A 42,264-nucleotide genomic window follows, 5' to 3' on the forward strand; every position below is an offset into this window, starting at 1 on the left:
TACTGCAGGGGGGACCCTGTGGGAGAGTAGGACGCCGCCGAACAATCATTGTGGGAAAGCCCCGCACCTTCTGGTGCGGGGCTTTTCTGCGTTCAGGGCACCCCAGCCCCGGCGGCCCCCATGGGGGACTCCTGTAGGGTCAGGGGGCATCGATTCGACCATTTCTAGCGTCACAGTGGAGGCCCCCGGGTGGAGGTCCAGGAGACTCGGGTTCAGACTGACCGAATTTTCACCATTCCGAACATCCTGAGCATGGCCCGTCTCGTCGGCGTGCCGCTGTTCCTCTGGCTGATCCTGGCAGGGCACGACGGTTGGGCATTGCTCGTGCTCATGCTCAGCGGGATCAGTGACTACCTAGACGGGAAACTCGCGCGCCGCTGGAATCAGATCAGCAATCTGGGCCGGCTGCTGGACCCCGCCGCGGACCGCCTCTACGTCCTGACCACGCTCTTCGGCCTGACCTGGCGCGAGATCCTGCCCCTGTGGCTCACCGCGGCGCTCCTCGCCCGTGAGGCAATGCTGCTGGTCATGGTGTGGATCCTGCGCCGGCACGGCTATCCGCCGCCGCAGGTCAACTTCCTCGGCAAGGCCGCGACCTTCAACCTGATGTACGCCTTCCCCCTGCTGCTGCTCAGTGACGGGACCGGATGGTTGGCCTGGATGGCGTCCGTTTTCGGATGGGCGTTCGCAGGATGGGGTACAACGCTCTATTGGTGGGCAGGAATCCTTTACGTGGTGCAAGTCCGCCGTTTGGTCAGGGCTGCCACGGCCGATTGAGCTCACTCGGCGCCGGTACTGACGCGGAGGAGTTGCGGAGTATCCGTCCGGGAAGGGTGAGGTCGGCTGGACCGTCATCTCTCTAGGAGGACTCTTCCGACATGAAGGCCGTCGTGATGGCCGGTGGCGAAGGTACGCGGCTTCGCCCCATGACCTCAAGCATGCCCAAGCCGCTCCTGCCGGTGGCGAACCGGCCGATCATGGAGCACGTGCTGAGGCTGCTCAAGCGCCATGGGCTCAGCGAGACCGTGGTCACGGTGCAGTTCCTGGCGTCCCTCGTCAAGAACTACTTCGGTGACGGCGAGGAGCTCGGGATGGAGCTCACCTACGCCAACGAGGAGAAGCCTCTGGGCACCGCCGGCAGCGTGAAGAACGCCGAGGAGGCCCTGAAGGACGACACGTTCCTCGTGATCTCCGGCGACGCGCTGACCGACTTCGACCTGACCGACCTCATCAATTTCCACAAGGAGAAGGGCGCACTGGTCACGGTGTGCCTGACCCGGGTGCCGAACCCGCTGGAATTCGGCATCACCATCGTGGACGAGGAAGGGAAGGTCGAGCGCTTCCTCGAGAAGCCGACATGGGGGCAGGTGTTCTCGGACACCATCAACACCGGCATCTACGTCATGGAGCCGGAGATCTTCGACTACGTCGACCCGGACGTTTCGGTCGACTGGTCCGGCGACGTCTTCCCGCAGCTGATGAAGGAAGGCCGGCCGATCTACGGCTACGTCGCCGAGGGCTACTGGGAGGACGTGGGCACCCACGAGAGCTACGTCAAGGCGCAGGCCGACGTCCTCGAGGGCAAGGTCCAGGTCGACATGGACGGCTTCGAGATCTCGCCCGGCGTCTGGATCGCCGAAGGAGCCGAGGTCAGCCCGGACGCCGTGCTGCGCGGGCCGCTGTACGTCGGGGACTACGCCAAGGTCGAGGCCGGCGTCGAACTGCGCGAGCACACGGTCGTCGGGTCGAACGTCGTCGTGAAGAGCGGGGCCTTCCTCCACAAGGCCGTCGTCCACGACAACGTCTACATCGGCCCGCACAGCAACCTGCGCGGCTGCGTCATCGGCAAGAACACCGACATCATGCGGGCCGCGCGCATCGAGGACGGGGCCGTCATCGGCGACGAATGCCTCGTCGGTGAAGAATCCATTGTCCAGGGCAACGTGCGGGTGTACCCGTTCAAGACCATCGAGGCCGGCGCCTTCGTCAACACCTCGGTGATCTGGGAGTCGCGCGGTCAGGCGCACCTGTTCGGTGCCCGCGGCGTCTCCGGGATCCTGAACGTGGAGATCACCCCCGAGCTGGTGGTCAAGCTGGCGGGCGCCTACGCGACGATGCTGAAGAAGGGCGCGATCGTCACCACGGCCCGTGACCACTCCAGAGGCGCCCGGGCGCTCAAGCGCGCCGTGATCTCGGCGCTCCAGGCCAGTGCCATCGACGTCCGTGACCTGGAGAACGTACCGCTGCCCGTGGCCCGTCAGCAGACGGCCCGCGGTGCGGCGGGCGGCATCATGATTCGGACCTCGCCCGGTGTGCCGGACTCGGTGGACATCATGTTCCTCGACGAACGAGGAGCCGACCTCTCGCAGGCGCAGCAGCGCAAGCTCGACCGGGTGTACGCGCGCCAGGAGTACCGGCGTGCCTTCCCCGGGGAGATCGGTGACCTGCAGTTCCCGTCGAGCGTCTTCGACTCGTACACGGGCTCGCTGCTGCGCCGGGTCGACACCACCGGGATCGCGGACTCCGGGCTCAAGGTGGTCGTGGACGCCTCGAACGGCAGCGCCGGGCTCGTGCTGCCGAGCCTCCTCGGCCGGCTCGGTGTCGACGCGCTGACGATCAACCCCGGTCTCGACGAGTCCCGGCCGACCGAGAGCCGGGAGTCGCGGCGGGCCGGGCTGGTGCGCCTCGGGGAGATCGTGGCGTCGGCCCGGGCGGCCTTCGGGGTGCGGTTCGACCCGGTGGGCGAGCGGATCTCCCTGGTGGACGAGCGGGGCCGGATCATCGAGGACGACCGGGCGCTGCTCGTGCTCCTCGACCTGGTGGCCGCCGAGAAGCGCAGCGGCAAGGTGGCCCTGCCGGTGACCACGACGCGGGTGGCCGAGCAGGTGGCCGCGTACCACGGGACTCAGGTCGAGTGGACGACGACCTCGCCCGACGACCTGACCCGGGTGGGCCGGGAGGAGACCACGATCTTCGGCGGGGACGGCCGGGGCGGTTTCATCGTTCCGGAGTTCTCCAGCGTCTTCGACGGCTCGGCGGCGTTCGTGCAGCTGATCGGCCTGGTGGCGCGGACGCAGCTCACCCTGAGCCAGATCGACGCCCGGATCCCGCGCGCCCACGTGCTCAAGCGGGACGTGCCCACCCCCTGGGCCGCGAAGGGGCTGGTCATGCGGAGGGTCGTGGAGGCGGCCGGCGACCGGCAGGTGGACACCACGGACGGGGTGCGCGTGGTCGAGGCCGACGGGCGGTGGGCGCTGGTCCTGCCGGACCCGGCGGAGGCGGTCACCCACCTGTGGGCCGAGGGTCCCGACGACGCCTCGGCGCAGGCACTGCTGGACGAGTGGGCCACGGTCGTGGACGGTGCCGGCCAGCACTGACCGGAACGCGCCCGCCGCGCGGCGTGGTCACGGCGGGCCGGGTGCGGGGAGTCACCCGGCCCGGCCCGCCGGACGAGCGCATTCGGTACGGGCCGTGCCGCCGTGCGACGATGTGCGGCATGTCGCAGCCGCCCAACAACCGGAGTTCGGCCACGCCGCCCGCGCGCCCGGACGCGTCCATGTCGCTGCTGACCCACGTGATGGACCACAGCCTCGACGAGGGGTATGCGGAAGCCGCGGCTCGGCGCGAGGCGGACGGTACGGCGGGCCTGCCCCGTACGCTCAGGGCCAAGCTGGCGCTCGCGGCCGGGCTGGTGCTGGCCGCCATGGTCGTCACGCTCGGTGCCGCGCAGGCGCGGGTGTCGGCACCCGTGCTGGCCAAGGAGCGCCAGGAGCTGATCGACCGGGTGCAGCGGGCCAACGACCACGCGGACGGGCTGGAACGCGACACCGAGCGGCTGCGCACCGAGGTCGCGGACCGGCAGCGCGCGGCGCTGAAACAGCAGGTCGGCGAGCGGGGCAGGCTGGTGGAACTGCTCGCGGGTGCAACCGAGGTGCACGGTCCCGGCGTCAAGCTCGTGGTGGACGATGCCAAGGGCGCCTCGTCGGGCGGCGGTGGCGGCCCGCGCGAGAGCGCCGGGTTCTCGGACACCGGCCGGGTGCGCGACCGGGACATGCAGCGGATCGTCAACGGGCTCTGGCAGTCGGGTGCGGAAGCCGTCGCGATCAACGGGCAGCGGCTGACGGCGCTGTCGGCGATCAGGGCCGCGGGTGACGCGATACTGGTCGACAACAAGCCGCTGGTGCCGCCGTACGAGGTCCTCGCGGTCGGCGAGAAGAAGCGGCTCGGGACCGCGTTCCAGGACTCCTTGGACGGTCAGTACCTCCACGTCCTCCAGGAGAGCTACGGGATCCGGTACGCCCTGACCCCGATGGACGAGGTGCGGCTGCCCGCCGCGTCGAGCCTGACCGTCCGCACAGCCACAGCAGAAGAGCCGAAGAAGGGTGCATCGTGATCGCGGTACTGGGCCTCTTGGCCGGAGTGGTGGTCGGGCTTCTGGTCCGGCCCGAGGTGCCGGCCGTGGTGGAGCCTTATCTGCCGATCGCCGTGGTCGCCGCGCTCGACGCGGTGTTCGGGGGTCTGCGCGCGATGCTGGACGGGATCTTCGTCGACAAGGTCTTCGTGGTGTCCTTCCTGTCGAACGTGGTCGTGGCGGCGCTGATCGTCTTCCTCGGCGACAAGCTGGGCGTCGGCTCGCAGCTGTCGACGGGCGTGGTCGTCGTCCTCGGCATCCGGATCTTCTCCAACGCCGCGGCCATCCGCCGGCACGTCTTCCGGGCGTGAGGCCGATGAGCACGGAGAGCACCCCGTCCGGTGAGCCGGAGGTCCCCGGGCGGCCCGAGCCCCGGCCCGAGCCGCCCCGTCCCCAGGAGGCTGGACAGCGGCCCCTGCCGGCCGCGCCGGAGCAGACCGGGCGCCAGCGCCTGGCCGCCGGGCTGTGGCCGCCCCGGTTCAGCCGGGCCCAACTGATCGTCGCGCTGCTGCTGTTCGTCCTGGGCCTCGGCCTCGCGATCCAGGTGCGCTCCAACAGCGACTCCAGCGCGCCGCTGCGCGGTGCCCGCCAGGAGGACCTCGTACGGATCCTCGACGAGCTGGACGGGCGGACCCAGCGGCTGGAGGACGAGAAGCAGCGGCTGGAGGACCAGCGCAAGGAGTTGCAGAGCAGCTCCAACCAGGCCGAGGAGGCGCGTCGGCAGACGGTTGAGAAGGAGCGCCAACTGGGCATCCTGGCCGGTACGGTGGCCGCACAGGGCCCGGGCATCACGCTGCGGATCACCGACACCAAGGGTCAGGTGCGTTCCGACCAGTTGCTGGACACCCTCCAGGAACTGCGGGCGGCCGGGGCGGAGGCGATCCAGATCAACGGAGTGCGGGTCGTGGCGGGCTCGTACTTCTCGGACGAGGGCGGCGGGGTCGGTATCGACGGTAAGAAGATCACACAGCCCTACGAGTTCAAGGTCATCGGCAAGCCGCAGGATCTGGAGCCCGCGCTGAACATCCCGGGAGGTGTCGTGCAGACCATGGAGAAGGAACAGGCCACGGTCGCCGTCACACGGTCGGCGAAGATCGTTGTGGATGCCTTGCGGGCTGCGAAGCAGCCTGACTACGCTCGGTCGTCATCACCGTGATGCGGGGTGGGATGTGGACGGGCTCACGCGGGCCGACGCCTGCGGGGGGTCGACGCACGGAAGTCGCCGTGCGTGGTGGAAACTGTCTGGTGGTTACGGACGTTGTCAGAATGTCCGGGTCGGCAGGTGTGTGCATGCAGAGTTCGTCCTGCCCCACGGGCGGGTCTGTTTCGGTCAAGGGGAATCGCCCGTGAAGTTGTTTGAGAAGTTGTTCGGCAAGAAGAAGAACGAGGAAAGCGGTGCCGCGCGGCACCGCTCGGGGCAGCCGGAAGGGCCGGGCGACAGGCCGCTCTTCCGCGACGAGGTGGCGGGCCCCGGTGACAATTCGGGCGCGCCCGGCGCGTCGTCCGTTGACCCCGCCGGTTCCGGACGCATAGGTTTCGGTGAACCATCAACCTCTAGTGCGGGTGGAGGGTTTGCCTCCGACCCCTATGCCACCAATGCCTCCGCGGGGCAGCCGCGGCGCGAGGAGCCGTCCATGTCGGCCGAGCAGACGTGCGGCAGGTGCGGGCACCGCAGCGATGCGGCGAGCCGTTTCTGCTCCAACTGCGGGGCGCCGCTGCGGCCGGGTCTGACGCCGGAGCGTGCCTCGGAGACCACGTCCACCATCTCGATCTCGGGCCTCGAGGCCTACGAGGCCGAGGGGTCGGGCCAGCACGTGTCGTCCTCGCTCTCCCCCGAGGCCCAGGCCGCGGTGGAGGCACTGCCGCCCGGTTCGGCCCTGCTGATCGTGCGGCGCGGACCCAACTCCGGCAGCCGCTTCCTGCTGGACGGCGAACTGACCACCGCGGGCCGGCACCCGCAGAGCGACATCTTCCTGGACGACATCACCGTGTCCCGCCTGCATGTCGAGTTCCGCCGGAGCCCGGAGGGCGGCTTCACCGTCGCCGACGTGGGCAGCCTCAACGGCACGTACGTGAACCGCGAGCCGATCGACTCCGTCGCCCTGCACAACGGTGACGAGGTGCAGATCGGCAAGTACCGGCTGGTCTTCTACGCGAGCCTGCGGGGCGTCTGACCCCCTCGGACACCGTCCGGGGGGAACCCGACTCCCGGACACCGTCCGGGGGGACCCCAGGGAAGGTTCCATGCTGCGTACCCCGACGGGCGGTGCCCCGAAGAACGGCACCGCCGGCTCGGCCGGGCAGCTGGTCAGCATCGGCACGGTGCTGACCATGCTGCGGGACGAGTTCCCCGAAGTCACGATCTCGAAGATCCGCTTCCTGGAGGCGGAGGGCCTGGTCGAGCCCCGGCGCACACCTTCCGGATACCGCAAGTTCAGCACGGAGGACGTGGAACGGCTCGGACGCGTCCTGCGCCTCCAGCGTGATCACTACCTGCCGCTGAAGGTCATCCGGGAACAGCTCGACGCGCTCGACCGCGGTGAGCAGATCCGCATTCCCGCCCCCGCCGCGCACGGGGAGTCCGTGGATCCGGCGCAGCCTTCCGCCGGGTACGGGGAGGCGGGCGGTGAGAAGCCCGCGGCGGCCCGGGTCGGCAGGGCCGAGCTGATCGCCGCCGCCGAGGTGGACGAGGCGCAGCTCGCGGAGTGGGAGTCGTACGGGCTCGTCTCCGAGGCGCCCGGCGGCGGTTTCGACGCCGGGACGCTGGCCGTGGCGCGGCTGATCGCGGATCTCGGCCGGTTCGGGCTGGAGCCGCGTCACCTGCGCGGCATGAAGGCGGCGGCGGACCGGGAGGCCGGTCTGGTGGAGCAGCTCGTCGCCCCGCTGCGCCGGCACCGCAATCCGCAGACCAGGGCGCACGCCGAAGCCACGATGAGGGAGCTCGCGGGGCTCTCCGTCCGGCTTCACGAGGCCCTGGTCCAGACCGCTCTGGGGCTCCGTCCGCACTGACCGGACGGGTCCCGGAGGAGCCCCGACTACCCAAACCTGCCGGGCAGGTCCTAGGGTTGCTGTGTGAACGAGCTCGACGTTGTGGGTGTCCGGGTGGAAATGCCCTCCAACCAACCGATCGTGCTCCTGCGTGAAGTGGGAGGCGACCGGTACCTCCCCATCTGGATCGGTCCTGGGGAGGCGACAGCCATTGCCTTCGCGCAGCAGGGCATGGCCCCTGCCCGGCCGCTGACGCACGACCTGTTCAAGGACGTGCTGGAGGCGGTCGGTGAGGAGCTCACCGAGGTCCGGATCACGGATCTGCGGGAGGGCGTGTTCTACGCGGAGCTGGTCTTCGCCAGCGGGGTCGAGGTGAGCGCGAGGCCGTCGGACGCCATAGCGCTGGCCCTGCGCACGGGAACGCCGATCTACGGCAGCGACGGCGTGCTGGACGACGCCGGGATCGCGATTCCCGACGAGCAGGAGGACGAAGTGGAGAAGTTCCGCGAGTTCCTCGACCAGATCTCCCCCGAGGACTTCGGCACGGGCCCGCAATAGCCGCGCCGGCGGCCGCGTCGTCCACCGGGAACTGTCAGCCCATTCGAGTAGCCTTTCCCCGCAATGGGGTACGGGAAACCACTCTCAGGGTGATTATCACTCGGCGTGCCGAGTGTGGCGATCGTTGACGCACCCCTGGTCACTGCCTACCTTCAAGGTGGGCAGGTCAAGGACGGAGGGTCGGGCGTGAGGATCACGGGCGACGGCACGACCGGGGGCACCCCCGCGCGGAGCGACGGCGGGACGTACCCGCTGCACGGCGGCGCGGCCGGTCCCGCGCACCGTCAGCCGGCGACCGCGCCGGTCGGGCCGCTGAACGAAGGCCCCGTGTCCGAGCAGGTCGGCTACCGCGGCCCGACGGCCTGCGCCGCCGCCGGGATCACCTACCGGCAGCTCGACTACTGGGCGCGGACCGGTCTCGTGGAGCCGAGCGTGCGCCCCGCCTACGGATCGGGGACACAGCGGCTGTACAGCTTCCGCGACGTGGTCGTCCTCAAGATCGTCAAGCGCTTCCTCGACACCGGGGTGGCGCTGCAGAACATCCGCACCGCCGTCCAGCACCTGCGCGACCGGGGTTTCTCCGACCTGGAGCGCATGACGCTGATGAGCGACGGCGCGACCGTGTACGAGTGCACCTCCCCGGACCAGGTCGTGAGCCTGCTCCAGGGCGGGCAGGGCGTCTTCGGCATCGCGGTGGGCGTCGTCTGGCGCGACGTGGAGAACGCGCTGTCGCAGCTGCACGGGGAGCGGGTGGACACCGGGGAGACCCTGGTCGGCCACAACCCGGCCGACGAGCTTGCCGCCCGCCGCAACCGGGCCGTCTGAGTCTCCGGGACCGCGCCGGCGCGAGCCCCTCGCGGGTCGCGGGGCGCTGATCACCGCGTTGTCAGTGGCATAGGGCAGCATCGGTGCGGTGAGAGCCGCGCCGACCATCCTGCACCTGGACATGGACGCCTTCTACGCCTCCGTGGAGCAGGCGTCGAAGCCCAGCCTGCGCGGGAAGGCCGTCATCGTCGGAGGGCTCGGACCGCGCGGCGTGGTCGCCACGGCCTCCTACGAGGCGAGGCGGTTCGGAGTGCATTCGGCGATGCCGACCGCGCAGGCCCGCCGGCTCTGCCCGAACGGCGCCTACCTGATCCCGCGCTTCACCCTCTACCGCGAGGTCAGCGAGCTGGTCATGGGCCTCCTGCGGGAGCTCTCGCCGCTGGTGGAGCCGCTCAGCCTGGACGAGGCCTTCGTGGACCTGGAGGCGGGCGGCTCGGCCTTCGACTCGGCGAGCGCCCGCGCCGCGGGAGAGCGGCTGCGGGCGGACATCCGGGCCCTCACCGGGCTCAGCGGCTCGGTGGGGCTCGCCGGGTCCAAGATGCTCGCCAAGGTGGCCTCGGAGGAGGCCAAGCCCGACGGGCTGCTGCTGATCGAGCCGGGGACCGAGCGGGAGCTGCTGGCGCCCATGCCGGTGCGCACCCTGCCCGGGGTGGGGCCGGCCACGGGGGAGCACCTGCGCCGGGCCGGGATCACCACCGTCGGGGACCTGGCCGAGGCCGGTGAGGACGAGCTGGTGCGGATGGTGGGCCGGGCGCACGGCGTCGGGCTCCACCGGATGGCGCTGGGCCTGGACGACCGGCCGGTGGTCGCCGAGCGCGACGCGAAGTCCGTGTCGGTGGAGGACACCTTCGACGTGGACCTCCACGACCGGGTGCGGATCCGGAACGAGGTCCAGCGGCTCGCCGACCGGTGCGTGGGGCGACTGCGCGCCTCGGGGCACTCGGGCCGCACCATCGTCCTGAAGGTCCGCCGGTACGACTTCTCGACGCTGACCCGCTCCGAGACCCTGCGCGGGCCCACGGACGACCCCGCGGTGGTGCGGGAGGCGGCCGCGCGGCTGCTGGAGGGCGTGGACACCACCGGCGGGGTGCGGCTGCTGGGGGTGGGCGTGACGGGGCTGGCCGACTACACCCAGGAGGACCTGTTCGCGCAGGCCCAGGCGCTGGCCGCCGCCGAGGGGGAGGCGGGGGAGCCGGAGCCGTTGCCGGGGCCCGCGGAGGCCGGCGAGGGCCCTGCCGCTCCCGCCCCGGACGGCGGGCCCGGGGAGGTGCCCGGGGCGGCCCTGGAGGGCCAGGAGGCCGCTCCCGTCCGGCACTGGGCGGCCGGGAGCGACGTACGGCACGCGGTGTACGGGCCGGGGTGGGTGCAGGGCAGCGGGCTGGGGCGGGTGACCGTTCGGTTCGAGCAGCCCGGATCGCCCCCGGGCCGGGTCCGTACCTTCCGGCTGGACGACCCGGAACTGGAGGCTTCCGACCCGCTGCCCCTGGTGGGGAAGGACACCTGGGGCTGTGACCGGAAGGGCCGGTGAGCCTTTCCGGCCGCGGCACCGGCTAGGGAGCGTCCTTCGGGTGGGGGTGCTGGAAGTCGGAGGGGAGGGCCACGTCCAGGCCGTAGTGGTGGTAGAGCTGGAGCTCCTGCTCGGGGGAGAGGTGGCGGCCGACCCCGAAGTCGGGGGCGTCCTTGATCAGGGAGCGTTCGAAGGGGACGCGCAGCGCGTCGTCCACCACCTCGCTCGGTTCCAGGGGGACGAAGGCGTCGCGGCCGAAGAGGCCCGTCCGGACGGCGGCCCACTCCGGGACGCCCGTGGCGTCGTCGAGGTAGACCTCGTCCACGGTGCCGATCTTGGCGCCGTTGCGGTCGAACGCCTTGCGGCCGATCAGGCTGCGGGGATCGATGTCGGTCTGCACGGTCCCTCCGTACGGTCGCAGTGCTCACAGCTCATCCGTAATGACTACAAAAGTGCATATCCGGAGAGGGGGCCACTCGAGGGAGGGTCGAGAACGTCGCTGGTAGGCTGGGTGACGGCTGTTGACCCTGTGCGGGAGAGTCCTCCGAGTGAGTTCGACGGAGGCGCCGAAGGAGCAAATCCTCCCCGGAATCTCTCAGGCATACGTACCGCACGTGACGAGGCCACTCTGGAAAGCAGGGGCAGGTACCGGGACCGCAGTACCGGGACCCTCCCCTCACCGACGGTGAAAGCCGGAGCTCTCGGGCGAACCCCGCGTCTCCGGTGAAGCTCTCAGGTTGAGATGACAGAGGGGGAGGCCGTCCGGGTGCCCGCGCCGTGGTGCCCCTCGCAGGTCGTACGACCAGGAGGCCTCCGTAATGACCGCCAACCGCATTCCGCTCTCCCAGCTCGAGCGGGGCATCCCCTTCGAGCAGCGTCACATCGGCCCCGACGCCGAGGCGCAGGCGAAGATGCTCGCCCAGGTGGGCTACGGCTCCCTCGACGAGCTGACCGCCGCCGCGGTACCGGATGTGATCAAGACCGCCGAGGCGCTGAACCTGCCCGCAGCGCGGACCGAGGCCGAGGTGCTGGCCGAGCTGCGTTCGCTCGCCGACCGCAACCAGGTGCTCTCCCCGATGATCGGCCTCGGCTACTACGGGACCTTCACCCCGCCGGTCATCCTGCGCAACGTCATGGAGAACCCGGCCTGGTACACGGCGTACACGCCCTACCAGCCGGAGATCTCCCAGGGCCGCCTTGAGGCGCTGCTGAACTTCCAGACCCTCGTCGCCGACCTCACCGGCCTGCCGACCTCCGGGGCTTCCCTGCTCGACGAGGGCACGGCGGCCGCCGAGGCCATGTCGCTGGCCCGCCGCGTGGGCAAGGTCAAGGGCGGGGTCTTCCTCATCGACTCCGACGCGCTGCCGCAGACCATCGCGGTGATCGAGACCCGCGCCGAGCCCACGGGCGTCGAGGTCGTCGTCGCCGACCTGTCCGAGGGCATCCCGGCCGAGATCGCCGAGCGCGGCGTCTTCGGCGTGCTGCTCCAGTACCCCGGCGCCTCCGGCGCCGTCCGCGACATCAAGCCGGTCATCGACCAGGCCCACGAGCTCGGCGCGATCGTCACCGTCGCCGCCGACCTGCTCGCGCTGACCCTGCTGACCTCCCCGGGCGAGCTCGGCGCGGACATCGCCGTCGGCACCACCCAGCGCTTCGGCGTCCCGATGGGCTTCGGCGGCCCGCACGCCGGCTACATGGCCGTCCAGGCCAAGCACGCCCGCTCGCTGCCCGGCCGCCTCGTCGGCGTCTCCGTGGACGCGGACGGCAACAAGGCCTACCGCCTGGCCCTCCAGACCCGCGAGCAGCACATCCGCCGCGAGAAGGCCACCAGCAACATCTGCACCGCCCAGGTGCTGCTCGCCGTCATGGCCGGCATGTACGCCGTCTACCACGGCCCGGACGGCCTGAAGACGATCGCCCGCCGCACCCACCGCTACGCCGCGCTGCTCGCGGCGGGCCTGACGGCCGGCGGGGTCGAGACGGTGCACGGCTCCTTCTTCGACACCGTCACCGCCCGCGTGCCCGGCAAGGCGGCCGAGGTCGTCGCCGCCGCCCGCGAGGGCGGGGTCAACCTGTACCAGGCCGACGCCGACCACGTCTCGATCTCCTGCGACGAGACCACCACGCGCGCCGACATCGAGGCCGTCTGGGCCGCCTTCGGCGTGACCGCCGACATCGAGGCCCTGGACGGCGACACCGCCGACGCGCTGTCCGAGGGCCTGCTGCGCTCGGACGCGTACCTGACCCACCCGGTCTTCCACCAGCACCGCTCCGAGACCGCGATGCTGCGCTACCTGCGCAAGCTCTCGGACAAGGACTACGCGCTGGACCGCGGCATGATCCCGCTGGGCTCCTGCACCATGAAGCTCAACGCGACCACCGAGATGGAGCCGGTGACCTGGCCCGAGTTCGGCCAGCTGCACCCCTTCGCCCCGGTCGAGCAGGCCGAGGGGTACCTCACGCTCATCACCGAGCTGGAGGAACGTCTCTGCGAGGTCACCGGCTACGACAAGGTCTCCATCCAGCCGAACGCCGGCTCCCAGGGTGAGCTCGCGGGCCTGCTCGCGGTGCGCGCCTACCACCGCGCGAACGGCGACGAGCAGCGCACCGTCTGTCTCATCCCGTCCTCCGCGCACGGCACCAACGCCGCGAGCGCCGTGATGGCCGGCATGAAGGTCGTCGTCGTCAAGACCGCCGACGACGGCGAGGTGGACGCGGACGACCTGCGCGCCAAGATCGAGCAGTACCGTGACGAGCTCGCCGTGCTCATGATCACGTACCCGTCGACGCACGGTGTGTTCGAGGAGCACGTCGCCGACATCTGCGCCCAGGTGCACGACGCCGGCGGCCAGGTCTACGTGGACGGCGCCAACCTGAACGCCCTGGTCGGCCTGGCCAAGCCGGGTCACTTCGGAGGTGACGTCTCGCACCTGAACCTGCACAAGACCTTCTGCATCCCGCACGGCGGCGGCGGTCCGGGCGTCGGCCCGGTCGGTGTCCGGGCGCACCTTGCCCCGTACCTGCCGAACCACCCGCTCCAGCCGACCGCGGGCCCGGAGACGGGCGTCGGCCCGATCTCGGCCGCGCCGTGGGGTTCGGCCGGCATCCTGCCGATCTCCTGGTCGTACGTCCGCCTGATGGGTGGCGAGGGCCTCAAGCGCGCCACCCAGGTGGCGGTGCTCGGCGCCAACTACATCGCCAAGCGCCTGGAGCCTCACTACCCGGTGCTCTACACGGGCCCGGGCAACCTGGTCGCCCACGAGTGCATCATCGACCTGCGCCCGCTGTCGAAGGCGACGGGCGTGAGCGTCGACGACATCGCCAAGCGCCTGATCGACTACGGCTTCCACGCGCCGACCATGTCCTTCCCGGTGGCCGGCACGCTGATGATCGAGCCGACGGAGTCCGAGGACCTCGCCGAGATCGACCGCTTCTGCGACGCGATGATCGCGATCCGCGCCGAGATCGAGCGGGTCGCGGGCGGCGAGTGGCCGGTGGACGACAACCCGCTGGCCAACGCCCCGCACACGGCTGCCGCCCTGGGCGGCGAGTGGAACCACCCGTACACCCGTGACGAGGCGGTCTTCCCCGGCGGGGTCTCCGCGGCCGAGAAGTACTGGCCGCCGGTGCGCCGGATCGACGGCGCCTTCGGTGACCGGAACCTGGTCTGCTCCTGCCCGCCGCTGGACGAGTACGACAACTGAGTCCGCGGCGGCCGGGCCCGCGGCCCGGCGGTCCCCTGACGGGGCGCTGACACGGTGAAGGGGCCGGTCCCGGAGCTCGATGCTCCGGGACCGGCCCCTTCCTCGTCCTCCGTCGTGCGCGGTGGCCGGCCGTGTCGCCTAGGCCGCCGCGAGCGGGCGGTGCGGAGCGATGATCTGGCCGTCCGGCAGCAGCTCACCGGTGTCCTCGAAGAGCAGGACGCCGTTGCACAGCAGGCTCCAGCCCTGTTCCGGGTGGTTGGCCACCGGGCGCGCGGCCTCCCGGTCGGCGGATTCTGATGACGGGCAGGCGGGCTGGTGCTGGCACATGGATGGATTCTTTCGCTGCGGTGTGGTCTGTTCGCTACGGCTCGATGCGTGATTCATGGCCGTCCCCCTGGGTCGTCCCCGCGCCTGCGGGGAGGATGTCCTCAGTGTTCCCCCAGGACGGCTGCTTCGCAGGTATTTCCCGGCAGCTGTCCTCTTGGATTGAGGACGCATCACCCGTGCGGGCGGTTCAGGCCTGCCACCCCGTCATTTCGGGTGGTTCGCATTGACCCGAGCGGACTAGGCCGAATGAGCCACTCGGGTCAAGCAGCGGGTGCCGCGAGCGTGGGCGGTACCGGTGGGGCGGCCGGGGTCAGCCGGCGGGTCATGACGGGCAGCAGCTCCGAGACGGGGTACGGCCGGAAGGGTGCGATCCCGGGCGGGGCGGGAGCCAGGGGGACCAGCAGGTCGGAGGCGGCGGGGAGGCCGGCGGCGGCGTCGGCGCCGACCGCCCCGTGCAGCCACAGGGTCAGCATGTACAGCTCGGGCACGGACAGCAGCCGGGGCTGGTAGCTCTTGCCGAGCGACTCCGCCTGGCGCAGGGCCCGTTCGGTGGCGGCGACGTAGGGGCCCTCGAAGAAGTGGGAGAAGGCCCAGCCGTCCGGGGTGAGACGGGTGTCGGCCGCCGCGACGAAGCGGTCGCCGCTGCGGATCAGGAAACGCCAGCCGGTGAGCCGGGTGCGGGGCGGGCGGCCGTCGGCCGTGCGGCCGGACATGCCGAGCCGGTCGAGCACGTGGACCGGGAGCGGGAGTTCGGCGGTCATCGGTCCCTGGAACGCACGCAGGGCCGGGGTGTGTGCCTCGTGGACGGCGGTGGGAGAACCGAGTGCCGCGAGAACGCTGCGCAGGGCGGGCGCGGGGGCCGGGGGAACATGCAGCGGCATGGTGGGTCGCCTCTCACTTGGGAGACCTGTGGTGCAGGGGAAAGTGCGGACGGCGCTGTCGCATTCTGGGGTCAGAGGTGGGCTTTGGGGCAATGGCCGCGCGCCAACTCTCTGCCTCGTTTGCGGAGTTTATACGACATGTGTTCACACAGTGTTTCGGCTAGCCGTCCCGCCCATTGCCGGCAAGGCGCCTTCCGGTCCCGCTGTCATGGTATTCATGCCGGTTGCGCGCGGACATGCCGCGCTGACCTCGGAGGTTACCCGAAGGGCGCTCGGCTGGAAAGCTTCGGTAATACGGAATCGGCAAAGGCAATGGGGAAATTGCGTCCGGTGGGTTGCCAGGCGAATGTGCCGGAGCGCCCATCGAGCCATACCGGCGCGCGCTCCCCGCCAAGCCCCCGGCCCGGGCGTTATCGATCATGGCGCCTGGGCATCATCGACCGTGACGCGCGCCCGGACGGACCGGGCGAGGCCCACTCGAGGAGGGACGCTTCGATGGGGGAGAAGGTCGTGGCAGGCGGATTCGACCTGTCCGATCGGCATCGGTATCGGAGGAAGCTTCACGAGTGCCTGGAGGGGCTGGAGCGGCTTCTGGCGGAGAAGAGGTTCGACCGTCCCAAGAACATGATGGGGCTGGAGATCGAGCTGAATCTCGCGGGTGCCGACGGTTTGCCGCGCATGGTGAATGCGCAGGTACTGGAGCGGATTGCGAGTCCTGATTTCCAGACCGAACTCGGAATGTTCAACCTGGAGGTGAACGTACTCCCGCACCGGCTCGACGGCCGGGTATTCGACCAGCTCGCCGAGGAACTGAGCGCGGGCCTGAACTACGCCCACCGGCAGGCCGTGGAGATCGACGCGGGCGTGGTGATGATCGGGATCCTGCCCACCATCTCCCGTGCGGACCTGGCCCTGGCCAACCTCTCGGCGGTGGACCGCTACTCCCTGCTGAACGAGCAGATCCTGATGATGCGCGGCGAGGACTTCCGGCTCGACATCGACGGGGTCGAGCGGCTCACCTGGAGCACCGGCTCGATCGTGCCGGAAGCCGCCTGCACCTCCGTACAGCTGCACCTCCAGGTCACCCCGGCGCGGTTCTCCGACGTGTGGAACGCGGCTCAGGCGGTGACCGCCGTGCAGATAGCGGTGGGGGCCAACTCGCCGTTCCTGTTCGGGCGTGAGCTGTGGCGGGAGTCGCGGCCGCCGCTGTTCACCCAGGCCACCGACACCCGGCCGCCGGAGCTCCAGGCCCAGGGGGTGCGGCCGCGGACCTGGTTCGGGGAGCGGTGGGTGGACTCGGCGTACGAGCTCTTCGCCGAGAACGTCCGCTTCTTCCCCTCCCTGCTGCCGATCTGCGACGAGGAGGAGCCGCTGCGGGTGCTCGCCGAGGGAGGCGTGCCGAGCCTTCAGGAGCTGGTGCTGCACAACGGCACGGTCTACCGGTGGAACCGGCCCGTGTACGGGGTCGCCGACGGGGTCCCGCACCTGAGGGTGGAGAACCGGGTGCTGCCCGCCGGCCCCACCGTGGCCGACGTCGTCGCCAACGCCGCCTTCTACTACGGGCTCGTGCGCACCCTCGCGGACGAGCCGCGCCCGGTGTGGACCCGGATGTCCTTCGCGGAGGCCGAGGCCAACTTCGACGCGGCCTGCCGGTACGGGATCGACGCGCGGATCCGCTGGCCCCGCAAGGGCCGGGCCGGGGGGCTGGTGAGCGTGCCCGCGGTGCGGCTGGTGCTGGACGAGCTGCTGCCGATGGCCGCGGCCGGGCTGGACGCCTGGGGCATCGAACCCGCCGACCGGGACCTGTACCTGGGCATCATCGAGGAGCGGTGCCGGCGCCGGGTGAACGGGGCGACCTGGCAGGTGGACACGTACCACCGCGCGCTCGCGGGCGGACTGGAACGCGATGCCGCCCTGGCGGCCACCACCCGGCGCTACAGCGAGCTGATGCACAAGGGCGACCCCGTGCACACCTGGCCCGTGGGCCTGGAGGAGCAGGAGGTGGACGTCAGGACCGCGGCCCGGCGCTGAGCGGCGGTCCGGGACCCGGCTCCGGGGTCCCGGAGCCGCCGGCGGCCCGCGGGCCTTCCCGTCGGTCCCTTGCCACTGATCCCTTCCCGCCGCCGAGGAGGCAGTATGGGGTGGTGGTCGGAACGGGACGGGAGTCAGGCGTGCGGGTCGAGCCGGAGCCGGTGGTCGTGGAACTGCGCGAGGACGGGCGTCGCATCCTGCGCACCGAGACCCTGCTCGTGCTCGCCCTGTCGCTGGGCGCGAGCGGGGTCTCCGCGCTGATCAGCTTCATCGGCTCGCTCACCAAGCCGGGCGGGCTCAAGGACCAGGCCGCCACGCTCAACGGCTCCTACGCCCCCGGGCGGCCCTGGCTCGACCTCGCCTGGCAGCTCTTCGGGATCGCGACGGCCCTGGTGCCCGTACTGCTGGTCGCGCACCTGCTCACCCGCGAGGGCGCGCCCGGGCTCAGGGTGCTGGGATTCGACCGCACCCGGCCCGGTTCGGACCTGGCCCGGGGCCTGTTCGTGGCCGCCGGCATCGGCAGCGCCGGACTCGCCTTCTACCTGGCGGCCAGGGCCACCGGCTTCAACCTGACGGTGGTGCCGGAGGCCCTGCCCGACGTGTGGTGGAAGTTCCCGGTGCTGATCCTCTCCGCGGTGCAGAACTCCGTGGTGGAGGAGGTCATCGTGCTGGCGTACCTGCTGCGCCGGCTCGGCCGGCTGGGCTGGTCGCCGACGGCCGCGCTGCTCGCCAGCTCCGTGCTGCGCGGCTCGTACCACCTCTACCAGGGGATCGGCGGCTTCATCGGCAACGTGGTGATGGGCGTCGTCTTCGTCCTTGCCTACCGGCGCTGGGGCCGGGTCGGCCCCCTGGTCGTCGCGCACGCCCTGCTCGACATCGTCGCCTTCGGCGGGTACGCGCTGCTCGCGGGCAAGGTCGGCTGGCTGCCCACTCCGTAGCGTCTACGGGGCGGTGAGCAGCTCGCCGTCGACGACCGTGACGGCGCGGCCGGTCAGGAGCGTACGGTCGCCCGTGAGCCGGACTCGGACCAGGCCGCGGCGGGCCCCGCCCTGCAGGCCGGTCAGCTCGGTGCGGCCCAGGCGCGCCGCCCAGAAGGGGGCGAGGGCGGTGTGGGCGCTGCCCGTCACGGGGTCCTCGTCGATGCCGACGGCGGGGAAGAAGCCGCGGGACACGAAGTCGTAGCCGCGCGAGGGGTCCTCGGCGGGCGCGGTGACGACCACCCCGCGCCGCGCGTAGGCGCGCAGGGCCGCGTGATCGGGCGCGAGTTCCCGTACGGTCCGCTCGTCGGCCAGCTCGACCAGCAGGTCGCCGATGTGCCCGGCGGTGTCGTGGACGGTCTTGGGCTCGGCGCCCAGTGCCCGGCTCACCTCGGGGTCCGGGTCGGCCGGGGTCAGCGACGAGGTCGGGAAGTCCATGGTGACCGTGCCGTCCTCGGCCACCTCGGCCGTGAGGATCCCGCAGCGCGCGGTGAAGCGGATCAGGCCCCGGGCGAGGCCGGCGGCGGCGATGACGTGAGCGGTGGCGAGGGTGGCGTGGCCGCACATGTCGACCTCGGCGGCCGGGGTGAACCAGCGCAGCGCCCAGTCGGCCTCGCCGCCGGGCGGCAGCGGGTGGGCGAAGGCGGTTTCGGAGAGGTTCATCTCGGCGGCGACCTGCTGGAGCCAGGCGTCCGGGGGGAAGCCCTCGTCGAGGAGCAGGACTCCGGCGGGGTTCCCCTGGAAGGGGCGGTCGGTGAAGGCGTCGACGATTCGGATGCGCATGGGACCGACCGTAGGGGCGCGCCTCGATCACGGACAAATGCCAATTCGGGGTGACTGGCCTGTTCGCCGACCTGGTGAGTCGTCGACTGTCGGCGATAGTTTCCGATATATCGTTGACGCATCGCGATGGATCAGCGATAGTGAAGAAGTCGAAACGACGACTGGCATGACGGACATGGCAGCGATGACGAAAGGAGCGCAGTGATGCGTTCACACCGACACCACGACCACGGACACGACCACGGACGGGGTCACGGCCACTGCGGGCCGGACCGTCGCGAGGAGTTCAGGGGGCTGCGCGCCGCCTTCGGCCCGTTCGGGCCGCCCTTCGGGGGCGGGCCCTTCGGCGGGCGGGGCGGACGTGGCGGACCGCGCGGACGCGCCCGCCGGGGCGACGTGCGCGCGTCGATCCTGGCGCTGCTCGCCGACCGGCCGATGCACGGCTACGAGATGATCCAGGAGATCGGCGAGCGCAGCGGCGGGGCGTGGAAGCCGAGCCCGGGCTCGGTCTACCCGACCCTGCAGCTGCTCGAGGACGAGGGGCTGATCAGCAGCGCGAGCGAGGGCGGCAAGAAGCTGTTCACGCTCACCGACACCGGCCGCACCGAGGCCGAGTCGGGCCCGGACGCCCCCTGGGCGGACGCCGGGCGAGGCTTCGACTTCGAGGCGATGCACGAGGTCCGTGCCGCCGGCGTCGGCCTGATGGAGGCCTTCGGGCAGGTCTTCAAGACCGGCTCGCCCGAGCAGCGGGAGAAGGCCCTCGCGGTGATCAACGACGCCCGCAAGAAGCTCTACCTGATCCTGGCCGACGAGCACTGATCGGGACGTCTCCCGGCCGGTACGGACGCGTACCCGCCGGGAGGCGAGACGGCGCGGCCCCCGAGGGCCCCCGCGGGGCGCGCTCGTCGTGCTCCGGTGCGGGACAGGGGTGGGGCAGGAGACGAGGACAGCCCAATTGCGACAAGAATCGTTCAGCGCGGCTGTCGCCGAGTCCTTGAGCTTGCCCGCCATCAACGAGACGGCGGCGCCCGTGAACTCCCCGTCGATGCGGACCTTCGTGGCCCCGCCGTCGGCGGTCAGGGTGTAGCGGGTGAGCACCGCGACGCCCATCGGGCCCTTGCCGGTGATGGCGAGGACGTGCTGCTCCTCAAGCTCCGAGACCGTCCACAGGACCTCCGCCGGGAAGCCCATCATCTTCATGTTCTCGCTGAACGTGGACCCGACCGCCAGGGTCTCGGGGCCGCCCCTGGGGAAGTCGGTGTGGGTCATGCTCCACTGCCCGTACGCGTCCCAGTCGGTCAGCTGGGCCCAGAGCTTCGCGGCGGGCGCCTCGATGCGTGATTCCGCGGTGACTTCAGCCATGCGTCCACCCCTTCTCGTCGGGTACGTGCGGCGGAAGGTAGCCCCGGCGGGCGGAACACACAAGACTGACGGCCTGTCAGATGCGGGGTTCCCGGCCCGACTGGATCTCGGGTGTGTCTCAGTGTGTCTCAACAGGTGTCTCGCGGATGACGCTCCTGTCCGACCCTGCCATGATGGCCCGATGCAAGCGTCAGGGAAGAACGCCGGACTGGGCCTCGCCCTCGTTTCGGCATGCGCGTTCGGTGGTTCCGGTGTTGCGGCCAAGCCGCTGATCGAGGCGGGTCTGGACCCGCTCCACATGGTGTGGCTCAGGGTGGCCGGGGCGGCCTTGGTGCTGTCCCCGCTGGCCTGGCGGCACCGCGCCCTCGTGCGCCGCCGGCCCCTGCTGCTGGCCGGCTTCGGACTGGTCGCCGTCGCCGGGGTGCAGGCCTTCTACTTCGCCTCCCTGTCGCGGATCCCGGTCGGCGTGGCCCTGCTGCTGGAATACCTGGGCCCCGCCCTGCTCCTCGGCTACATACGCTTCGTGCAGCGCAAGCCGGTGACCCGCGCGGCCGCGGCCGGGGCGGCGGTGGCCGTCGTGGGGCTGGCCTGCGTGGTCGAGATCTGGGCCGGGCTGCGCCTGGACGTCTTCGGGGTGCTGCTCGGGCTCGCGGCCGCCTGCTGCCAGGCCTTCTACTTCGTCCTCGCGGACCAGGGCGCCGACGGGGAGGACGCGCCGGACCCGATGGGAGTGATCGCGCACGGCATGATCATCGGTGCCCTGGTGATGACCGTCATCGCTCGGCCCTGGCAGATGGACTGGCAGGTGCTCGGAGGGGATGCCGCCATGGGCGGCACGCAGGTCCCGGCGCCGGTGCTGCTGGGCTGGGTGGTGCTGGTCGCCACCGTGTTCGCGTACCTGACCGGTGTCGTCTCGGTGCGCAGGCTCTCGCCGCAGGTCGCCGGAGTGGTGGCCTGCCTGGAGGCGGTCGTCGCGACCGTACTGGCCTGGGTGCTGCTCGGCGAGCAGCTCTCGGGGCCGCAGGTCCTGGGCGGAGCGCTGGTGCTCGGCGGGGCCTTCATCGCGCAGTCCTCGCGGCCGGCGCCCGTGGTCGCGCAGGAGGCGCCGCTGCCCGTGCAGGACCGGGAGCCGACGAGCGCGTAGGGGAGTCGGGGGAGCAGGGGTCCGGGCGGGGCGGGCTCGGACCCCGGCCGGGCCCGTGGCGGTGGTGCGGATTCCGGTTGGGGCTGGTCCGGGCGGCGGGCCGGGCGTAGGGTGCTGACCATGCCTTCGACCGTGCTTTCCGCCGTCCTTCCGCCGCCCGCCGCCTAGCGCGGGCGGCTGCCAGCAGAACAAGAGACCCGCCCGGGGAGTTCCCGGGCCGGTGCGCGCTGCCCGCGAAGCGATGACCTCATGTCCTCGTCCTTCACGCATGCGCGGAGAAAACACGTGTCGAACCAAACGCCCGCCGCCGGGCGCAGTCTGCTGTACCTCGTCGTCGCCGGAGCCGCCTGGGGCACCGCCGGGGCGGCCGCCTCGCTCCTCTTCCTGGCCTCCGGCCTCGGCCCGCTCGCCCTGACCTTCTGGCGGTGCGCCGGCGGGCTGGCGGTGCTGCTCGGAGTGCTCGCCGTACGGCGCCGGCCCGCGCGGGCGGCCGTGCGCCCGGGACGCCCGGCGCGGCCGTCGGCGGCTTCGCTGATCGCGACCGGGCTGATGTTCACCCTGTTCCAGGCCGCGTACTTCGGGGCCGTGCGGGAGACCGGCCTGGCGGTCGGCACCGTGGTCACCCTCGGGGCGGGGCCCGTGCTGATCGCGCTGGGCGGCCGGTACTGGATGGGCGAACGGCTGGGGCGGGGCGGGGCGGCCGCCGTCGTCGGCGCCCTCGCGGGGTTGGCCGTACTGGTGCTGGGCTCCGGGGGCGGTGAAGTGCGGCCGCTCGGGGTCGGCTGGGCGCTGCTGTCGGCCGCCGGGTACGCGGGGATGACGCTGCGGGCACGGTGGCTCGGGCGGCGCGGGACGGGCGGGGACCCGCTGGTCACCACCGCGTGGTCGGTGGCGGTGGGCGCGGTGTGCCTGCTGCCGCTCGCGGCGGTTGAGGGGCTGCTGCCGCACACGGCCGAGCCGGTGCGGGTGTTCTGGCTGCTGGCCTACGTCGCGGTGGTGCCGACGGCGCTGGCGTACGTCCTGTACTTCACGGGGGCGGCCGCGGTGCGGGCCGCCACGGTGTCGGTGGTCATGCTGATCGAGCCGGTCAGCGCGGCGGTGATCGCCGTCGCGGTGCTCGGGGAGCGGCTGACGGGGGCCGTGGTGCTGGGCACCGTACTGCTGCTGGCGGCGGTCGGGGCGCTGATCGCGGCCGAGGCGCGCCGGCCGGCCGGCGGGACGCGCGGCGGGGCCGGGGGCGGGCCCGGCGAGCGGCCCGCCCCGGAGGCTCAGAGCGCGCTGACGTAGCCGGGGACGGCGATGCCGGGGGCCAGGTCCGCGGCGGGGACCGGGGCGCCGTAGGCCGGGGCCACCGGGACCACGCCCGCCCAGTGGGGCAGGCCCAGGTCTCCGGCGTCGTCGTTCGGGCCGCCCGTACGGACCTTCGCGGAGACCTCGTCGAGGTCGAGGCGGATCACCGCGGTGGCCGCGAGCTCCTTGGCGCTGGCGGGGCGGGAGTCCGCGGAGCGGCCGGGGACGACCTGGTCGACCAGGGCGTCCAGCGCGATCCGGCACTCCTCCTCGTCCGTGACCTGGTAGGCGGTGCCGTGCACGACCACCGAGCGGTAGTTCATCGAGTGGTGGAAGGCGGACCGGGCCAGCACCAGGCCGTCCACGTGCGTCACCGTCAGGCAGACCTGAAGGCCCGGGTCGGCCTTCCCGGCGGCCAGGAGCGGGCGCGAGCCGGTGGAGCCGTGCACGTAGAGGGTCTCGCCCACCCGGCCGTAGAGGGTGGGCAGGACCACCGGCGCGCCGTCGCGGACGAACCCGAGGTGGCACAGGTAGGCCTGGTCGAGTATCGAGTGCACCGTCTCGCGGTCGTAGCGGGCCCGCTGGCGGGCGCGGCTGGGGACGGTGCGCTCGGTGGGTTCGTAGCCGGCGGGGGTCGTGGAGGAGGCGGGGGCCGGGGCGGTGGCGCTCATGGTGCGGACTCCATTGCACTAGTGCATAATGTAGTTTGTGCTAGGAGAGTATCTGATCAGTGGGCGCCGCGCATCCGAAATCGCGGCCAGTGTCGAAGCGGGCGTCGGTTCGGGCGCACTCGCCCCGGGAGCGCTGCTGCCGCCGATGCGCGAGCTCGCGGCCGCGCTCGGGGTGAACCCCAACACCGTGGCCGCCGCCTACCGGACCCTGCGCGAGCGCGGGGTCATCGAGACCGACGGGCGGCGCGGCAGCCGGGTGCGGGCGCGCCCCGCCACGGCGCCGCGCGACGTGCTGCGGATGCCGGTCCCGGCCGGCGTGCGCGACGTCGCCCAGGGCAACCCCGACGTGACGCTGCTGCCGCCGCTGGACGGGGCACTGGCCGCCGCCGCCCGGCGGTACGCCGAGGCCCCGACCCTGTACGGGGAGGACCCGGTGCTGCCGGACCTCGCCCGGCTCGCCCGGGCCGGCTTCGAGGCCGACGGGGTCCCGGCCGGCGCACTGGCGGTGACCTCGGGGGCGCTGGACGGCATCGAGCGGGTGCTGGCCGCCCATCTGCGCGCCGGGGACGCGGTGGCGGTGGAGGACCCGGGCTGGGGAAGCGTGCTCGACCTGGCCCCCGCGCTCGGCCTGCGGGTGGTCCCGGTGGCCGTCGACGACGAGGGGCCGGTGCCGGAGGCGGTGGCCCGGGCGCTGGCGGAGGGGGCGCGGGCCCTGGTGGTGACGGCCCGCGCGCAGAACCCGACCGGCGCGGCGGTCTCCCCCGCCCGGGCGGAGGCGCTCCGGGAACTGCTGGCAGGGCGGCCCGAGGTGCTCCTCATCGAGGACGACCACGGCCACGGGATCGTCGACCTGCCGCTGTGCCCGCTGGGCGGGGTGACCCGGCACTGGGCGCTGCTCCGCTCGACGGCGAAGGCGTACGGCCCCGACCTGCGGCTCGCGGTGCTCACGGGCGACGCGGTGACGATGGACCGGGTCCGGGGCCGGCAGCGGCTGGGCCCCGGCTGGGTGAGCCGGCTGCTCCAGTACGCGGTGGTGGAGCTGTGGACCTCCGGCGCCGTGGACCGGCGCGCCGTCGCGCGCTCGTACGGGCTGCGGCGGGACGGGCTGGTCGCCGCACTGGCGGAGCGCGGGGTACGGGCGCACGGGCGGAGCGGGATGAACGTGTGGGTGCCGGTCGCCGACGAGACGGCGGCGGTCACCCGGCTGCTGGCGTCCGGCTGGGCGGTGCGCCCGGGCGCCGGCTACCGGGTCCAGGCGGGCCCCGGCGTACGCCTCACCGTCTCCGGCCTGGCCCTGCGGGACGTCCCGGCCCTGGCCGACGCGGTGGCCGCGGCGGTCCGCCCGACGGCCGGGGGCCGCTTCGACTAGGGGGTGCTGCGAAAGTCCTGTGCGGTGCCGGCGGTGTCCGGTGAGGCGGGAGTGCGTGCCGGGCGCCGTGGGCATCGTGCAGGACTTTCGCAACACCCCCTGGGGCCTGTCATCGGTCCTCGTCGCCCGTGGGGCGGACGGCGGTTCGACGACATGCCCTGGGGGTGTCCTGGCCCCCGCGCCGGGCGCGGACCGGCCCCCGCCGTGGGGTGCGGCGGGGGCCGGGTGGGTCAGGCCGTCTTGCCGGGGGTCGGCCGGGACTGGGTGAGGGCCGCGCCCGCGAGGACGATCGCCGCGCCGAGCGGGGTGTTCCAGTGCAGCTGCTCGCCCAGGACCAGGACGCCGGCGGTGGTGGCGATCACCGGGATGAAGTACGTGACCATCTGCGCGGTGGTCGGCCCGATCTCCGACACCAGCCCGTACTGCATCTGCAGGGCCATCCCCGTACCCAGGGCGCCCAGCGCGACCACCGCGAGCGTCGGCCACAGCGGGAAGCCGGCCGGGGCCGAGGTGAAGAGCGCACTGACGGCGGCCAGCTGGACGGTGGAGACCAGGAGCTGCGCCCCGGTGAGCGCCACCGGGGAGCCGGGGGTGCCGGCCAGGGTGCGGCGGACGTAGATCCAGCCGATGGGGTAGGAGAGCGAGGCCAGCAGGGCCAGCGCGGTGCCCTTGGCGTCGATCCCCGCGAACCCCTGCCACGCGCCGAGCACCGTCAGGACGCCCAGGAAGCCGATGCCCAGCCCCGCGAAGCGGCGCCGCGTCGGGCGGTCCTCCGACAGGGCCACCAGCGACAGCGCCATGCCCCACAGCGGGGAGGTGGCGTTGCAGATGCCCGCGAGGCTGGAGGGGATGGTCTGCTCGGCGTAGGCGAACAGCGAGAACGGGACGGTGTTCAGCAGGAGCGCCGCCACCGCGAGGTGCCCCCAGGTGCGACGGCCGCGGGGCAGTCGCTCACGGCGTACCGCCAGGACCGCCAGCAGGGCCAGCGCGCCGAAGAACACCCGGCCGAGGGCGACCTGGAAGGGTGCGAACGCCTCGGTGCCCACCTTGATCAGGAGGAAGCTGAAGCCCCACACCACCGAGAGGAGGGCGAACCGCAGGCGCCAGTCCAGGCGGGCGGTCCGGGCGGTGCCCCGGAGGACCGGCGTCCGTGCGGGGGAGTGGGAGGCGGGGCGGGAGGTGGTCGGTGCGCTCATGCGGCTCACTCTGCTGCGCATGACCTCGTAGGACAAGCGAGATTTCCTTGGCGGGACGGCGTAGCATCGCTTACATGTTGAACCTGGAACGCCTGCGCACCCTCGACGCCCTCGCCCGCCACGGCTCGGTCAGCGGCGCGGCCGGCGGCCTCCATGTGACCACATCGGCGGTCTCCCAGCAGATGGCCAAGCTCGAACGGGAGGTCGGCCAGCCCCTGCTGACCAAGAACGGGCGCGGGGTCCGGCTCACCGACGCCGGACGGCTGCTCGCCGACCACGCGGCCCGGATCATCTCCCAGGTCGAGCTCGCGCAGGCCGACGTGGAGGCCCAGCGGGGCTGCGCGGTGGGGGAGTTGCGGATCGGCGCCTTCCCCACGGCCATGCGCGGGCTGCTGCCCCGCACCCTCACCACCCTGCGGGCGGGCCACCCCGAACTGCGGGCCCTGGTACGGGAGCGGGAGCCCGAGGAGAGCATGGCGGCCGTCGTGCGCGGTGACCTCGACATGGCCCTGGCCATCGACTGGCACAACAAGCGGATGCCGGTGCCGGCCGAGCTGACCCGCGCCCACCTGCTCGACGACGCCGCCGACATCGCGGTCCCGGCGGGCCACCCGATGGCGGGCCGCACCGAGATCTCCCTCGGGGACTTCGCGGACGACGACTGGATCTCCTGGAACGAGGGGCAGTTCTGCCACGAGTGGCTGGTGTTCACCCTGCGCGGCATCGGGGTCGAGCCGCGCATCGCGCACATCGCCGAGGAGCACCACACCCAGCTGGCCTTCGTCGAGGCCGGGCTGGGCGTGTGCGTGGCGCCCCGGCTGGGCCGCGGGCCCGTGCCGCCGGGGGTCCGGCTGCTGCCGGTGGCCGGCACCGTACGCCGCCACGTGTACGCGGTCTGGCGGACGGACGCCGGCCGCAGGCCCTCCATCCGGGCCGCCGTCGACGCCCTCAAGGAGGCGGCCGCGGCGGTGTAGGGCGGCGGCCCCGCCCCACGTCCGCCGGACGCGGTCCGCGTCCGGACGTCAGATCTTGCGGAAGTCCCAGGACACCACCGAGTCCGGGGTCAGCCGGATCCAGGCGTGGCGGCCGTCGTGCGGCATCTCCGCGATCCCGAAGTTCTTGACCGGGAAGATCCGCTCCGGCTCCGCCAGCTCCGGGCAGGGCTCGCCGGTGCGCGGCGCCTCGCCGACGAAGACCGCGCGGCCGGACAGCTCGACCCCGCGCAACTCCCCGTACTCCTCACCGGCGTCCACCACCACCGAGATCCGGGGGTCGGCCCGCAGGTCGGACCAGCGGCGGCTGCGCGTGATCGAGTACAGCCACAGCGAGGTGCCGTCCCAGGCGAACCACAGGGCGCCGACGTGCGGGCGCCCGTCCGGGGAGACCGTGGCCACCCGGCACGTGCGCCGTTCCCGCAGGAAGGCGTCCACCTCCTCGTCGCTCATCATGATGCGCCGGCCCCGCCGCTGCGCCGTCCGCGCGTCCGTCCCGTCCATCCGCCCCGCACCCCTTCACATCTGACTATGTGTCAGGAATCATGCGGGCTCTTCCGTCGCCGCACCAGGGGGAGTCATGCCGGAACTCGATCCAGCCACCACCGCGCTGCTCACCGTCGAGTGCCAGAACGGCGTCGTGGGCGAGAACAGCGCCCTGCCCGAACTGGCCGAGGAGGCCCGCGGCTCCGGGATGCTCGACCGGGTGGCGGCGCTGGCCGACGCCGCGCGCGGGGCCGGAGTGCAGGTGGTGCACGCGGTCGCCGAGCGGCGGCCCGACGGGCTCGGGGCCGGCACCAACGCGCGGCTCTTCCGGGCCGCGGGCAAGCTCCCCGTACGGCAGCTGACCGGCAGCGAGGCCGTGCGGGTCGCCGCCCCCATCACCGTGGACGGGCGGGACCTGGTGGTCCGCCGGCTGCACGGGCTCTCCCCGATGGCCGGCACCGACCTGGACGCCCTGCTGCGCAACCTCGGCGTCCGGACCCTCGTCGTCACCGGGGTCTCCTCGAACATCGCGATCCCGAACACCGTCTTCGACGCCGTGAACCTCGGCTACGAGGTCGTGGTCCCGGCCGACGCCATCGCCGGGGTGCCCGCCTCCTGCACCGCCGAGGTGATCCGCAACTCCCTCGCGCTGGTGGCGTCCATCACCACGGCCGAAGCGCTGCGAATGCAGTGGGCTCCGTCGCGCTGACCCCCGTAACCTGGGCGGATGCTGTCCGAAGTGATCGCGACCCGCTACGTCACGCCCTTGCGTGAGGGCGGCTCGCTCCCGGGGATCGTCGAGGCCGACGACCTCGGGACCTACGTCATGAAATTCACCGGAGCCGGCCAGGGCCGCAAGACCCTGGTCGCCGAAGTGGTCTGCGGGCGCCTCGCCCAGCGGCTGGGTCTGAGGGTCCCGCGGCTGGTGCAGATGCAGCTCGACCCCGTCATCGGGCTCGCCGAGCCCGACCAGGAGGTCCAGGAGCTGCTGAAGGCAAGTGGCGGGCTCAACCTCGGCATGGACTACCTGCCCGGCTCCATCGGCTTCGACCCCCTCGCGTACCGGGCCGACCCGGTCGAGGCGGGGCGCGTCGTCTGGTTCGACGCGCTGATCAACAACGTCGACCGGTCCTGGCGCAACCCGAACATGCTGGTCTGGCACGGGGACCTGTGGCTCATCGACCACGGCGCCACCATGATCTGGCACCACAACTGGCCCACCGCCCAGGCCGCCGCCGCCAAGCCCTACAACGCCTCCGACCACGTCCTCGCCCCCGTCGGCCCGGACGTCGCGGCGGCCGCCGCCGAGCTGGCCCCGCTGGTGACCGAGGAACTGCTGACCGAGGTCACCGCCGACGTCCCCGACGAGTGGCTGGCCGACGAGCCGGGCTTCGACTCCGCCGACGCGGTGCGCCGCGCCTACGTGGCGGCGCTGCTGCCGCGCGCGGCCGTGATCCACGAGAGGATCACCATGGAGGCCGAGGTCAGGCAGCAGTCCGGTCCGCCGGGCTGGCTCGCCGAGCGGCTCCCTCCCCAGTCGGACAAGAACAAGCAGAAGAGCGGCGACGAGTGACCAAGCGGGACGTGTTCGAATACGCGCTGGTGCGCGTGGTGCCCCGGATGGAGCGCGGTGAGTGCTTCAACGCCGGTGTCATCGTCTACTGCCGGGCGCACTCCTACGTCGCCGCCCGCATCCACCTCGACGAGGCGAAGCTCCTCGCGCTGGACCCCTCGGCCGACGTGGCCGGCGTACGGGCGGCCCTGCGCGGGGTGGAGGGGCTGTGCGAGGGCGGTGAGCGGGCCGGACAGGCGGCGGGCGACGACGCGGGGCGCAGGTTCCGCTGGCTGATCGCCCCCCGCAGCACGGTGGTGCAGCCCGGGCCGGTGCACACCGGTCTCACGGCCGATCCCGCCGCGGAGGTGGAACGCCTGCTGGACCTGCTGGTCCGCTGATTTCCGGGCGGGGCCGCGCCGTTGCCGCCGGGGGCCGTTGACACGGGGTGTCAGGGCTCCTAGCGTCTCCTCAGCTGAAGCTACTAAGCGGTTGCTCACCTCCGGGCGGCCGTCTCTCAAGGGCGAGGAGAACCAGCATGTCCACCACCGAGCAGCGCGTCGCCATCGTGACCGGGGCGGCCCGGGGCATCGGCGCGGCCACCGCCATCCGGCTGGCGGCCGAAGGTCGGGCGGTCGCCGTACTCGACCTCGACGAGGCGGCCTGCAAGGACACCGTCGAGGCGATCACGGCGGCCGGCGGCCGGGCCCTGGCGGGCGGCTGCGACGTCTCCGACGCCGCCCAGGTGGAGGCGGCCGTCGAGCGGGTCGCGAGCACGCTCGGCGCCCCGACGGTCCTCGTCAACAACGCGGGCGTGCTGCGCGACAACCTGCTCTTCAAGATGAGCGACACCGACTGGGACACCGTCATGAACGTGCACCTGCGCGGCGCGTTCCTGATGGCGAGGGCCTGTCAGAAGTACATGGTGGAGGCCAAGTTCGGCCGCATCGTGAACCTCTCCAGCAGCTCGGCGCTCGGCAACCGGGGCCAGGCCAACTACGCCGCCGCCAAGGCCGGTCTCCAGGGCTTCACCAAGACCCTGGCGATCGAGCTCGGCAAGTTCGGAGTCACCGCCAACGCGGTCGCCCCCGGCTTCATCGTCACCGAGATGACCGCGCAGACCGCGGCCCGCGTCGGCATGGGCTTCGAGGAGTTCCAGCTGGCCGCCGCCTCCCAGATCCCCGTGCAGCGCGTGGGCCGTCCGGACGACATCGCGGGCGCCATCGCCTTCTTCACCGGCGAGGAGGCCGGCTTCGTCTCCGGCCAGGTCCTGTACGTGGCCGGCGGCCCGCTCAACTGACGTTCCACGAGAGGCGGGCGTACGACATGACGGACAGCGGTACGGACAGCGGCGCGGGCAGCGGTACGGGCGGCGTTGCGGACAGCGGCAAGGTCGCCCTCGTCACCGGCGCGAGCCGGGGCATCGGCTACGGGATCGCCGAGGCGCTGGTCGCCCGGGGGGACCGGGTCGTGATCACCGGACGCAACGAGGACGCGCTCAAGGAGGCCGTGGAGCGGCTCGGGGCGGACCGGGTCACCGGGGTGGCCGGGAAGGCGCACGACGAGGCCCACCAGGCCCTCGCCGTGGAGCGCGCGATGGAGGCCTACGGCCGCGTCGACTTCCTGGTGAACAACGCGGGCACCAACCCCGTCTTCGGGCCGATCGCGGACCTCGACCTCGGGGTGGCGCGCAAGGTCTTCGAGACCAACGTGATCTCGGCCCTGGGCTTCGCCCAGCGGACCTGGCACGCCTGGCAGAAGGACCACGGCGGGGCGATCGTGAACATCGCCTCCATCGCCGGGGTCTCCGCCTCGCCCTTCATCGGGGCGTACGGGATGAGCAAGGCGGCGATGATCAACCTGACCCTCCAGCTCGCGCACGAGATGGCGCCGCGGGTGCGGGTCAACGCGATCGCCCCGGCGGTGGTGAAGACCCGGTTCGCGCAGGCGCTCTACGAGGGCCGGGAGCAGGAGGCCGCGGCCGCCTACCCGCTCGGCCGGCTCGGGGTCCCGGAGGACATCGGCGGAGCCGCCGCATTCCTGACATCTGCACAAGCGGAATGGATCACCGGACAAACCCTCGTCGTCGACGGGGGAATGTTCCTCAATGCCGGTGTGCACTGACCGATAACCGGACGCATTTGCCTCTTTTCGAGAGGCAAATGCGTGCCTAATCGGGCCGAAATCGGTCAAGTGCCTCACGAAACCTACCCATTGGATTTGTGATGCACTGCGGTAGGGTCTGCCGCACCCCTGGCTGATCGAGGAGCGTGCACGTGTTCAACCGGACCAGATGCCTGCAGATCGCTGCGGCCGTTGCGTCCATATCCCTGGTCGCAGGATGCGGCCTGTTCTCGGATGACGATGACGCCGCCGCGAAGCGGATCACCGTAGGCACCATGAGCGCGCCCAGCACCCTCGATCCCGCAGCGGCCTGGGACGGCTCCTGGGAGCTCTACCGCAACGTCTACCAGACCCTGCTGGCCTTCCCCACGGGCAGCACCAAGCCCCAGCCGGACGCCGCCCAGAGCTGCGAGTTCACCGACTCGGCGAACACGGCCTACCGCTGCGTCCTGCGCAAGGGCCTGAAGTTCTCCGACGGCGAGCCGCTGGACTCCAAGGCCGTCAAGCACTCGCTCGACCGGATCAAGACGATCAACCACAAGGTCGGTCCCGCCGGTCTCTTCAACACCCTCGACAAGATCGAGGCGCCGGACCCGCTCACGGTCGTCTTCCACCTGAAGACCCCCGACGCGACCTTCCCGTACGTCCTCGGCTCCCCGGCCGCCTCCCTGGTCGCGCCGAAGTCCTACCCGGCCAACAAGGTCCGCGAGGACGGCAAGGTCACCGGCTCCGGCCCCTACGTCCTCACCTCGTACGCCGAGGGCAGCGAGGCGGTCCTCGGCCGCAACGAGAGCTACACCGGCTTCGCCAACCGCCGTAACGACGGCGTGACGATCCGCTACTTCGCCGACTCCAAGAAGATGATCGCGGCCCTCAAGGGCAAGGAGATCGACGCCACCTACCGAGGCCTCTCCGCCGCCGAGATCAAGGACCTCCAGACCCCCGCCTCGCAGTCCCAGGGCGTGCAGGTCGTCGAGAACGTCGGCGCCGAGATCCGCTACCTGGTCTTCAACCCCAGCGACCCGCAGGTCAACAAGCCGGCCGTGCGCCAGGCGATCGCCCAGATCATCGACCGGGGCGCGATCGTCTCCAAGGTCTACCAGGGCACCGCCGAACCGCTCTACTCGATGGTCCCCAAGGGCGTCGTGGGCCACAAGACGCCGTTCTTCGACATCTACGGCAACCCCGACGTCGCCAAGGCCAAGAAGATCCTCACGGCCGCGGGGATCACCCAGAAGGTGGAGCTGACCTTCTGGTACACCACCGACCGCTACGGCGCCTCCACCGCCGACGAGTTCACCGAGATCAAGCGGCAGCTCGACGAGAGCGAACTCTTCAAGATCAACCTGCGCGGCCAGCCGTGGAAGACCTTCCAGGAGGGCTACAAGGGAGGCCAGTACCCCGTCTTCGGCCGAGGCTGGTTCCCCGACTTCCCGGACCCCGACAACTTCATCGCGCCGTTCGTCGGCAAGGAGAACGCGGTCGGCACCCCGTACGACACCCCGCAGATCACCAACGAGCTGCTGCCCAAGTCCCGCCGCGAGGGCGACCGTTCGGCCGGAGTCAGGGAGTTCGAGGCGGCCCAGCAGATCTTCGCCCAGGACGTCCGGCTGCTCCCGCTGTGGCAGGGCAAGCTCTACGTCGGCGCACGCGAGGACATCGCCGGCGCCGAGCGGGCCCTCGACCCGCAGACCGCCATGCAGATGTGGGAGCTGTACCGCAAGACCAGCTGGTGATCCCGGCGGGACGCCCGGGTGGCGGCGTTGTCAGTGGTCCCCGGTAGGTTCGGATCAGTTGCACGAACTTGTACCGGAGGTTGTCGACGTGACCCAGATGCTGCCCGAGTCCTGGCTCCCCGTCCTCGGCGGGGAGCTGGACCAGCCCTACTTCAAGGAACTCACCGAGTTCGTCGAGAAGGAGCGGGCGAACGGGCCGGTCTACCCGCCCCGCGAGCAGGTCTTCGCGGCCCTGGAGGCCACGCCGTTCGACAAGGTGAAGGTCCTGGTCCTCGGCCAGGACCCCTACCACGGCGCCGGCCAGGGACACGGCCTGTGCTTCTCCGTGCAGCCCGGGGTCAAGACCCCGCCCTCGCTGCGCAACATCTACAAGGAGATGAAGGAAGAGCTCGGCCTGCCGGTCCCGGACAACGGGTACCTGATGCCGTGGGCCGAGCAGGGCGTCCTGCTGCTCAACGCGGTCCTCACCGTCCGCGAGGCCGAGCCCAACTCCCACAAGGGCAAGGGCTGGGAGAAGTTCACCGACGCGGTGATCCGCGCCGTGTCCGAGCGCCCCGACCCGGTCGTCTTCGTGCTCTGGGGCGCCTACGCCCAGAAGAAGATCCCGCTCATCGACGAGGAGCGGCACGTCATCGTCAAGGGCGCCCACCCCTCGCCGCTGTCGGCCAAGAAGTTCTTCGGCTCCCGCCCGTTCACGCAGATCAACGAGGCCGTCGCCGCCCAGGGCCATGAGCCGATCGACTGGCGGATTCCGGACCTGGGCTGACACCACCCCGCGCCTCGGCGCCAGAGCCGGTACCTCCGGCTAGCTTCTTGATGATCGGACCGGACAGGTCCGGCGGAGCGAGCCGGAGGCCCCCGTTGACGGAGCAGCAGCAGGAGGCGTCGGAGGACGCCGTCATGACCAGGATCGGCCAGGCCGTGATCCTGCTGCACGCCGGCGACCGCGAGGAGGCCCGCAACCGGCTCGGCGAGATCTGGTCCGAGATCGGCGAGGAGGGCGACTCCCTCCACCGCTGTACGCTCGCCCACTACCTCGCCGACACCCAGGACGACCCCGCCGACGAACTGGCCTGGGACCTGCGCGCCCTCACCGCCGCCGACGGACTGGGACGGCGGCTGGGCGAGGCGCCCCCCGGCCGGGCGGAGCCCCACCCGGCCGTACGCGTCTTCTACCCCTCGCTGCACCTCAGCCTCGCGGCCGACTACGCCAAGCTGCGCCGGCCCGAGGAGGCGCGGGTCCACCTCGCGCGGGCCCGGGCGGCCGCCGGAGCCCTGTCCGACGACGGGTACGGCAACGGCGTACGGGCCGCCATCGCCCGCCTGGAGCGCCGGCTCGCGGCGGAGGCGGGCCCGGGGCCCCGGCCGTTCCCCGAGCAGTCGTAGCAGTCGTGGCAGTCGTGGCAGCCGTCCTGGAGGCCGTAGCCGGCCCGGCGGCCGGCCGTGCGGGGCCTCAGCCGTCCTTCACGCCCGCGCAGATACGGGCCTCCGGGCCGTCCGGCTCCCAGTTCCCGTGCCGGCGGCCCAGCGCGCACACGTCGGCCGGCCGCACCGGCAGCTCCCGCACCAGCCCGGGCGGCGGCTCCACGTCCGCCCTGACGGCGTGCGGGCCGCCCCGGGAGCCCCCCTGGCCGTGTCCGCCCGGCTCGGCCGGCTCCGGGACCTCGGGGGCGGCGGGCGGGGCCTGCACGGTCTCCCCGGGCTCCGAGCGCGGCCCGGGCACGGTACGCGCCGAGCCCCGCCCCGCGGCCGTCGGGGCCGTCGGACGCAGGCCCTCCCGGGGTACCGCCTTCAGCGCCTCCAGCGCGGGCGCCTGGACGACCACGGGCAGCGCCGCCGGCCCGCCGCGCGGCTCGTGCCGGGGCGGCAGCCCGTCGGAGGGAGCCCCCACCGGCCGCATCTGGGCGGGGTCCACGTTCACGCAGCCGGAGACGGCCGATACGGCACACGCGGCTCCGAGGAGCAGCTTCGTCGAGGTTCGGGTTGGATGCACCCGCGCAACTCTGCTGTGCGAGCACCCCGTTGCGAAAACCCTGAGCCGATATTCACCCCGCACGGGTGACGGGGAGGGGATGTCCGGCGGACACCGGAGCGGGCCCGGCTACTCCCCGGTGGCGCCGTCGATGTGCTCGCGCAGCAGGTCCGCGTGCCCGTTGTGCCGGGCGTACTCCTCGATCATGTGCGTGTAGATCCAGCGCAGGCTGAACACCTCGCCGCGGTGGTGGCTCGCGGCGTCCGACACGTCGTCCAGGGAGCGGTCGGCGGCCGCCCGTCGCGCCAGCTCCACCTCGGTCCGCCAGACCCGCTCCGCCGCCGCCCAGGTGTCGCCGTCGGTGAACTCGAAGTCGCCGTCCCGGTTTTCCCGGGTGCTGTACAGGTCGGGCAGGTCCTCGCCCAGGGCGATCTCGCGGAACCAGTACCGCTCCACCTCCGCCATGTGCCGTACGAGCCCCATCAGGCTCAGGGCCGAGGGCCTGAGCGGGGTGAGGCGCAGCTGTTCCTCGGTGAGCCCCTCGCACTTCCAGGTCAGGGTGGAGCGGTGGTAGTCGAGCCAGCCCTCCAGCATCTCCCGCTCGGCGGCGGTGGTGGAGGGTTCGGGGCGGTGCGATCCGTTCGCAGTCGTGGTCATGGGCCACATCCTGGACGAACGCGCCTCCTCCCACCAGGGATTAAGCTGCCGCTGTCCCATACGGCACATACCAGGAGGCTCCCGGTGAAGGTCGGCGTCATCGGACTCGGCGACATCGCGCAGAAGGCGTACCTGCCCGTCCTCACCACCCGTCCCGGGGTCGATCTGCACGTGCAGACGCGTACCCCGGCGACGCTCCAGCGGATCGGCGACACGTACCGCGTCCCGCCCGGTCACCGCCACACCACGCTGGACTCGCTGCTCGCCCAGGACCTCGACGCCGCCTTCGTGCACGCCCCGACGGCCACGCACCCCGAGATCGTGACCCGGCTGCTGGAGGCGGGCGTGGCCACGTACGTGGACAAGCCGCTGGCCTACGAGCTCGCGGACTCGCGGCGCCTGGTGGAACTCGCCGAGGAGCGCGGGACCGGCCTCTTCGTCGGCTTCAACCGCCGTCACGCGCCCGGCTACACGCTGTGCGCCGACCACCCGCGCGATCTGATCGTCATGCAGAAGAACCGCATCGGGCTCCCCGAGGACCCCCGCACCCTGGTCCTGGACGACTTCATCCACGTCGTCGACACCCTGCGCTTCCTGCTGCCCGGCGAGGCCGACCGCATCGACGTCCGGGCCGTGGTGCGCGAGGGGCTGATGTCACAGGTGGTGCTCCAGATGTCCGGCGACGGATTCACCGCCCTCGGGATCATGAACCGGCGCTCCGGATCGGCCGAGGAGGTCCTGGAGGTGTCCGGCCAGGACTCCAAGCGCCAGGTCGTCAACCTCGCCGAGGTCGTCGACCACCGGGGCCAGCCCACCGTGCGCCGGCGCGGCGACTGGGTGTCAGTGGCCCGCCAGCGCGGCATCGAGCAGGCCGTGGACACCTTCCTGGAGGCCGTGGAGACCGGCAAGGAGATCAGCGCCCGGGACGCCCTGCTCACCCACGAGCTGTGCGAGCGGGTGGTGCTGACGGCTCTGGAGCAGGCCTCCCCGGCCTGAGCGCCCGCAGCACCAGGGCCGCGCAGTACAGCCCCAGCGCGGCCACGGAGGCGCCCGCGGGCCAGTTCCCGAAGCGGACGAAGGGGGTCGTGCCCCGGGCGAGCGGGACCTCGTACACGGCCGCCGTGCTCGCCGAGGTGGGCAGGACGGGCCCGGTCAGGCCGCCGGACGGGCCGTACACGGCGCTGATGCCGGTCAGGGTCGCGTGCACCACCGGGCGGCCCGTCTCGGCGGCGCGCAGGGCGGCCAGCGAGGCGTGCTGGGCCGGGGCCCAGCTGTCCTGGAAGGTCGAGGTCGCCGACTGCGCGACGAGCAGCCCCGCCCCCTCCCGGACCAGGTGCCGGCTCATGTCGGGGAAGGCCGACTCGAAGCACACCAGCGGCCCCAGCCGCACCCCGCCGGGCAGGTCCACGACCACCGGCGCCGCGCCGCGCATCCGGTCCTCGCCCGCCGCCTTGCCGACCGAGGTGGCCCAGCCCAGCACCGAGCGGGCCGGCACGTACTCGCCGAAGGGGACCAGCCGCATCTTGTCGTACCGGTCGCCCGTGGGGCCCTCCGGGCCGATCAGCACCGAGCTCTTGTAGATCCCGGGCCGGTCCGAGCGCCGCGCGTCCACGTTGACCAGCAGCGGGACCCCGAGCTCCGCGGACAGGGCCGCCAGCCGCCGGGACAGGTCGGGCCGCGCCGCCAGGTCCGAGCCGACGCCGCTCTCCCCCCACACCACCAGGTCCGGCCGGGCCCCCGCCAGGCTCCGCGTCAGCCGCTCCTCCGCGTCGAACCGCCGCTCCGCCCCGTCCGCCCCGCCCACCAGGCCCGGCTGTACGACGGCCACGCGCAGCCCTCCCGACACCTCGGGGCGCGGCAGCCACAGCCACACCACTCCCGCCAGCACCGCGCACCCCGCCACGGCGGCCACCGCCGGAGCCCGCGCCCCCGGCACCGCGACCAGCAGCACCACCGCGCAGTTCACCGCCACCACCAGCAGGCTCACCAGCCACACCCCGCCCAGCGCGGCCAGCCGCAGCGCCGGGGGTACCTGCCACTGACTGGCCCCGAGCAGCCCCCACGGCCCGCCCAGCCCCTGCCATGACCGGGCCAGCTCCGACAGCAGCCACCCCGCCGGTACGAGGACCAGCCCGGCCACCGCCCGCCCCGCGCCCGGCACCCCGCCGAGCAGCTCCCGCACCAACAGGGCCCACGGCACCCACAGCACCCCCAGCAGCACCGCGAGCGGGACCAGGAACACGTGCAGGCTCGGCAGCAGCCAGTGGTGCACCGCCACGATGAAGCCCGCACCGCCGAGCCAGCCCTCCAGCGCCGCGCGCCGTCCGGTGGGCGCGGAGCGCAGCAGCAGCATCCAGGGCACGAGGGCGACGTACGCCCACCACCACAGCCCCGGCGCCGGGAAGGCCAGACAGGGCAGCGCCCCGGCGGCCACCGCGGCCGCCGCACGCCACCACCGGGTCCGCTTCGCGAGCAGCATGACGCGCCTCCGCTTCCAGTGTGGGACCGCCTCCGGCAGGGCGCGGCTCAGGCCGTCACGTGACGCCACTTCTCGTGGACCGTGACCCCGGTGAGCCGCCACCCGTCGGGGGTCCGGGCCAGGGTGAACGTGTAGCGCCCCGCGGCGACGAAGTTGGGGGCCGTGGCGCGGTCGCCGGCGCCGGCCAGCCGCATCGGGTTGAGGAAGTCGGCCCGGACCAGTGCCGCGTCCCCGGGGTAGCCGCCCCCGTCCTCGATCCGGACCAGCCGGTTGACGATCAGGTGCTGGCGCACCGGGAAGAGCTCCATCGTCCCCGCCAGCCAGTCCGCGACCTCCCCGGCCGGGCCCTCCACCCCGCCCGCCGAGGTGTAGTCCGCCCGCCCGGCGGGGGTGAACAGGGCGCGGTAGGCGGCCCAGTCCCCGTCGTCGACGGCCGCCGCGTACCCCGAGACCACCTCGTCGATGGCGAGACGGTCCATCACCGTCGCCAGGTCCACACGCTGAGTCATCGGGTCAGTGTGGGGCTGCGGGCCGCCGAGGCCAAGGGGCGTGCGGTCATTGATCCGCGCGGCGCGGATCAGTGACCGGAATGCGCCTCCCGTTGCCGGATCACGACCAGGAACGCGTCACTGGCCAGGTCCATGACCACCTCCGCCGGCACGCCCTCGCGCATCCGCTGCGCGGCGTACTCCTCGGCCGGCCAGCTCCCGCGCGGACTTCCCGCCGGGAAACGCTCCAGTACCACGCGGCCCATGGGACACCCCCTGCTGTTCGCCTTCACGTCTCTTTGGGGACAACGACGCGGGGGCCGCCCGGGAACGTTCCCGGGCGGCCCCCGCGTCGAGTTCAGGCCACTGGCCGTCCGCCCGGGTCCCCAACCCCCCCCCCCCGCGTGCCGGCTCCCCCCGCCCCCCCCACTCAACACGAACAGCACGATGCCGAGCAGGATCCGGTAGATCACGAACGGCATGAAGCTCTTGGTGGAGATGAACTTCATGAACCAGGCGATGACCGCGTAGCCGATGAAGAAGGCGATCACCGTGGCGAAGACCGTCGGCCCCCAGAAGATGTGCCCGGGGTTCTCCATCACGTCCTTGATCTCGAACGCTCCGGAGGCCAGCACGGCCGGGATGGCCAGGAGGAAGGAGTAGCGGGCCGCCGCCTCGCGGGTGAAGCCCAGCAGCAGACCGCCGGAGATCGTCGCACCCGACCGGGAGACACCCGGGATCAGCGCCATCGCCTGGCACAGACCGAAGATCAGACCGTCCTTGACGCCCAGCTCCCGCAGCGTCTTGCGCTGCTTGACCACCCGGTGCCGTCCGCCCTCCTCGTCGCGCGAGGCCAGCCAGTCGGCGAAGCCGAGGACCAGACCCATCACGATCAGCGTGGTCGCCGTCAGCCGCAGGTCACGGGCGGGGCCGGTGATCTGGTCCTTGAACAGGACGCCGAGGACACCGATCGGGATCGAGCCGACGATGACCAGCCAGCCCATCTTGGCGTCCTGCTCGGAGCGCAGCGTCTTGTCGAACAGGGAGCGGGACCAGGTGGAGATGATCCGCCCGATGTCCTTGCGGAAATAGATCAGCACGGCGGCCTCGGTGCCGATCTGGGTGATGGCCGTGAAGGCCGCACCGGGATCGTGCCAGCCGGCGAAAGCCGCGGTCAGCCGCAGGTGGGCGCTGGAGGAGATCGGGAGGAACTCCGTAAGCCCTTGGACGAGACCGAGGATTAGGGATTCGAACCAGCTCATGTCGGGGTGCGCTCGTCCTTGTGATCGTCGGGCAGTTCGGGTCCGATGCTAGGGCCCGTGGGGAGCCGCCGTGACCACTGGGGGGTGTGCTTGTGCGGACCCGGCCGCGACGGGCGGCGCCAGCCGGTGCCGCTTGCGCCAGGCGACCACCGCCGCGACCGCTCCGGAGACCGCGATGAACCCGAACGAGGCCAGGAACGCGGGCGATCCGGGGGAGGAGGCGCTGGCTCCGGCGATCACGTACGCGGCGGTGTTGGGCACCGTACCGAGCGCCGTCGCCAGGAGGAAGGGGAACCAGCCGCAGCGCGAGACGGCGGCGAGGTAGTTGGCCGCGGCGAAGGGCACCCCGGGGAAGATCCGGACGGCGAGCATCGAGCGGAACCCGTGCCGGCTGAGCTGGCCGTCGGCCGCCTTCAGCCACCGGCCCCTCAGGTACGGGCGCAACGCCTCCTGCCCCATGGCCCGGCCCAGGCCGAAGGCCAGTCCCGCGCCGACCACGGTGCCGCCGACGGCCGCCACCAGGCCGAACTGGGTCCCGAAGACCGCCCCGGCGGCCAGGTTCAGCAGGGGGCGGGGGACGAACGCCGCCGTGCACAGACCGTACGCGCCCGCGAACAGCAGCACCCCCGTGCCGACCGGCAGCCCCGGCGGCCAGCCCTGCGACAGCAGCCGCTGGGGCTCGTAGAGCAGTACGCAGACCCCGGCCGCGACCAGCAGCACGACGAGCAGCGACAGCCGGGCCATCGGCGCGAGGAGGAGGGACACCCGGGGAGACTAACCGACCCCTATGACGCCCCGCCGTAATCCAGGCCTCATTCCGGCCTCCTCCGGGCGGCCTCCGCGGATAATCCGTTCGACGCGCTCCGGCCGCTCCGGCAGGATCGGGGCCATGTCCCGGTACGCCTTCCCCGCAGCGCCGTCCGCAGTCGCGGACGCGCCGAAGGCTGCCGTCCCGGCCGTCGCGGCCGTCCTGGCCTCCTCCGCCGTCGCCCTGGCAGAGGCATTCGCCGCAGCGGCACTCGCCGCGTTCGACGGCGCACGAAGCTGACCCTTCCCGGATCGTCCGGCGGACCCCGCAGGGGGAGGGTCGGCAGAACCCAGGGGTCCCGTTCCAGCTTCGAGCCACGGGAAAGAGACCATGGCCAAAACGGCCTTCACCCGCACCAAGCCGCACCTCAACATCGGCACCATGGGCCACGTCGACCACGGCAAGACCACCCTCACCGCCGCCATCACCAAGGTCCTCGCCGAGCGCGGCGGCGCCTCCTTCGTGCCCTTCGACCGCATCGACCGGGCCCCCGAGGAGGCCCGCCGCGGCATCACCATCAACCTCACCCACGTCGAGTACGAGACCGACACCCGGCACTACGCCCACGTCGACATGCCCGGACACGCCGACTACGTCAAGAACATGGTCACCGGCGCCGCCCAGCTCGACGGGGCGATCCTCGTCGTCTCCGCCCTCGACGGGGTCATGCCCCAGACCTCCGAGCACGTCCTGCTCGCCCGCCAGGTCGGGGTCGACCACATCGTGGTGGCCCTCAACAAGGCCGACGCCGGGGACCCGGAGCTCACCGACCTGGTCGAGCTGGAGGTCCGCGACCTGCTCTCCGCGCACGGCTACGGAGGGGACACCGCGCCCGTCGTACGGGTCTCCGGGCTCCGCGCGCTGGAGGGCGACCCGCACTGGACCGGGGCGATCGAGGCGCTGCTGGACGCCGTGGACACCTACGTGCCGATGCCGGTGCGGTACACGGACGCGCCGTTCCTGCTGCCGGTCGAGAACGTCCTCACCATCACCGGCCGCGGGACCGTCGTCACCGGAGCCGTCGAGCGCGGCACCGTCCGGCCCGGCGACCGGGTCACCGTCCTCGGGGGCGACGGCGAGCCCGTCGAGACCGTGGTCACCGGCCTGGAGACCTTCGGCAAGCCGATGGAGTCCGCCGAGGCGGGGGACAACGTCGCGCTGCTGCTGCGCGGCGTGCACCGCGACGGGGTGCGCCGCGGACACGTCGTCGCGGCGCCGGGGAGCGTGACGCCGAGCCGGCGCTTCACCGCGCGCGTGTACGTGCTCTCCGCGCGGGAGGGCGGCCGCACGACGCCCGTCTCGACCGGCTACCGGCCGCAGTTCTACGTCCGCACCGCCGACGTGGTCGGCGACGTGGACCTGGGCGGGACGGCCGTGGCCCGTCCCGGGGAGACGGTCACCATGACCGTCGAGCTGGGCCGGGAGGTGCCCCTGGAGGCGGGCCTCGGCTTCGCGGTCCGCGAGGGCGGCCGCACGGTCGGCGCGGGGACGGTGACGGCCGTTCTCGGCTAGCCGGTGTCCGGCCTAACGGGTGTCCGGCCCCGATCCGCCGGACACCCCTGGCCCGGGTCCAGGCCCCACCCCGGCGTGGGGGGGGGGGGGGGGGGGGGGGGGGGGGGGGGGGGGGGGAGGGGGGGGGGGGGGGGGGGGGGAGGGGGAGGGGGGGGGGGGGGGGGGGGAGGGT

41 protein-coding genes, 2 pseudogenes and 1 riboswitch are annotated in these 42,264 nt (G+C 72.4%); of the genes and pseudogenes, 29 read left to right on the plus strand and 14 right to left on the minus strand.

Going from position 1 to position 42,264, the window contains the following annotated elements; genetic code table 11:
- Positions 1–189: 189 nt before the first annotated feature.
- From clsA to AC069X_RS35225, 10 genes are all read left to right on the plus strand, one after another.
- On the plus strand, positions 190–777 hold the full coding sequence (clsA, locus tag AC069X_RS35180) for a cardiolipin synthase ClsA (protein WP_478735271.1): 588 nt from the start codon (positions 190–192) through the stop codon (positions 775–777).
- Between the two features lie 101 nt (positions 778–878).
- Complete coding sequence (locus tag AC069X_RS35185; protein ID WP_478735275.1) at positions 879–3,377, plus strand: sugar phosphate nucleotidyltransferase; 2,499 nt, start codon at positions 879–881, stop codon at positions 3,375–3,377.
- Positions 3,378–3,487: 110 nt separating this feature from the next.
- Entirely contained in the window at positions 3,488–4,393 is a 906-nt protein-coding gene (locus AC069X_RS35190) for a DUF881 domain-containing protein (protein WP_478735276.1), read from the plus strand.
- Positions 4,390–4,722, plus strand: coding sequence for a small basic family protein (locus AC069X_RS35195; protein WP_007262894.1), 333 nt, complete (start codon positions 4,390–4,392; stop codon positions 4,720–4,722). Before AC069X_RS35190 ends, AC069X_RS35195 begins: the two co-directional genes overlap by 4 nt.
- Before the next feature lie 5 nt (positions 4,723–4,727).
- A complete protein-coding gene (locus AC069X_RS35200; RefSeq protein ID WP_478735279.1) occupies positions 4,728–5,567 on the plus strand; it encodes a DUF881 domain-containing protein in 840 nt (279 codons plus the stop codon).
- A 130-nt stretch (positions 5,568–5,697) separates the two neighbouring features.
- Positions 5,698–6,585 carry an FHA domain-containing protein gene (locus tag AC069X_RS35205; protein ID WP_478735281.1) on the plus strand — a complete coding sequence of 296 codons (888 nt, stop codon included), beginning with the start codon at positions 5,698–5,700 and terminating at the stop codon, positions 6,583–6,585.
- Positions 6,586–6,655: 70 nt separating this feature from the next.
- Positions 6,656–7,420, plus strand: a complete 765-nt coding sequence (gene ftsR, locus AC069X_RS35210) for a transcriptional regulator FtsR (protein WP_478735283.1) — start codon at positions 6,656–6,658, stop codon at positions 7,418–7,420.
- Between the two features lie 63 nt (positions 7,421–7,483).
- The gene (locus AC069X_RS35215) at positions 7,484–7,957 is read left to right on the plus strand and encodes a bifunctional nuclease family protein (RefSeq protein ID WP_007262890.1); all 474 of its coding nucleotides are present in this window, start codon (positions 7,484–7,486) and stop codon (positions 7,955–7,957) included.
- Positions 7,958–8,143: 186 nt separating this feature from the next.
- Positions 8,144–8,782, plus strand: coding sequence for a MerR family transcriptional regulator (locus AC069X_RS35220; protein ID WP_478735284.1), 639 nt, complete (start codon positions 8,144–8,146; stop codon positions 8,780–8,782).
- 88 nt (positions 8,783–8,870) lie between these two features.
- Positions 8,871–10,310: a DNA polymerase IV gene (locus tag AC069X_RS35225; protein WP_478735286.1), complete on the plus strand. Its 1,440-nt coding sequence runs from the start codon at positions 8,871–8,873 to the stop codon at positions 10,308–10,310.
- A gap of 22 nt (positions 10,311–10,332) precedes the next feature.
- Here AC069X_RS35225 and AC069X_RS35230 read toward each other — a convergent pair whose 3' ends face one another.
- Positions 10,333–10,689: a PRC-barrel domain-containing protein gene (locus AC069X_RS35230; RefSeq protein ID WP_478735288.1), complete on the minus strand. Its 357-nt coding sequence runs from the start codon at positions 10,687–10,689 to the stop codon at positions 10,333–10,335.
- A gap of 122 nt (positions 10,690–10,811) precedes the next feature.
- Positions 10,812–10,910, plus strand: a riboswitch (glycine riboswitch).
- 197 nt (positions 10,911–11,107) lie between these two features.
- Between AC069X_RS35230 and gcvP the strand changes: the two genes are divergently transcribed.
- On the plus strand, positions 11,108–13,993 hold the full coding sequence (gene gcvP / locus AC069X_RS35235; RefSeq protein WP_478735290.1) for an aminomethyl-transferring glycine dehydrogenase: 2,886 nt from the start codon (positions 11,108–11,110) through the stop codon (positions 13,991–13,993).
- 138 nt (positions 13,994–14,131) lie between these two features.
- Here gcvP and AC069X_RS35240 read toward each other — a convergent pair whose 3' ends face one another.
- Both AC069X_RS35240 and AC069X_RS35245 read right to left on the minus strand, forming a co-directional pair.
- A complete protein-coding gene (locus tag AC069X_RS35240; RefSeq protein ID WP_007262885.1) occupies positions 14,132–14,320 on the minus strand; it encodes a DUF5999 family protein in 189 nt (62 codons plus the stop codon).
- Between the two features lie 260 nt (positions 14,321–14,580).
- Positions 14,581–15,201 carry a hypothetical protein gene (locus AC069X_RS35245; RefSeq protein WP_478735292.1) on the minus strand — a complete coding sequence of 207 codons (621 nt, stop codon included), beginning with the start codon at positions 15,199–15,201 and terminating at the stop codon, positions 14,581–14,583.
- Positions 15,202–15,696: 495 nt separating this feature from the next.
- On the opposite strand from AC069X_RS35245, the gene AC069X_RS35250 reads away from it, so the two are divergent.
- Complete coding sequence (locus tag AC069X_RS35250) at positions 15,697–17,232, plus strand: glutamate-cysteine ligase family protein (protein WP_478735294.1); 1,536 nt, start codon at positions 15,697–15,699, stop codon at positions 17,230–17,232.
- A gap of 140 nt (positions 17,233–17,372) precedes the next feature.
- Positions 17,373–18,170, plus strand: a complete 798-nt coding sequence (locus AC069X_RS35255) for a CPBP family intramembrane glutamic endopeptidase (protein WP_478735296.1) — start codon at positions 17,373–17,375, stop codon at positions 18,168–18,170.
- A 3-nt stretch (positions 18,171–18,173) separates the two neighbouring features.
- On the opposite strand, the gene AC069X_RS35260 is transcribed toward AC069X_RS35255, so the two are convergent.
- Positions 18,174–18,992 (minus strand): PhzF family phenazine biosynthesis protein, encoded by an 819-nt coding sequence (locus AC069X_RS35260; RefSeq protein ID WP_478735298.1) that lies wholly within the window; start codon positions 18,990–18,992, stop codon positions 18,174–18,176.
- A gap of 204 nt (positions 18,993–19,196) precedes the next feature.
- Between AC069X_RS35260 and AC069X_RS35265 the strand changes: the two genes are divergently transcribed.
- Positions 19,197–19,811 (plus strand): PadR family transcriptional regulator, encoded by a 615-nt coding sequence (locus AC069X_RS35265; protein WP_478735300.1) that lies wholly within the window; start codon positions 19,197–19,199, stop codon positions 19,809–19,811.
- A 117-nt stretch (positions 19,812–19,928) separates the two neighbouring features.
- Here the strand turns inward: AC069X_RS35265 and AC069X_RS35270 are convergent.
- Positions 19,929–20,354: pseudogene (locus tag AC069X_RS35270) on the minus strand (type II toxin-antitoxin system Rv0910 family toxin); the annotation flags it as partial.
- Between the two features lie 181 nt (positions 20,355–20,535).
- Here AC069X_RS35270 and AC069X_RS35275 point away from each other — a divergent pair.
- On the plus strand, positions 20,536–21,498 hold the full coding sequence (locus AC069X_RS35275; protein ID WP_478735302.1) for an EamA family transporter: 963 nt from the start codon (positions 20,536–20,538) through the stop codon (positions 21,496–21,498).
- A 285-nt stretch (positions 21,499–21,783) separates the two neighbouring features.
- Complete coding sequence (locus AC069X_RS35280; protein ID WP_478735304.1) at positions 21,784–22,785, plus strand: DMT family transporter; 1,002 nt, start codon at positions 21,784–21,786, stop codon at positions 22,783–22,785.
- On the opposite strand, the gene AC069X_RS35285 is transcribed toward AC069X_RS35280, so the two are convergent.
- The gene (locus tag AC069X_RS35285; RefSeq protein WP_478735306.1) at positions 22,767–23,459 is read right to left on the minus strand and encodes a pyridoxamine 5'-phosphate oxidase family protein; all 693 of its coding nucleotides are present in this window, start codon (positions 23,457–23,459) and stop codon (positions 22,767–22,769) included. The genes AC069X_RS35280 and AC069X_RS35285 overlap by 19 nt on opposite strands.
- Positions 23,460–23,496: 37 nt before the next feature.
- Here AC069X_RS35285 and AC069X_RS35290 point away from each other — a divergent pair, with 37 nt between their 5' ends.
- Positions 23,497–24,828, plus strand: a complete 1,332-nt coding sequence (locus tag AC069X_RS35290; protein ID WP_478735308.1) for an aminotransferase class I/II-fold pyridoxal phosphate-dependent enzyme — start codon at positions 23,497–23,499, stop codon at positions 24,826–24,828.
- Between the two features lie 230 nt (positions 24,829–25,058).
- On the opposite strand, the gene AC069X_RS35295 is transcribed toward AC069X_RS35290, so the two are convergent.
- Positions 25,059–26,060, minus strand: coding sequence for a DMT family transporter (locus AC069X_RS35295; RefSeq protein ID WP_478735310.1), 1,002 nt, complete (start codon positions 26,058–26,060; stop codon positions 25,059–25,061).
- 38 nt (positions 26,061–26,098) lie between these two features.
- Here AC069X_RS35295 and AC069X_RS35300 point away from each other — a divergent pair, with 38 nt between their 5' ends.
- Positions 26,099–26,998, plus strand: a complete 900-nt coding sequence (locus AC069X_RS35300; RefSeq protein WP_478735312.1) for a LysR family transcriptional regulator — start codon at positions 26,099–26,101, stop codon at positions 26,996–26,998.
- A gap of 48 nt (positions 26,999–27,046) precedes the next feature.
- On the opposite strand, the gene AC069X_RS35305 is transcribed toward AC069X_RS35300, so the two are convergent.
- Positions 27,047–27,520 (minus strand): pyridoxamine 5'-phosphate oxidase family protein, encoded by a 474-nt coding sequence (locus AC069X_RS35305; RefSeq protein ID WP_478735314.1) that lies wholly within the window; start codon positions 27,518–27,520, stop codon positions 27,047–27,049.
- Positions 27,521–27,596: 76 nt separating this feature from the next.
- Here AC069X_RS35305 and AC069X_RS35310 point away from each other — a divergent pair, with 76 nt between their 5' ends.
- From AC069X_RS35310 to AC069X_RS35345, 8 genes are all read left to right on the plus strand, one after another.
- Positions 27,597–28,211, plus strand: coding sequence for a cysteine hydrolase family protein (locus AC069X_RS35310; RefSeq protein ID WP_478735316.1), 615 nt, complete (start codon positions 27,597–27,599; stop codon positions 28,209–28,211).
- 18 nt (positions 28,212–28,229) lie between these two features.
- Complete coding sequence (locus AC069X_RS35315; RefSeq protein ID WP_478735318.1) at positions 28,230–29,075, plus strand: HipA family kinase; 846 nt, start codon at positions 28,230–28,232, stop codon at positions 29,073–29,075.
- Positions 29,072–29,455 carry a DUF3037 domain-containing protein gene (locus AC069X_RS35320; RefSeq protein ID WP_478735320.1) on the plus strand — a complete coding sequence of 128 codons (384 nt, stop codon included), beginning with the start codon at positions 29,072–29,074 and terminating at the stop codon, positions 29,453–29,455. Before AC069X_RS35315 ends, AC069X_RS35320 begins: the two co-directional genes overlap by 4 nt.
- Before the next feature lie 137 nt (positions 29,456–29,592).
- Positions 29,593–30,354 (plus strand): 3-oxoacyl-ACP reductase FabG, encoded by a 762-nt coding sequence (gene fabG, locus AC069X_RS35325; protein WP_478735322.1) that lies wholly within the window; start codon positions 29,593–29,595, stop codon positions 30,352–30,354.
- Positions 30,355–30,380: 26 nt separating this feature from the next.
- Entirely contained in the window at positions 30,381–31,178 is a 798-nt protein-coding gene (locus tag AC069X_RS35330) for an SDR family oxidoreductase (RefSeq protein ID WP_478735324.1), read from the plus strand.
- Positions 31,179–31,330: 152 nt separating this feature from the next.
- Positions 31,331–32,914 carry an ABC transporter substrate-binding protein gene (locus AC069X_RS35335; protein ID WP_478735326.1) on the plus strand — a complete coding sequence of 528 codons (1,584 nt, stop codon included), beginning with the start codon at positions 31,331–31,333 and terminating at the stop codon, positions 32,912–32,914.
- Between the two features lie 97 nt (positions 32,915–33,011).
- A complete protein-coding gene (locus tag AC069X_RS35340) occupies positions 33,012–33,680 on the plus strand; it encodes a uracil-DNA glycosylase (protein ID WP_362472730.1) in 669 nt (222 codons plus the stop codon).
- 50 nt (positions 33,681–33,730) lie between these two features.
- Positions 33,731–34,300, plus strand: a complete 570-nt coding sequence (locus AC069X_RS35345) for a hypothetical protein (protein WP_478735327.1) — start codon at positions 33,731–33,733, stop codon at positions 34,298–34,300.
- A gap of 67 nt (positions 34,301–34,367) precedes the next feature.
- On the opposite strand, the gene AC069X_RS35350 is transcribed toward AC069X_RS35345, so the two are convergent.
- On the minus strand, positions 34,368–34,907 hold the full coding sequence (locus AC069X_RS35350; protein WP_478735329.1) for a hypothetical protein: 540 nt from the start codon (positions 34,905–34,907) through the stop codon (positions 34,368–34,370).
- Positions 34,908–35,015: 108 nt separating this feature from the next.
- Positions 35,016–35,543: a DinB family protein gene (locus AC069X_RS35355; protein WP_478735331.1), complete on the minus strand. Its 528-nt coding sequence runs from the start codon at positions 35,541–35,543 to the stop codon at positions 35,016–35,018.
- A gap of 84 nt (positions 35,544–35,627) precedes the next feature.
- Here AC069X_RS35355 and AC069X_RS35360 point away from each other — a divergent pair, with 84 nt between their 5' ends.
- The gene (locus AC069X_RS35360; RefSeq protein WP_478735333.1) at positions 35,628–36,539 is read left to right on the plus strand and encodes a Gfo/Idh/MocA family protein; all 912 of its coding nucleotides are present in this window, start codon (positions 35,628–35,630) and stop codon (positions 36,537–36,539) included.
- Here the strand turns inward: AC069X_RS35360 and lnt are convergent.
- From lnt to AC069X_RS35380, 4 genes and pseudogenes are all read right to left on the minus strand, one after another.
- A complete protein-coding gene (lnt, locus tag AC069X_RS35365; protein WP_478735335.1) occupies positions 36,478–38,022 on the minus strand; it encodes an apolipoprotein N-acyltransferase in 1,545 nt (514 codons plus the stop codon). The two genes, AC069X_RS35360 and lnt, sit on opposite strands and share 62 nt — an antisense overlap.
- A gap of 47 nt (positions 38,023–38,069) precedes the next feature.
- The gene (locus tag AC069X_RS35370) at positions 38,070–38,531 is read right to left on the minus strand and encodes a nuclear transport factor 2 family protein (RefSeq protein ID WP_478735337.1); all 462 of its coding nucleotides are present in this window, start codon (positions 38,529–38,531) and stop codon (positions 38,070–38,072) included.
- 377 nt (positions 38,532–38,908) lie between these two features.
- Positions 38,909–39,772: pseudogene (locus AC069X_RS35375) on the minus strand (undecaprenyl-diphosphate phosphatase); the annotation flags it as partial.
- Positions 39,773–39,820: 48 nt separating this feature from the next.
- The gene (locus tag AC069X_RS35380; protein ID WP_478735354.1) at positions 39,821–40,516 is read right to left on the minus strand and encodes a TVP38/TMEM64 family protein; all 696 of its coding nucleotides are present in this window, start codon (positions 40,514–40,516) and stop codon (positions 39,821–39,823) included.
- 145 nt (positions 40,517–40,661) lie between these two features.
- Between AC069X_RS35380 and AC069X_RS35385 the strand changes: the two genes are divergently transcribed.
- Both AC069X_RS35385 and tuf read left to right on the plus strand, forming a co-directional pair.
- Positions 40,662–40,820: a hypothetical protein gene (locus AC069X_RS35385; protein ID WP_478735339.1), complete on the plus strand. Its 159-nt coding sequence runs from the start codon at positions 40,662–40,664 to the stop codon at positions 40,818–40,820.
- A 90-nt stretch (positions 40,821–40,910) separates the two neighbouring features.
- A complete protein-coding gene (gene tuf / locus AC069X_RS35390) occupies positions 40,911–42,092 on the plus strand; it encodes an elongation factor Tu (protein ID WP_478735341.1) in 1,182 nt (393 codons plus the stop codon).
- The last annotated feature ends 172 nt before the right edge of the window (positions 42,093–42,264 follow it).

This window comes from Streptomyces sp. NPDC043896 (genome assembly GCF_056435605.1).

Excerpts from the sequence above, each read along its gene's own strand:
- ftsR (WP_478735283.1), top strand. The coding sequence starts at position 6,656 with ATGCTGCGTACCCCGACGGGCGGTGCCCCGAAGAACGGCACCGCCGGC.
- AC069X_RS35310 (WP_478735316.1), top strand. The coding sequence starts at position 27,597 with ATGCCGGAACTCGATCCAGCCACCACCGCGCTGCTCACCGTCGAGTGC.
- AC069X_RS35245 (WP_478735292.1), bottom strand. The coding sequence starts at position 15,201 with ATGCCGCTGCATGTTCCCCCGGCCCCCGCGCCCGCCCTGCGCAGCGTT.
- AC069X_RS35380 (WP_478735354.1), bottom strand. The coding sequence starts at position 40,516 with ATGGCCCGGCTGTCGCTGCTCGTCGTGCTGCTGGTCGCGGCCGGGGTC.
- AC069X_RS35200 (WP_478735279.1), top strand. The coding sequence starts at position 4,728 with ATGAGCACGGAGAGCACCCCGTCCGGTGAGCCGGAGGTCCCCGGGCGG.
- AC069X_RS35275 (WP_478735302.1), top strand. The coding sequence starts at position 20,536 with ATGCAAGCGTCAGGGAAGAACGCCGGACTGGGCCTCGCCCTCGTTTCG.
- gcvP (WP_478735290.1), top strand. The coding sequence starts at position 11,108 with ATGACCGCCAACCGCATTCCGCTCTCCCAGCTCGAGCGGGGCATCCCC.
- AC069X_RS35305 (WP_478735314.1), bottom strand. The coding sequence starts at position 27,520 with ATGGACGGGACGGACGCGCGGACGGCGCAGCGGCGGGGCCGGCGCATC.
- AC069X_RS35330 (WP_478735324.1), top strand. The coding sequence starts at position 30,381 with ATGACGGACAGCGGTACGGACAGCGGCGCGGGCAGCGGTACGGGCGGC.
- AC069X_RS35300 (WP_478735312.1), top strand. The coding sequence starts at position 26,099 with ATGTTGAACCTGGAACGCCTGCGCACCCTCGACGCCCTCGCCCGCCAC.
- AC069X_RS35385 (WP_478735339.1), top strand. The coding sequence starts at position 40,662 with ATGTCCCGGTACGCCTTCCCCGCAGCGCCGTCCGCAGTCGCGGACGCG.
- tuf (WP_478735341.1), top strand. The coding sequence starts at position 40,911 with ATGGCCAAAACGGCCTTCACCCGCACCAAGCCGCACCTCAACATCGGC.
- AC069X_RS35240 (WP_007262885.1), bottom strand. The coding sequence starts at position 14,320 with ATGTGCCAGCACCAGCCCGCCTGCCCGTCATCAGAATCCGCCGACCGG.
- fabG (WP_478735322.1), top strand. The coding sequence starts at position 29,593 with ATGTCCACCACCGAGCAGCGCGTCGCCATCGTGACCGGGGCGGCCCGG.
- AC069X_RS35260 (WP_478735298.1), bottom strand. The coding sequence starts at position 18,992 with ATGCGCATCCGAATCGTCGACGCCTTCACCGACCGCCCCTTCCAGGGG.
- AC069X_RS35370 (WP_478735337.1), bottom strand. The coding sequence starts at position 38,531 with ATGACTCAGCGTGTGGACCTGGCGACGGTGATGGACCGTCTCGCCATC.
- AC069X_RS35315 (WP_478735318.1), top strand. The coding sequence starts at position 28,230 with ATGCTGTCCGAAGTGATCGCGACCCGCTACGTCACGCCCTTGCGTGAG.
- AC069X_RS35190 (WP_478735276.1), top strand. The coding sequence starts at position 3,488 with ATGTGCGGCATGTCGCAGCCGCCCAACAACCGGAGTTCGGCCACGCCG.
- AC069X_RS35285 (WP_478735306.1), bottom strand. The coding sequence starts at position 23,459 with ATGAGCGCCACCGCCCCGGCCCCCGCCTCCTCCACGACCCCCGCCGGC.
- AC069X_RS35355 (WP_478735331.1), bottom strand. The coding sequence starts at position 35,543 with ATGACCACGACTGCGAACGGATCGCACCGCCCCGAACCCTCCACCACC.
- AC069X_RS35250 (WP_478735294.1), top strand. The coding sequence starts at position 15,697 with ATGGGGGAGAAGGTCGTGGCAGGCGGATTCGACCTGTCCGATCGGCAT.
- AC069X_RS35265 (WP_478735300.1), top strand. The coding sequence starts at position 19,197 with ATGCGTTCACACCGACACCACGACCACGGACACGACCACGGACGGGGT.
- lnt (WP_478735335.1), bottom strand. The coding sequence starts at position 38,022 with ATGCTGCTCGCGAAGCGGACCCGGTGGTGGCGTGCGGCGGCCGCGGTG.
- AC069X_RS35185 (WP_478735275.1), top strand. The coding sequence starts at position 879 with ATGAAGGCCGTCGTGATGGCCGGTGGCGAAGGTACGCGGCTTCGCCCC.
- AC069X_RS35345 (WP_478735327.1), top strand. The coding sequence starts at position 33,731 with ATGATCGGACCGGACAGGTCCGGCGGAGCGAGCCGGAGGCCCCCGTTG.
- AC069X_RS35340 (WP_362472730.1), top strand. The coding sequence starts at position 33,012 with ATGCTGCCCGAGTCCTGGCTCCCCGTCCTCGGCGGGGAGCTGGACCAG.